Consider the following 55,930-nt stretch of genomic DNA (forward strand, 5'->3'; position numbering starts at 1 on the left):
CCTTCACATAGATGCGCCGGGGTGACGAGACGCCGCGGCCACCACCGCTGGGCTCATGCTGTGGTATGCCGCCGCGCCGACGTTCAGACACCAGCCGGTTTCGCGGCAGATCCTCAGCGATCCGCGACGAGAGCTCGTTGTAGATCGTGCCCGCGACCTCCATGCCGTCGTAGAAACGTCCCCACGCCCAGCATGCCGCCACCGAATCCTCCTCCAGCACAAGCTGTTCCATCGAAGGGAACGGCTCATCGAGCACCCGGTGGCGAACGACCCAGTAGCGGTCGTACTCATCGATGGCCAGCAGGTCGATCCGCCCCGTGTAGTGGATTCCGCCGCCGTCGGGGCTGACCAGCCCATGCTCGGGATCGGCCGGGTCCGGCACGATCGCATCGAAGTCGGTCTCCACCCGGATCGGCGAGAAGCGGTCGACGGTCGGCGCCCAGGAAAAGTAGCGCTCCAGCAGCAGGTGGGCGCGAGCGAGGGCGGCCTGCCCGTCCGGCGGGTCGCCGCTGAACGCTTCGCGTTGGCGACCGAGCGCGTTGTCCAGCGCTTTGGTTACCAGCGGTAAGACGATGGCCGCATCCCAATCCCACATGCCGGGGAAGTAGTAGACGGCGAGGGCGTCACGTAGCGCCCGATCGAGGTCATAGGTAGTTCGCCGAACCGGACGCAGGCAGCGGCGCGCGGTCGCGGTGAAATCCCATTGCCGACGGCACCGCTTGAATGCGGCTCGATCGGCGGCACTGACCAGGTATTCCACCGCCCGGCCTCAATGCGTCCGGGGCCAGGGCTCGTCGAGCGGCCATCGGCAGCGGTCCGCGCCGCTGCCGATCATCGACTCCATTTCGGCCAGTAGGTCATCGAGCATTTCGCGGGCGGTCTCGCGATCACCGACGGTATGTTGCCAGCAGTAGTAGATCCACGTGTCGGCCGCGCCCGGCGGACATTCGCCTCCGCCGTGCCATCCGTACGAATGTCCCCGGCGCTCGACATAGACCAGGTCGCCCGGCTGCGGATCGGCAGTCAGGATGGCGTCGAGCAGCTGTTCGCGGTCCACGGCCACCTCGGAAGGTTTGTCCGGCGGTTCTGGATTTTACTCCGCCGGACACTCCTATCCGCTGTCGGAAGCCGTGAACCCGAGCAAGCCCCCTACTTCGCCGGTGTGGTGACCGTCGGCGACGACGTGGTCGGCGCGGCCGGGGAGGTGGTCGCCGCAGGCGTGGTCACGGTCGGTTGCGCCGTGGGTGATGTGGTGACCGTCGGCCGAATCGGCTCGGGGCACTTATGGTTCCACTCGCCGAGGGTGTTGATCTCGGCAGGGGTCCGCGGGTCACCCGTGTAGTCGAAGCGCTCCGTGCAGATCACACCGCAGTTGTCGTTGCAGTTGTCGGTGCCGCCCGGCCGCGGTCCAGCGGGATCACCGCAGAAGATCACGCCACAGTTGTCGGTACCGCCCGGCGGCGGAATCACACCGCAATTCTCGTTGCAGTTGTCGGTACCACCAGGCGGCTGTGCCGCAGGCTGTCCCGAGTCGCCGACGCGAGGCCGAGACCCATCCTGACGTTGCGGACCACCTGGATTACCCTGTGCCGGAATCGAACTCGTCGGCACCACCGTCTTCGTCGCGGTAACCGAAGTCCCGGGCACCGAACTCGGCAGCGGCGTACGGGATTCGGACTCCTTGGTCCCGCACGCCACCACCAGCACCAAGGTCACCGCGGCCAGCAGCACGCCCAAGACCACACGCAGCCGTCTACTCATCATTACCCTCATCTCCTCCAGCTGCCGAAGCAGCACCCCGAACCGAGGCTAAAAGTACACGGCAACCGAAACTTTCAGACAAATGCCCCATGTCGAAGGCCAACGCAACGGGGCCGACCGAGTAGCGTGCGGCGTGCAACCACGGAAGGAAGGTCGCCATGCTCGACGCCGACGTGCGAGTCGCTCTGCAACGCCATTGGGCGGCATCCGACGCCAACGACTTCGCGACCGAACACGAAATCTATCGAGCCGATGCGATTCTCGAATATCCGCAATCGGGCGAGCGCATCCGTGGGCGGCACAACATTCAGGCCTCGCGCCGAGCCCAGCCGAACGCGAAACGCTTCACCGTGCGACGCATACTCGGCGGCGGTGATCTTTGGATCAGCGAACTCGTCCTCACCTACGACGAGCAGCCCTTTTACGTCGTGAGCATCATGGAATTCGAAGGCGCGGAAGTAGTTCGCGAGACCCAGTACTTCGGCGACCCCTTCGCCCCTGGCCCTTCTCGTGCACAGTGGGTCGAACGAATCGATTAGGCCCGCGGCGCCGATGCGATGGAGTCGGCCAGCGCGTCGTACAGCCAGTGATGGGTTGGCCCCACCGTGATACGGGCCCCGAGCAACTGCCCGGTCAGCGCCCAGTAACGATGAATCCGATGGTCGGCATCGGTGGCACCGACCAGCAATTGCCGTCGGAAACGCAGCGAATCACGTTCCCCGCGCGCCCTGGCGTGGGCCTTGACGTATCGGTCGAGTTCGCTGCCATCGTGCGGCCGCTCGCCCGCCGAGACAAGTGCCACCACATCCGGCATCAGGTCGCCCACGTCGAAGTACAGACCTTGACGGTCACGGATCACTTCCGGCCGGTACCGCCAGAGTTGCTGTCGCACAGCAGCACTCAGCTCAGGGTCGGCGACAAGCGCGGACAGCTCGGCCAGCGCGACCACCTCGTCGACGGACGGATCAGCGGGCGGCTCCGGGACATTCCAGCACACCCACCTGTCGACCTCATGCCGCGGTACGGGCGCGAGGACGCGCTGCCAGAACCGTGCGAGGCAATCGTGTACCGCACCGCTGTCCTGCGCGGCGGCCAGCAATGCGAGTCGCTCGGCCCGCTGCGTCGGGGCAGCCGTCTCGACTGCCCGCACTGACGCGCGCCGCCAGGCCAGCGACCTGAATTCGAGGTCGAGTCGGGCACTTTCGGCGGCAATGGCCTCGGCCATGGACCGCTCGCCGCGCAGCACCTCGGTAATCGAATCCAGCCCGAGACCCAGCGCGCGCAACCGCCGGACCAGCAGTAAGCGTTCGGTGGCACGGTCGGCGTCGAACAGCCGATGCCCACCCGCGCTACGGCGGGATTCGAGAATGCCTTCGTCGCAGTAGAACCGGACCGTGCGCACCGCAAGCCCGGTGCGGTGCGCCAACTCCCCGATGCTCACCAGTATGTCGTCTGTCACAACCTATTGAACCTCCACCCGGGTGGAGATTTTAGCGTACTGGCACTGCGCCACGCCCTCACCGGGAACGGCTGGTCGCAGCACCGCAGATATGTGATCGCATCGAGGAGAGGGTGATTCGTGGCTACCACGCAGGAAGAAATCGTCGCAGGCATCGCGGAGATCGTCGAGGAAGTGACCGGTATCGAGGCCGCCGAGGTGATGCTGGAGAAATCCTTCGTCGAGGATCTGGACATCGATTCGTTGTCGCTGGTGGAGATCGCCGTGCAACTCGAGGACAAATACGAGGTCAAAATCCCCGACGAGGATATGGCGAGCCTGCGAACCGTTGGCGATGCGGTTGCCTACGTCCAGAAAATGGAGGCCGAACAGCCACAGCTCGCTGCGGAATTGGAGGCGAAATTCAAGGAAGGTCAGGAGAATTGATCGCCGACGCACAGCTGAATCCCGCCGCCGTCGAGCTCGGCAACTTCTTCCCGCAGCCGCCGGACATCGTATGGCGCGCGTTGACTGAACCCGATCTGCTGGAGCAGTGGCTCCTTCGACCGACCGGATTCGATGCCGCGGTCGGAACCCATTTCCGATTCACCTTCCCAGCCTCATCGATCGATGAGATCGCCTGTGAAGTGCTTGCGGCCCGGCCATACGAACAGTTGACCTACAGCTGGATCTATTCGCAGGCCGAGCACCGCGCCCGATGGATTGTCGATTGGACGCTGCGACCGCAGGGACACGGCACCCGACTTCTGTTGACACAAACAGGATTTGACATCGAAGACCGTCGACAGAAGATGATCCGCAACGCCACCGAGCGAAGCTGGAAACGTTCTGTCCTACCGCGACTCAGTGAGGTGATCCACCACTAAAACCTGTAGGTGGGCGGGTCGCCAGTACACCGCAATCGACCCGCCCACCTACGACTGCGGCACAGCCGACCTCATCGCCCCGGCCAGGGCGGCACCGGCGGGCGAGAACATGGTGGGGCTCGCCGCGTAGCCCAAGGCTATTCCGCACCAGGCCGGAGGCCGCCCCACCCTGCGAACGCAATTCGCGCCAATCTGCAGCCGCGCCACCGCTCGATCAACGCGCCGACTCGGCCGAAGGCAGCCGCTTATTGGCCTCGATTCGCGACCGCAGTCAGTGTGCGGCAGGGTTGGGCGCACCATGACCGACCACGACGATTCCTCGCTGACCAGCAGGTGGCGACACGGCGCGCGTCTCGCGGCGTGCATCGTGTTCCTGCTCGGAATGTTCTATCTCGTTGCCGTCGCACGAGTTATCGACACCAACGGCATCCGCGACATGATCGCCGAGACCGGTCCGGCCGCACCGTTCGTCTACGCGGTCGTGTCGGCGCTCCTTGGCGCCATCCTTGTTCCAGGCCCGATCCTGGCCGCAGGGAGCGGCCTGCTTTTCGGACCGCTGGCCGGGACATTCGTAACGTTGGGTGCGACGGTCGGCACCGCAACAGTCTCCAGCTTCCTCGGACGCCGCGCAGGCCGCGAGAGTGCACGCGGACTTATCGGCGCCGACCGCGCGGAACGCCTCGACGCACAAATCGAGCGGCGCGGCCTCTGGGCCGTCGTAGGCCAGCGCTTCGTCCCCGGCGCCCCAGACGCACTGTCGTCCTACCTGTTCGGCGCACTCGGCGTCCCGCTATGGCAAATGGCCACCGGCGCCTTCATCGGCTCAGCCCCCCGAGCATTCGTCTACACCGCCCTCGGCGCCTCAATCGGCGACCTCTCAGCCCCGCTCGCCTACACCGCAATCACAGTCTGGTGCATAACCGCCATAATCGGCGCCTTCGCCGCCCACCGCACCTGGCGCACCTGGCGCCGCCATGGCGAAGAAGTCGATCCAGCGACGAAACCATAGACGTTCAATCGGCCACGGTGCTCAACGAAATTGAACACCGCAAGAAATTGAACAGGCGAATCAGCTACACGTTGAAGCGGAATTCGACTACGTCACCGTCGGCCATTACGTAGTCCTTGCCTTCCATGCGGACCTTGCCTGCGGCTTTGGCGGCGGCCATGGAGCCGTGTTCGACGAGGTCGTCGAAGGCTACGATTTCGGCTTTGATGAAGCCGCGTTCGAAGTCGGTGTGGATGACGCCTGCGGCTTTGGGGGCGGTGTCGCCCTGGTGGATGGTCCAGGCGCGGGATTCTTTGGGGCCTGCGGTGAGGTAGGTCTGCAGGCCGAGGGTGTGGAAGCCGGTGCGGGCCAAGGCGTTCAGGCCGGGTTCGGTTTGGCCGATGGATTCGAGGAGTTCGAGGGCGGACTCGTCGTCGAGTTCGAGGAGTTCGGCTTCGACCTTGGCGTCGAGGAAGACGGCGTCGGCGGGGGCGACGGCGGCCTTCAATTCGGCGATCTTCGCGTCATCGGTGAGGACGGACTCGTCGGCGTTGAAGACGTAGAGGAAGGGTTTGGTGGTGAGCAGCGAAAGCTCTTTCAGCAGTTCGCCGTCCAGCTTGGTGCGCGCGGAGTAGAGCGTCTGGCCGCTGTCGAGGACCGCGTTGGCGGCGACGGCCGCGTCGAGCAGGGGCTTGCGGTCCTTCTTGATCCTGGCTTCTTTTTCCAGCCGCGGGATCGCCTTCTCCAAGGTCTGCATGTCGGCGATGATCAGCTCGGTCTCGATCACCTCGATGTCGGCGAGCGGGTCGACACGACCGTCGACGTGCACTACGTCATCGTCTGCGAAGACGCGGACCACCTGGCAGATGGCGTCGGCCTCGCGAATGTTGGCAAGGAACTTGTTGCCGAGACCGGCACCCTCGGAGGCACCCTTGACGATGCCTGCGATGTCAACGAACGACACCACGGCGGGCAGGATCTTGGCCGAACCGAAGATCTCGGCGAGCTTGTTCAACCGCGGATCGGGCAGCGGAACCACGCCGACATTCGGCTCGATGGTCGCGAACGGGTAGTTCGCGGCCAGCACGTCGTTCTTGGTCAGCGCGTTGAAAAGCGTCGACTTTCCGACGTTGGGCAGGCCGACGATTCCGAGGGTGAGACTCACGAGTAGAGGAGTCTACGCGGCAGGCGCGGGCCCCCGACCCGCGCCTGCCGTACCGGTGATCAGGGAATAAGCACGACCTTGCCGAGATTGCCCCGGTCCTCGATCACCGCATGCGCCTCGGCGGCGTCTTCGAGCGCGAATTCCGCGTGCACCGCGGGCCGAAGCAGGTCGGACGCGACGTACTGCCACAGCTCCTGACGCCACTGGTCGAACAGCTCCGGCTGCCCCTGGGCGATGCGGGCTACCTGGAATCCGATCACCGATTTGGCGCCGACAAGCAGGTCGTAAGCCTGGATGGTGCCGCCACCGGAGCTGTAGTAGACCAGCCGTCCGCCGGCGCCGACCGCCGCGAGAGCAGGTCCGAGCAGGTCACCACCGACCGCGTCCAACGCGTAGTCGACGGGTTCACCCCATGACTCCTGCCCGTACTCGATCACCTCGTCGGCTCCGAGCCCACGGACGAACGCCGCCTTCGACTGATCCGATACCGCACCGACCACCCGCGATGCGCCACGGGCCCGCGCAAGCTGAACCGCAAGATGCCCCACGCCACTGGCCGCCGCGGTGATGAGCGCCGACTCACCTTCACGAGGGTTCGCCGCCTCGAGCGCACCCAGCGCGACCAACCCACTGCGCACCAGCGCGACCGCGTCCACGGCCGACGCTCCGTCGGGAATCGGCGACGCCATCGCCACCGAGAGCAGCGCGTAGTCGGCGTACCCGTGCCCGAACACCAGCCCGGTCACCCGGTACCCCGGTGCGTATCCGGTGACGCCGTCACCGACGGCGACCACCTCGCCCGCGACCTCGCCACCCAGTGCGATCGGCTCGCGCTGCTCGCGCACCTTCCGCACCACCGGCAGGGTCACCCCGATCGCCTCGACCCGGACCAGGAGTTCCCCGGGCCCCGGTGTCGGCACCTCGGCCGATACGACCTCGAGCACCTCAGGACCACCGCTGCGCTCGTATTGGACCCGCCGCATCACACCTCCAGAAATCGTTAGAAGAGGACACGGTAACCAGACGGCGCGGTGCGCTCATACCCGTTTTCGTCCCGAGTGCGCCATCTCACCGCGCTTGCGGTCGCCGCCGGGCGGCGTAGCGTGACCTGCATGGAGCCGATCACCGAGGCGGTGACAGCGCAGCCGGCGCCCATGCTCACGCCGTTCATCGATCATTACCGCGGCTACCGCTTGACGGGGTATCCGCCGGGGTTGCATCGCGGCCTGCCGTCGGCACACATGACGTTCATCATCAGCATCGGTCCGACCATCGACGTTGTGGCGCAGACGGATCCGAGTCAGTCCCCGCAGGACTACCGCTGTTCGGTGAGCGGCCTGCAGGCGAGCACGGCGATGATCTCGCACAGCGGTCACCAGGAGGGCATCTCGGTCGCGCTGACGCCGCTCGGCAGCCGCGCGCTGTTCGGCGTGCCCGCCGCCGCGCTCTGGGACACGTCGGTGGAGTTCGCCGATGTGGTCGGCCCGATCGGGCACGAGTTATGGGAACGACTGCAGGGACCGCGCGGCTGGCCGGAACGCTTCGCCATCGTCGATCGAACCCTCACCCGGATGGCCTATCCCGATCGCGTGGTCACGCCTGAGCTGACCTGGGCGTGGCGTGCCGTCGTGCGCTCTGGCGGGACGCTGTCCGTCGGCGCCCTGGTCGAGGAAATCGGTTGGAGCAGACAGCATCTCGCGCGCCGGTTCAGCAACGAGTTCGGCCTGAGCCCGAAGCTGGCGGCTCGGATCACCCGCTTCGAACGGGCGCGCCGGATGCTCGAGCGCACCCCGTCGTTCATCACCATCGCGCAGGTGGCGGCCAGCTGCGGCTACTACGACCAGGCCCATCTGAATCGCGACTTCGCCGAGCTGGCCGGAACCAGCCCGACGATCTGGCTGGGCGAGGAGATTCCATCCGTCCAAGACACCGACCGGTCTGCCGGGCGACGCTGAGGACATGACGAATCCAACACCCGCCGATATCACCACCCGCACCGCCGTCTGGCCCACGCTGACCTTCCGCGACGCCAGAGCCATGTCTGCTTTCCTTGTCGAAGCCTTCGGCTTCCAGGAGACCGCGATGTACACCCGCGAGGACGACCCGTCCATCGTCGAGCATGCCGAGCTGCGCTGGCCGCTCGGCGGCGGCGTGATGTTCGGCTCCGCGTGCAAGGACGAAAGCGTGTTCGGCAAGCGCGTCGCGGGCAACGACTCGACCTACGTTGTCTGCGACGACCCGGATGCCCTGTTCGCACGCGCTACCGCCGCCGGCGCCGAGGTGCTGCGCGGTCTGCGCGACGAAGACTATGGCTCACGCGGTTTCACCGTCCGTGACCCCGAGGGCAACCTCTGGAGCTTCGGCACCTACTGGGGCGAATAGCTCGACGGGAGCACTGCGTAAGTTCACCTGGGGTCTACGGCCCAACGGCGCCGAACGCCGTTGGGCCGTTTCACCGGCCCCCGAGACCGGACATGGCCATGCCGCGGATGAACGCCCGCTGGGCGATGCCGTACACCACGAGCAACGGCAACAGAATGACCATCGAGGTGGCCATGAGGATCGGCCACTGGGTGTAATACTGACCCTGCAGGCGCACTAATCCCAGTGTGACGGTGGCGATCTCGTTGCGTTGGATCATCACCAGCGGCCACAGGAAGTCGTTCCAGACGGTGATCCAGGTGAGCACGCCGAGCACCATCAGGGCGGGGCGGGTGTGCGGCAACAGAACTCGCCAGTAGACCTGCCAGGTGGAGCAGCCGTCGAGGATGGCGGCCTCCTCCAATTCCGTTGGCAGCGTGTAGAAGAACTGGCGCATCAGGTAGGTGCCGAAGGCGCTGCCGAACAGGCCGGGCACGATCATCGCCCACGGCGTGTCCACCCAGCCGAACGCACGCATCAGCAGGAACTGCGGAATCACCGTGACGGTCAGCGGCACCATGAGCGTGCCGAGGTAGGCGACGAACAGCACCTCGCGTCCACGAAACCGCAAGCGCGCGAACGCGTACCCGGCCAGCGAGCAGAAGAACACCTGCCCGGCGGTGACACACACTGCGTACACCGCGGTATTCAGCAGCATCCGCCCGAGCGGCAGCAACTCGAACACCTTGCCGTAGTTGGACCACTGCGGGCTCGCCGGAAGCAGGTTCCCCTCCGCGACCTCCCCGTCCCGCTTCAACGACCCGGACAACGCCCACAGAATCGGCGTCAGCGCACACCACGCGATGCCGATCAACACCGCGTAGATCCCGATCCCGTGCAGCATCCGGCGCACGATCACCCGCTCCGCCCGGCCGGCTCTCACAGGTCAACGGCCTCCCGCCGCGCAAACCGCAACTGCAGCAGCGTGAGCACCAGCAGAATCGCGAAGATCACCCACGCCAACGCCGACGCATACCCCACCTCGTAGAACCCGAAGGCGTTCTGGAACAACATGATCCCCAGCAGATAGGTCCCCGTCTCCGGTCCCCCGTTGCTTCCGGTGAGCGCGTACACCTGATCGAACGCCTGCATCGAGTTGATGACGGTGATCACGAAAACGAAAGCCAACGGACCACGGATCAACGGCAGCGTGATCGCCGAAAACCGCCGCAGCGCACCGGCTCCGTCGATCTTCGCCGCCTCGTAGAGCGGCTCCGGCACCCCCTGCATCGCGGCAAGCAGAATGACAGTCGCGAACGGCACGCTCTTCCACACCGTGACGACGCTCAGCGAGACCAACGCCAAGTCCGGGTCGGTCAACCACGGCACCGGCCCCAATCCGATCCAGCCGAGCCCGATATCGAGCATCCCGTCCTCGGTGAAGATGAACCGCCACACCACGGCCATCGCCACCGTGGAAGCCACCAGCGGCAGAAACGCCAACGTCCGAAAGAGCCCGATACCGGCCGACTTCCGGTTCAGCGCCGCCGCGATCCCCAACCCGATCAGCACCGTCGGCACCAGCGTGAGCACGGTGAACACCGCACTGTTGCGTAACGCGATGAGAAACAACGGATCCGCGCCGAACAACCGCCGATAGTTGGCCAGCCCGACGAATCGCATCGGCCGAAACAGGTCCCATGCGTGAAAACTCAGGTACAGCGAAAACCCCAGCGGAAACAACAGAAACACCGCCACCGCCGCCACATTCGGCGCTACGAACAGCCATCCCGCCCGCTCCCGCTTCCGCGCCAACCCCGTAGTTCCCCGCAACCAGGTGTCAGTCACGGCGACTCCAGCAGCGCATCGAGGTCGGTGGTGAATTGGCCGTCCAAGGAGGCGGCAGTCGCGGCACCGCGCAGGACGCGGTTGGCGCCGCGTTCCAGCAGCGCGGAGACCTTGCCCCAGGCAGGGGTTATCGGTAGCGGGCGAGAGTTGTCCGGCCCCTCGGTGAACACCGCGAGGTTGCGCGTTTCCCGATGCGCGGCAGCGAAACCGGGCGAGCCCATCGCGGATTTCAGCACCGGAACGAACAGCCCGGAGGCCGCGATGATGGCCTGCCCGACCGGCCCGGTCGCGAATTTGACGAATTCCCAAGCCTGTTCGACCCGCGGACTGTCCGCCGCGATGGACAGCCCGGTACTGCCGACATCGGTGATCGCACCGGGACCGCCGTGCGGCCCGACCGGTAACACGGTGACATCGATCGAAAGCCCGTCCTGCCCCGCGAATTCGGAGTACAGCCAGTGCCCGCCGAGCACCATCCCCGCCCGGCCCGCCCGGAACAGGTCCGCCGCCGAAATCGACAGCTGGTCAGCGACTTTCGGCGCCACCCGATGCCGCACCGCGAGATCGGCGTAGAACTGGAACCCCTCGGCGAAGCGAGGATCACCGAGATTGGCCCTGGTCGGCGCCACCGGCGGGCTGAACCACTCCGCGCCGTTGTTCATGCCGAAGCAAGCGGCCGAGTAGTACGGCACCCAGGCGTCGGCGAAGCCCCACTGCTTGTTCTTTGTGAGTGTGCGCGAGACGTCCAGGAATTCGTCGAACGACCAGGCGTCACGCCACCGGGTGGGCGGCGTCAACCCAGCCGCCGCGAACAGCTCCCGGTTGTAATAGAGGAACACCCCGGACCACTGCTCGGGCAACGCGTACTGCCCACCGGCATAGGCGAAGGTGTCGTACAGCGCCGGATAACTGTCCCGACGCAACATCTCCGCGTACTCGGGCTCCCGATCCAGTAGCGTGCGCAGATCGAGCAGCACCCCACGCTCCGCGAGCCCGGAGTAGAGCAGCTCCCAGGCCATGATGACGTCCGGACATCTACCGCCCGCGCAGTAGGTGAGCAGCTGCTGCTGCGGATCCGGACCGGACAGGATGGTGCGAATCCTGATGTCCGGGTGCCGCTTCTGGAACTCGTCGATGATCGTCAACCGCATCCGCGCCTCCTCCGGCCTGGCCTGGAAGAAGAAGGTGAGGGCGTCGTCGGCGGATCCACATCCGGTAGCGGCCAGTAGCGGCGCGGCCAGCGCCGAGCCGAGCAGGGTGCGACGACGAATCGGTGACACGAGCTCCTCCACGACGGCCTGCGGATGGATACGCGAACCCCGGGATGAGAAACGGCGATGTGTAGGACCGATCGGCGCATGCCCGAGCCAGCATGGCAGCATACGGATGGCAACATCGCCGGGCGAGAGGAACACGCCCACTCGAACCGGCGAACACCGGCGACCGTGAACAACGGCCGACCGGCGGCTGACGCACCGCGGGCCACCCGTACCCGTGCGCGCAGACGGATCGAGCCCCGCTCGTAGGAAGACACAGTACGAGTCCTCGCGGCGATCTCGATCCGTATCGCAATGTTCAGACTTTACTAAGTCCGGCTCACGCGCGCCGCGGTTCAGCTACGTTGACATCGTTTCAGCAAGCTCGATTTCACGGGAGAGTAGTTCGCATGGCGACCATCGAATACCTCCGGACAGATCCCGACCTACCTCCCGTGGGTGTCGTGGACCGTTCGCCTATTACCCCAGTCAAGAAGGGCATTTTCGCCGCGATCGCCGTGGTGGGCGCGATCGCCTGGGCCGTCCTGGCCATCTCCCGCGGCGAGTCGGTCAACGCGGTGTGGATCGTGGTCGCGGCCGTGGCCACCTACGTGCTGGCCTACCAGTTCTATTCCAGGCTCATCGAATACAAGATCGTCAAACCGCGTGACGACCAGGCCACGCCCGCCGAGATCCTGGAAAACGGCAAGGACTACATGCCGATGGACCGGCGGGTGCTGTTCGGGCACCACTTCGCCGCCATCGCCGGCGCGGGCCCGCTGGTCGGCCCCGTCCTCGCCGCCCAAATGGGCTATCTGCCCGGCACCATCTGGATCGTGATCGGCGTCGTTTTCGCCGGTGCGGTGCAGGACTACCTGGTGCTGTGGGCCTCGACCCGCCGCCGCGGCCGCAGTCTCGGACAGATGGCCCGCGACGAGCTCGGCGCGGTCGGCGGCGTCGCCGCGATCATCGCCGTGCTGGTGATCATGATGATCCTGCTCGCGGTGCTCGGCATCGTCGTGGTGAACGCGCTGGCCGCGACGCCCGGCAAGGACGGCACGCTGCAGGGCGGCAGCCCGTGGGGCGTGTTCTCCATCTCGATGACCATCCCGATCGCCCTGTTCATGGGCGTTTACCTGCGCTTCTTCCGGCCGGGCAAGGTCGGTGAGGTCTCGATTATCGGGTTCGCGCTGCTGCTGCTGGCCATCATCTCCGGCAACTGGGTCGCCGGATCCGGTTGGGGCCAGGACCTGTTCACGCTGTCGGGCACCACCATCGCGTGGTTCCTCATCGGCTACGGCTTCATCGCCTCGGTGCTGCCGGTATGGCTGCTGCTCGCGCCGCGCGACTACCTGTCGACCTTCATGAAGATCGGCACCATCGTCCTGCTGGCGGTCGGTGTCCTGATCACCATGCCGGTGCTCAAGGCGCCCGCCGTCTCCGACTTCGCCGGATCCGGCAAGGGCCCGGCGTTCGCGGGCAGCCTGTTCCCGTTCCTGTTCATCACCATCGCCTGCGGCGCGCTGTCCGGATTCCACTCGCTGGTTTCCTCGGGCACCACGCCGAAGCTGCTGGAGAAGCAGTCGCAGGCCAGGATGATCGGCTACGCGGGCATGCTGATGGAGTCGTTCGTCGCCGTCATGGCGATCATCACCGCGAGCATCATCGACCAGCACCTGTATTTCGCGATGAACGCGAGCGCAGGCCTGACCGGCGGCACCGCGGAGAAGGCGGCCGCCTACACCAACAGCCTTGGCCTGAGCGGTAATCCGATCACCCCTGCTGAGCTGACCCAGGCGGCCAAGGACGTCGGCGAGACCAGCATTGTTTCCCGGACCGGTGGCGCGCCGACGCTCGCCGTCGGCATGTCCGAGGTGCTGCACCGGTTCCTCGGCGGCAGCGGCCTCAAGTCGTTCTGGTACCACTTCGCGATCATGTTCGAGGCGCTGTTCATCCTCACCACGATCGACGCCGGCACCCGTGTCGCGCGCTTCATGCTGTCGGACTCGCTGGGCAACCTCGGCGGCCCGGCCAAGAAGTTCAAGGATCCGTCCTGGCGGCCCGGTGCGTGGCTCTGCTCTGCGATCGTGGTCGCCGCGTGGGGCTCGGTGCTGCTGATGGGTGTCACCGATCCGCTCGGCGGCATCTACACGCTGTATCCGCTGTTCGGCATCTCCAACCAGCTGCTCGCCGCGATCGCGCTCACCGTGGTGCTGACCATCGTGATCAAGAAGGGCCTGGTCAAGTGGGCCTGGATTCCGGCGATCCCGCTGATCTGGGATCTGATCGTGACGATGACGGCGTCCTGGCAGAAGATCTTCTCCGCCGACCCGAACATCGGCTACTGGAAGCAGCACAGCAACTATGTCGCCGCGGTCGATGCGGGGAAGATCTTGGCGCCCGCCAAGACCGCGGCCGATATGGACAAGGTCGTGCGCAACACCTTCATCCAGGGCAGCCTGTCGATCATCTTCGCGGTGCTGGTGTTGATCGTGGCGATCGTCGGCTTGATCGTCTGTGTGCGGGCTTGGCGCGCGGGCGGCGGACCGGACAGCGAATCGCCGGACGAGCCGTCGAAGATCTTCGCGCCGACGTCCTTCCTCGCGACCGCCGAGGAGAAGGAGGTGCAACGGGAATGGGACGCCTTGATCGCCGCCGGGAAGGTCCGAGCGCCGGGCGCCGCGCAGGTGAAAGCGACGCAATGACCGTGCACGTCGCCCCGCACGGCAGTCGATCGGCTGCCGTGCGGGGCCTGCGTGCCGCTCGAAGGGGTTGTGCGGCAGCGGTGTGGTGGTTCAACTCGATCCTCGGCGGGCAGGACTATCGGCGCTACGTCGACCATCTGGCGCGCAACCATCCCGGCTGCGCGGTGCCGACGGAACGCGAGTACTGGCGGACCAGACACGCGGACGCGGATAACAACCCGACAAATCGCTGCTGCTGAGGCACGGCGGAGCGACGCGATGAGGGCGCCGCTCCGCCCGCCGGGGTAGGGGCTGATCTGCGCGTTCGCGACTCCATCCGATGCGAACGAGGGGTGGTGGCAGATTTCCGCTAGCGGCGGATGGCCGCAGCTGACATTGTGGTTGGCGTGACGATCACGGCGTTGGATTTCGAGCGGTGCTACCGGGCGGTTTCGACCAGGGATTCCCGCTTCGACGGGCAGTTCTTCACCGCGGTGCGAACCACCGGAATCTATTGTCGCCCTTCGTGTCCGGCGATCACGCCGAAACGGGTCAACGTGTCGTTCCTGCCGACCGCGGCGGCCGCGCAGCAGGCAGGCTACCGCGCCTGCCGCCGGTGCCTGCCCGACGCGGCCCCCGGATCGCCGCTCTGGAACACCCGCGCCGACCTGGCCGCGCGCGCGATGCGGCTGATCGGCGACGGCGTGATCGAACGCGGCGGCGTCCCCGCGCTGGCCGCCACGCTCGGCTATTCGCAGCGGCAGCTGACCCGCGTGCTCACCACCGAACTCGGCGCAGGGCCGCTGGCGCTGGCCCGCGCGCACCGGGCGCATACCGCCCGACTATTGATCCAGACGACGGCAATGCCGATGTCGGACATCGCTTTCGCGGCCGGATTCGCCAGCATCCGCCAGTTCAACGACACGGTGCGCGAGGTGTTCGCGGTCAGCCCGACCACCATGCGGACCGAGGCGAACCGGGCGAAGTCCACCTCGAACGCGCGCCAGGTGCCCGCCGTCAACGGCACGCTGAGCCTGCGGTTGCCCTACCGCGAGCCGCTGGATCGGGCCTGGCTGGAGTGGTTCCTCTCCTCGCATGTGGCACCCGGTATGGAGCTGTGGGAGAACCGCGCCTACACCCGAAATCTGCGCACGCCGCACGGCCACGCGACGACCCGGCTCAGCTTCCAGCGCGACCACGTACGGGCCGAGCTGGCCCTGCACGACATGCGCGACCTGGCGCCAACAGTGGCGCGACTGCGGCACCTGCTCGACCTCGACGCCGACCCGATCGGCATCGACGAGGCGCTGGGTATCGCTCCGGGACAGCGGGTTTCGACACCGGAGCTGACCGACCCGGACACCACTCGGCTGCCGGACGCGGGCGCCGGATCACCACCGGACGCCGAACTCGACCCCTGCGATGGGCGACGGCCGGTCTTCTCCCCCGGCATTCGGGTGCCCGGCTGCCTGGACGGGCCGGAACTGTTGCTGCGCACCATGATCGGGCAGCAGATCTCGGTATCGGCGGCGGCGACGCACACGGCACGGCTGGTCGATGCGCTCGGCGATCGGGTCGACGGGCCGATCCCCCTGTTGTTCCCCACCCCGGCGGTGATCGCCGAGCGCGGTGCCGAGGTGCTCACCGGTCCGACGCGGCGGATTCGCTCGATCATCGGCGCGGCCGAGGCATTGGCGAGTGGCGAGCTCGCGTTGCATCAAGGTCGCACCGCCGCTGACCTGCGTCGCGACCTGCTGGCCCTGGACGGAGTCGGCCCGTGGACAGCCGACTACGTGACCATGCGCCTGCTCGCCGACCCGGACGTGCTGCTGAACACCGATCTGGTGGTCCGGCAGGGTGCCGCGGTGCTCGGCATCGACCTGTCCGACACCGCGCGTTGGGCGCCGTGGCGCTCTTATCTGTCCATGCATCTGTGGAAGGCGGCGCTGACCGATCGCGCCGCGCGAGCCAAGACCAAGCCAGCCTCATCGAAAGCGAGCGCCGAAGCATGAACGCCACCACCGTTGTTCGCCCGATCAAGCGCCAGATCGGGGTCACCACTGCGGATTTCGCGACCGTCGAGACGCCGATCGGACCGTTCACCGCGGTGGTCGACGCCGATGGGGCCGTGCTGGCCGCCGGTTGGACCGCCGACGTGGACGACCTGCACCCCGTGATCCACTCGACGTTGCGTCCGGCCGAACTGCGGCAACGGGATTCGCTCGGTGCGCTCACCCAGATCATCACCGCCTATCACGACGGTGATCTGACCGCGATCGATGACGTCCCGGTCCGTCAGCAGTCCGGCGAATTCCTCATGCACGCCTGGGAAGTCCTGCGCAAGGTGCCGGCAGGCGCACCGATCACCTACACCGAGTACGCCGCCCGCTCCGGTCGACCCGACGCCACCCGTGCCGCGGCCAACGCGTGCGCGCGCAACGCGGCGGCGCTGTTCGTGCCGTGCCACCGCATTTACCGCATCGGCGGGGCGCTCGGCGGGTTCCGCTGGGGTCTGCCGATCAAGCGCTGGCTGCTCGATCACGAGGCGTGATCGCCGCGCTCAGGCGACGGTGGCCTCGAGGTGGGAGCCGGTGCGGCCACGACGGACGTGCAGGCGGCTGGGGATGCGCTGGCGCATCTCATCGACGTGGCTGACGACGCCGACCACGCGGCCACCCGCGCGGAGTTCGTCGAGAACACCCATCACCGCATCGAGGGTGTCGGCGTCGAGGCCGCCGAAGCCCTCGTCGATGAAGAGGGTGTCGAGCACCAGGCCGCCGGATTCGGCGGCGACGGTGTCGGCCAGGCCGAGTGCCAAAGACAGGGAGGCCATGAAGGTTTCGCCGCCGGAGAGGGTTTTGGCGGGCCGGATGGCGCCGGTGTAATCGTCGCGGATGTCCAGGCCGAGACCGCCGCGGCGGCCGCGTGGGCCTGCCTTGTCGGAGTGTACGAATTCGTAACGGCCGCCGGACATTCGGCGCAGGCGTAGCGAACCCGCTTGGGCGACCTCTTCCAGGCGGGCCGCGAGCACATAAGAGCGCAGCGACATCCGGCGGTTGTTCTCGCCGCGGCCCGCCACCACCTCGGCGAGTCCGGCCAGTTCGTCATGGGTGCGTTGCAGCGGGGCGATGCGGTCCACCGCTGCCCAGAGTTGGCCGCCGAGGTCTTCCAGCAGACCGACCCGCCTGGTCGCCTCCGCGTGCACGGCGACGGCGCTGTTCAGCTGCGTTTGCGCGGCGGCGACGGCGGACTCGAGCTCGGTCAGGTCGCCGGGTTCGGTTGATGCGGCCGCTTGGATTTCCGGTTCTGCGAGAACGGCTTCCGCGTGTGCGCGGGTGCGGTCGGCGTTGGTCAGCTCGGCCTCGATGTCGGACTGGCGTTGCGAAGTGCGGCTCGCTGCGGTGACGACGCGCGCGTATGCGGTCAGTCGCGTCACGACATCCCGGGGTGCCTCGACCATTGCCGCTCGAGGTGCCGGTTCGGTGGCCGAGTCGTCAGCGGTCGCCGCATCGTCAGCGCGTGCGGTCGCCGCATCGCCGGTCGGCGTCGCGACCCGATTGCTCGATTCATTATTTGCCGCACCGGCCGTATGGCGCACTGCCGCCGCGCCGGCCGTTGCCTCAGCTCGCCGCTGCTTGTCTTCGTTCTCGGGTACGAAACCTGCGGCGCGGGCGAGGTTTTCGACGCGGTCGGCGATGACGGCGACCTGTTCGCGGGCTGCCGCAGCATCGGCGCGGGCCTCGCGGAGGGTGGTGGCGTCGGCGACGAGGGCGGTGAGGCGGGCGTAGCGGCGGTCGATGGTTTCGTCGGCGCCCGCCGCGGCCCGGAGGCGGTCGTTGAGCTCGGCGAGGCGGGTGGTCGCGGTGGCGACGTTCGCGGCGACGGTGCTTCGGCGCGAATCGGATTCGCGGAGTTCGTCGTGCAGGCGGGCCTCGTCGGTGCGCAGGCGGGTGAGTTCGGCGGTCAGGCCGTCGGCGAGGGCCGCCAATTCGGCGGTGTCCTCGTAGCGGTCGGTGGCGGTGCGGAGAGCGGCGGCCAGTTCGACCCGGTCGGCGTCGCCGCCGCGGGCGATGAGCGCCTCGATCTCACGTTCCAGGGTGGTGATTCGGGCCAGCACGCGGTCACGCGCGTCCTCGGCGGCGCGCTCGGCCGTCACCGCGGCCTCTTCGGCGTCCTTGGAGACGGCGGTGGCGGTGGGACGGGCGGGTGCCGGGTGATCGGCCGAGCCGCAGACCGTGCACGGCTGGCCGTCGGTCAGCCCATCGGCGAGTTCGGCGGCCATGCCTGCCAGCCTGCGCTCGCGCAGATCGAGGACGCGCTCCTTGGCGTCGTTGTGCGCGGCACGGGCCGTCTCGAACTCGACGCGGGCGTGGTCCAAACCTGTTTTGCGGGAGGCGAGTTCGACCGCGGCCGCGGCCGCGGTCTGTAACCGCTCGCATTCAGCGGTCAGGGTCGGCAGCGTGGCGGCAGCGTTCGTCGCCTCACGCAGGCGAGCCTCGAGAGTGGCGAGGGAGCCCGGGAGTTGTTCACGCAGCCGAGTCAGCTTGGTCACCTGGGTGTTGAGCGCCGCATCTTCGTCGCGCAGCCCCGCCAGCTCTCGGGTGAGCCGAGTGGCCGCGGTCGCATCGGCCCGCACCTCGTCCAGTCCGCCGATCTGCGCGCTCCAGCGCCTGATCGCGGCATCGATGTCGGCGTCGTCTCTGATAACCCGTTGGCCGCCGGAGCGGGCCACGGTTTCAGCCGCCCCCAGCCGATTGCGCTCAGTATCAGAACGATCCGCACGTAGCGGCCGGACACCCTGCTGCTGAGCGTCCGCGTGTGAGGCGGAAGTTCCCTCGGTAGCGCGGGTCGCCCCATTTTCGGCCGTCCTCGCGCGATTCGACTCGGTACCAGGGCGATTCGCACGTAGCGGCCGGACACCCGACGGCTCGGCATCATCGGTTGCCGCGCCGCTTGTCGCTGGATCAACGCTGTCTGCGTCCGCGTGCTCTACCCAGACCAACTCGACACCGCCGAGGTCGGCACCGGCGGGCTCGAGCAGGCGTGCGGCCAATTGGTGGCTGGCGGTGAGTGTTTCGGTGTCTTTGCGGCGCATCTGCATGACGGCGTCGCGGGCCTCATCGATGGCGGCAGCGACCGGCTCGGCGCGGCGGGCCAGTGCGAGTTCGGCCTGCAGGGCGGTGCGCTGGTCGGCCGAGGCGGCGTAGTCGTCGAGTTGCTTGCGGGCGGCGGACATGCGGCGGCGTAGCTCGTGCAGGCGGCGTTGCTCCTCGGCGAGCGTGCGCACGCGGCCCGACTCCTGTTGGCAGCGTTCGGCTTCCGACGCCGCAGCAGTCAGGTCGGTCCGCGCGGTGGCGAGCAGCTCCTGCGACCAGCCGACGGCCTCCAGCGGGCCGAGAGTTTCGGCCGCACCGGCCCCGGCCGCGACGCCGACCTGCGCGATCAGCCGGTCGATGCCTTGCTTGCGGGAATCGAGGTCGGCGGTGGAGGCGCGGCGCTTGTCCGCGAGCCATTGTTCGGCGCTGCCGAATCGTTCGGTGTCGAAAAGCTTTTCGAGCAGCTTCTCGCGATCTTCGTTGTCCGCCCGCAGGAATCGCGCGAAGTCGCCCTGCGGCAGCAGCACCACCTGGAAGAACTGATCGGCGCTCATGCCGAGCAGCCGGATGATCTCGTCGCCGATATCGGGTATCCGGGAGAGGTTTTCGCCGCGCCCGTCCAGCCAGGCCAGCGTCGCCTTGGCGGGGTCGGTGCGCATGCCGGTGCCGCGCAGCTTCGGGCGTTCGAATTCGGGAATGCGGGTCAGTCGCACCCGCCGTCCGCCGAGGGTGGCCTCCAGGATCACTTGCGGCGGAGTCTGTTCCGGCGCGTGATCGGAGTGCAGGCGCTTGCTTTCGCCGCGTGCGCCGGGGACCCGGCCGTAGAGCGCGAACGCGATCGCGTCGAGCACGGTGGTCTTGCCCGCGCCGGTCTGTCCGTGCAGCAGGAAGAGCCCGTCGGCGCCGAGCGCGTCGAAGTCGACGACCGTGGTTTCGGCGAACGGGCCGAAGGCGGTCATCTCCAGCTTGTGCAGCCTCATGCAGCCGCACCGTCCATCGTCGCGTGGCCACGACCGCCGTTCGGCGGCACGGGGCGCTCCGCTCGGCGCGCTCTCACGCCGAGAGTTCCGCTGCCGAGTCGGCCGTCAGCAGATGATCGGGTTCCGCGACGGCGGCGGCGAGTGCCCGCTCCAGCCAAGCCATTTCGCCCGCGCTCGGCACACCGCGAACGTCGGTGAGGAAGCTCTGCGCTACTTCGGTATCGCGACGGCCGTGCACCCGCTCACGGTAGCGCAGCTCCGGGTTGCCCTCCGGCCGCACCCACTCGACGTGCACCGCGTGCGGGAACCGTTCGCGCAGCTTGCGCATCGCGTCGACCGGGCGGGTCGAGTCGGTGAGCACCGCGGAAACGTAGTGCTCTTCGGCGGGCGCGTGGCTCGCGTCGGTGAGCAGTTCGTCGAGGGTTCCGGTGAGCTTGGTCAGCCCGCGCACCACGGGCAGGTCGCGCCGCTCGACCGAATGCAGTCCGGCGGCGTCGAGCTCGATGACCCACACCGCCTTGCGGTGCGAGCTCTCGGCGAACGAATACGGCAACGGCGAGCCACAATAGCGCACGGACTCCGACAGTGTCTGCGGGGAATGCAGGTGGCCGAGGGCGACATAGTCGATGCCGTCGAAGGCCGACATCGGCACCGTCTCCACGCCGCCGACCGAGATCGAGCGTTCCGAACCGGTCGCCTCGCCGCCGACGACGAAGGCGTGCGCGAGTACCACCGTGCGGGTGCCGTCCCGCCGGGCGATGTCGGCGCGGATCCGGCGCATGGCGGCGTCGAGGATGTCGGCATGCGAACGCGCCTGCGGCACACCGAGTTCCGCGCGGGTGATATCCGGCTCCAGGTACGGGATGCCGTAGAACGCCACGGGACCGTGCTCGTCGTCGAGCAGTACCGGTCGGTCGGCCTCGGCGACGGTGGTGCGCAGGTACAGCCCGCCCGCCGCCGCGAAGCTCGCGCCCGCGCCGAGTCGCGCGGGCGAGTCGTGGTTGCCGGAGGTGGCGACGATGCGGGCGCCAGCCGCACGGATGGCCTCGAAGCCGCGGTTGCACACGGCGATCGCGTCGGCGCTCGGAATGGATCGGTCGTACACGTCGCCGGGCAGCACCACCACCTCGACCGACTCCTCGGCCACCAGCTCGGCGATCGCGGCCAGCGAACGAGCCTGGTCGGCAAGCAGATCGACGCCGTGGAAGGTGCGCCCGATGTGCCAGTCCGAGGTGTGCAGCATCCGCATCCGCGAAACCGTAGGCCACCGCACCGACACAATTCAATTGCCGAGCCCGCCGTGTCGGATAGCCGTCGTTTTGTGCGGCGTGTCAGCGGTGATTCGTCCGGCACTCCGATGGCTATTCCGCGGCGTCCGCACATGCCGAGCGGCCGATCCGCGCTCGTCCTGTCGTCCGGCGCATAGTCCAACCGCGAGTGTGGTTTTCGGCGTCGCAGCGGGCAGCCCAACAGCCCCGGCGGTACCGGATCGATGGCCGCCGAGCGACGCGGGTCACGAATTCGGTTGCCGCGTCATGACTGACCGCGTCGCCCAGCGGCGTATGTACGGCTTGACCATTATGTTTGCCGACACGGCGCTGCGTAATTGCCGACTCGCGCGTTCTTGTCGGTGGGTTACGGCACTATCGGCGCTATGACCGCACCGATGCTCGTCGCACTGATGCTGGTGTTCGCCGCCGGGGTAGGGCTCGGCTGGCTCGGCCATGCCGCCCGGGCCGGGCAGCGGGCCGCGTCGGCGGAGGCGAGACTCGCGGCGGCCACCGACAACGAGCACCTGTTGCGGCAGTCGCTCACCGCGGCGAACGAGGATGCGGCGCGCAGGCATTCGCATGCGATCGGCGCCATGGTCGACCCGCTGCGCGATGCGGTCGGCGCGCTGAACCAGCACATCCAGCAGGTCGAACACCATCGGATCAACGCGTATTCGAGCCTGCGCGAGCAGGTCGCGGGCATGCAGCGCACCTCGCTGCAGCTCACCAGCCAGACCAGTCAGCTGGTCGCCGCGCTGCGGGCGCCGCAGGTGCGCGGGCGGTGGGGCGAGATCCAGCTGGAGCGGGTGGTCGAGCTGGCCGGGATGACCAGGCATGTCGACTTCGACACCCAGGTGACCCGCGCCGCCCGTGGCGACGGTGACGGTGACCGCACCGGCAACGTGCGCCCCGACCTTGTGGTGAATCTGTCCGGCGGCAGGCACATCGTGGTCGACGCCAAGGTGCCGTTCAGCGCCTATCTCGACGCGAGCATGGTCGACGATCCCGACATGCGAGCCGAGCACCTGACCAGGCACGCGAAACACCTGCGCGGGCACATCGACCAGCTGGCCGACAAGGCGTACTGGGCCGCGTTCGATCCGGCACCGGAATTCGTGGTGCTGTTCGTGCCCGGCGATCCGTTCCTGGATGCCGCGCTGACCACCGACTCGGGCTTGCTGGAGTACGCGTTCGGCCGGAACGTGATCCTCGCGACGCCGACCACGCTGATCGCGTTGTTGCGCACGGTCGCGTTCGGCTGGCGGCAGGAGGCGCTGTCCCGGGATATGGCGACGGTGCAGCAGTTGGGCAAGGAGTTGTACGCCCGGCTCGGCATGACGGGCAGGCATCTGGACCGGCTCGGCGCGCAACTCGGCAAGGCCGTCGACGCGTTCAACTACACGGTGGCCTCGGTGGAATCGCGGGTCATGGTCACCGCGCGCAAACTGCACGACCTGGAGATAGCGGAACAGGAGGTGCCGGCAATCCAGCGGGTTGATTCGTGGCCACGCGCGGTGGGCTTCGCCGACGCCGACGATTAGCCGGGACAACCGCCGTGCCATAACGCCGTCCGAGGCGTCGAAGGTTAGTGTTCATAATGTGGCTGCTTCCCAACGTGTGCGAACCCGGGTGCCCGCGCCGCAACGCTCGATACTGCCGACGGTCCCGGGTCTCCCGGTGGGCGCGGCTGTCCTGATCGCGGTTGCCTGCACGTTTCTGGGTTTCTTGATCGATGCGAACGGCGACAGTACCGACCTGACCGGTACCTTCGCCGCGCTATACGTCGTCGGTTGTGTCGCAGCCGTACTCACCGTCCGCTATCGCGGCCTGTTCACCACCATGGTGCTGCCGCCGCTGCTGCTGTTCATCGCCGTTCCGCTGGCCTACAAGCAGCTGACCGGCGTCGCGATGAGCTCGATCACCGAGATCCTGTTGAAACTGGCGGTCCCGCTGGTCGAGCGGTTCCCCACCATGTTCCTGGCCACCGCGCTGGTTCTGCTGATCGGCGGCGCGCGCATCGCGCTGCAGCGCCGCAGCGACGCCGCGGGCGGCGCGACCGAGTCCAAGCGCAGCGAAAGCTGGGGCCGGCCCGGCACCAAGCGCCCGCGCACCGGCCGGGCCGGTACCACCGGTCTCGCCGACTCGGCCCGCCGCCGCACCCGCCGCCCCAAGGACGACGCAGACGATCTGGACCCTGTCGAAGACGCCCCACGACCGTCCCGCCGGGCCGCCACTCCGGTGGCCGACGCCCCGCCGCGAGTCGCCGGCTCCGCCCGCCCCCGCGAGGGCCGCCCGGCCCCGCGCACCGGCGCCCGCCCCGCCGCGGCCGCCCCGCGCGCGGACGCCGAACCACCCCGCGGCAATCCCCCGCGCCGTCGCGGCGAAATGCCGCCCCCGCACCCTCAGCCCAATGTCCGCTACCGCGAACGCGATTCGAGCCGCACCGACCGCCGCAGGCCGGAAAACCTGTAGCTCTCGGGGCGTCAGTTACTGACGGCCCCGTAAAACGGCGTCGTTCGCCAGTTCTCGATGGCCGGTTTCAACGCCTCCCCGAGCATGGGCAGCTGCGGCACGAGCACGAGGCACGACAGCGTTTTGACCATGCCTACCGCGTTGATGAAGCGCATCACGCGCTGGTCCAACTGTCGCAGTCCGCGGCGCGCTGCCGCGGCGTTGTAGGCGGCCTCGCACTCGGGGCCGAGAAACGCCAGATCCCATTCGACCGGTCCGACGGTGGCCAGCTCGAAGTCGGCATACAACGCACCACTCGTGGTGCGGACAATATTGACCGCAGGCGAGTCCCCGTGGATCGGCTGTACACCGACGCCGGGGAACTCCGCCTCGAACGCCGCACGCGACCGGAGGACCGGTTCCAGGACCGCCCATTCACGCTGTGCACGGTCGAGATCAGCAGGGTCGATCAGATCGGGGCGTGCCGCGAGGGCGGCAAGACTCTCGGTGACCGTCGCCGGATCGGCCGAGGACAGGAACGGCAGCTCACCCGGGTAGTCACGAAGCGCGGCGTGCAGGTCGGCGACCAGGGCGCAGTTGTGCACGTAGTCGGGTTCGACGGTTGTGTCCTGCTCGACGAACTGCCAGAACGTCATCGAGAAACCGTTGCGCCGCACCGGTTCTCGCGGCACCAGCGGGCTCGGCGGAATCACCGGGGTGCCCTGTTCGGCGAGCCACGCCACCACATCGAGCTCTACCCGCTGGCGCGCGGCCTGGGTGTCCGGGTCAGCGGGCGAGGGCAGGACAGTCGGTACGCGGACCACCACCGGTGCTGGAGCAAGGTGCACGACAACGGAGAACACATCGTGCAGGATCACCGGGTCGAGCACCGTCAGTCCGAGGTCACGTCCCGCGGTGACGGCCGCATCGACCGCTCGCGACGTGCGGGTGGCGAGCTGGTCGGACGTCATGGCTGTTGGCATTCGGCGATGGTGCCAGGCCAGGCCGACGCAACGCGACGGATTTACGCGCGGACTCGTTTAACGCGCGCGGGTGGTGCGGAGTTCTCGGGGGAGGGCGAAGACGAGGGTTTCGTTGGCCGTGGTGACCGGCTGGACGTCGGCGTAGCCGTGCTCTTCCAGCATGTCCAGGACGCCGCGGACCAGGATCTCCGGGACCGAGGCGCCGGAGGTGATGCCGATGGTGCGGACGTCGGTGAGCCAGGCGGGGTCCACCTCGCGGGCATAGTCGACCAGGTAGGAGGCCTTGGCGCCGGCGTTGAGGGCGACCTCGACCAGGCGCACCGAGTTCGACGAGTTGCGCGAGCCGACGACGATCACCAGATCGCATTCGGGTGCCATCGCCTTGACCGCGACCTGACGGTTCTGGGTGGCGTAGCAGATGTCGTCGCTGGGCGGATCCTGCAGCGCGGGGAAACGCTCGCGCAGCCGCTGCACGGTCTCCATCGTCTCGTCGACGCTGAGCGTGGTTTGTGAGAGCCAAATCACTTTCGACTCGTCGCGCACGGTGACCTTGTCCACCGAGGCCGGGCCGTCCACCAGCTGCACGTGATCGGGTGCCTCGCCCGCCGTGCCCTCGACCTCCTCGTGGCCTTCGTGGCCGATCAGCAGGATGTCGTAGTCGTCGCGGGCGAACCGCTTCGCCTCCTGGTGCACCTTGGTGACCAGCGGGCAGGTGGCGTCGATGGTGTGCAGATTGCGTGCGGCGGCGGAGGTGTGCACCGCGGGCGAAACACCGTGCGCGGAGAACACGACCACCGAGCCCTCGGGCACCTCGTCGGTCTCGTTGACGAAGATGACGCCCTGCTCACGCAGTGTTTCCACGACGTGGCGGTTGTGCACGATCTCCTTGCGCACGTAGATCGGCGCACCGTGCTTTTCCAGCGTCTTCTCCACGGTTTCGACCGCTCGGTCCACGCCGGCGCAGTACCCACGCGGCTCCGCGAGCAGCACCCGCTTGCCGCCGACGGTATCGGCGGTTCCGGCACCCGACGAGCGGGCGATTCCGACGTTCAAGGGTATGGCCGTGGACATGCCGACAGCTTACGTGCGTGCACCGACTCCGCGCCGTCCGGGCATTGCGCCCGCGAACTGTCCGCGCGGCGGCGAGGCGCGCTCCGCGCCTGCGGTTCTATGCGCCAGAATCACTCCCGTGAGCCCCGACCTTTGCATAGCACACCATTTCGGGCAGGCTAGGACCATGTTTCGACCACCGTTCCTGGCCCGGGTAGCCGCCGGGGCCGCCGTATACGCCATTGAGGAAACTCGCCGGCTACCCACGGCCGCAATGAATTTGCCGATCACCGCCATCAGTCAGATGCTGCAGACGACGATGCACGTCCAGCAGTTCGTGACCAGCCTCGCACTCAAGGGCGACGCGGTTTTCGATCGATTGGGCAACGCTCCGGAAGAACAGCCGGAGTGGGCCACCTTCGACGAGGACCTCGACAGCGAGCAAACCCCGCACAGCGCGACGGCGCGCACCAGCCGTTTCGATCTGTACGCCACCGAAGAACCCGAATCGCCCTTCCCTGCCCGGGAAACCCCGGCCGAGCGCAACGGCCACGCGGTCGACTTCGTCGCCGACCCGGAAACCGCTGCGCCGGAACCAGAGCCGGAGATCGTCCGTGCGGAAGAACCCGCGCCGGCGATCGATGAGCCGGAAGTAGCCACCCGCTACGACTACGCCAACATGACCCTGGCTCAGCTGCGCGCCCGCCTGCGCATGCTGACCATCGAAGACCTCGCCGCGCTGCTGGACTACGAGCAGCAGACCCGCGCCAGGGCGCCGTTCGTGACCATGCTGACGAATCGGATCGCCACCGTGCGGGCCCAGTGACCGAACCCCGGACACCACCGTCGACGGTTGGCCGGGACACCCCCGGTCAACCCGAGCGCACCGACCAACCGCAGGGGCAGGCCGCGCCCGCGAATTCCGCCGAGCAGCCGTATCCGGTCCGCTCCGTCGCGATCAAGGTCGCGCAGTGGATCGATCGGCTCGGCAGCATCTGGGTCGAGGGGCAGATCACCCAGATCAATCTGCGGCCGGGCACCCGCACCGCGTTCCTGGTGCTGCGTGACACGTCCGCGGACATGTCGCTCTCGGTGACCTGTGACCCGGATCTGATCCGCAAGTCCCCGATCCCGTTGCAGGAGGGCAGCCGGGTCGTGGTCTACGGCAAACTGTCGTTCTTCACCGGCCGGGGCACCTTGTCCTTGCGCGTCATCGAGATTCGCCCGGTCGGCATCGGCGAGCTGCTCGCCCGCATCGAGCGGCTCAAGGCGCTGCTGGCCGCCGAGGGACTCTTCGATCCTCGGCTCAAGCGGCCGATCCCGTTCCTGCCCAAGACCATCGGCCTGATCACCGGCCGGGCCAGCGCCGCCGAGCGCGACGTGCTGACCGTGGCCAGAAATCGTTGGCCCGCAGTGCGTTTCGAGATCCGCAATACTGCGGTGCAGGGACCGACCGCGGTGTCGCAGATGCTGGAAGCGCTGGCGCAGCTCGACCGCGACCCGGCCGTCGAGGTGATCGTGCTCGCCCGCGGCGGCGGCAGCGTCGAGGATCTGCTGCCGTTCTCCGATGAGGCGCTCTGCCGCGCCATCGTCGCCGCCACCACCCCGATCGTGAGCGCGATCGGCCACGAGCCGGACAATCCGCTCAGCGATCTGGTCGCCGATCTGCGCGCCGCCACACCCACCGACGCCGCCAAGCGCGTTGTCCCCGACGCCGCCGCGGAATTGGCCGGTGTGCGCGATATGCGCGCCCGCTCCGCCGCCGCGTTGCGCGGCTGGGTGGATCGGGAAACCCGCGCGCTGACCCAGCTGCGCTCGCGTCCCGTGCTCGCCGACCCGCTGCGCGAAATCGACCGGCGCCGTGAGGAAATCGAGCGCCTGCGCGCCTCGGCCCGACGCACCGCCGAGCAGTTCATCCGCACCGAGGCCACCGCGACCAGGCACCTGCGCGAGAAGCTGACCGCGGTGGGTCCGGCCGCCACCCTGGCCCGTGGCTACGCTGTCGTGCAGCGCGTCGCGGGCACCGAACGACATGTGGTGCGCACGATCGAAGACGCACCCGCGGGCAGCCAGCTGCGCATCAGGGTCGCCGACGGCGCGGTAACCGCAGCCGCACTCGGCACCAAGGCACTTGGCGCACGACCCGAAGACACCGAAACAAGGAGGAGCTGACCTTGGCCGAGCCCGGCAGTTATCTACCCACCCCGTCGGCTCCGCCGCCTGCCGACCCCCGGGAGACCGAACTGGCCGAGATCGCCACCTTCGGCTACGAGCGCGCCCGCGACGAACTGGTCAATGTCGTGAAGATGCTCGAGCAGGGCGGTCTCGACCTGGACGAGTCACTTGCCCTGTGGGAGCGTGGGGAGGCGCTGGCCAATCGCTGCGAGGAACACCTGGCCGGTGCCAGAAAGCGCGTCGAGGACGCACTCTCGCGCACCGATCTCGAGGACGACAAATGACGATCCGCCGGGCCACGCCGGACATCCACACCACCGACATCGAGGGCAGCCGCGACTTCTACAAGTTGCTCGGCTTCGAAGAGGCGATGAACCTCGGCTGGGTCGTCACCATGGCCTCCCCGGACAACCCCACCGCCCAGGTGCTACTCGTCGGCCCCGGCGCGGAAAAACTACAGCCGAACATGAGCGTCGAGGTCGATGACGTGGACGCGGTGCACGCGGCGATGACCGCCGCGGGCGCCGACATCGTCTATCCGCTGACCGACGAGCAGTGGGGCGTGCGCCGCTTCTTCGTCCGCGATCCCAGCGGCACCATCGTCAACGTGGTCAGCCACCGCTAGCACATCAAGGCTTGCTGATCGGCTGCGCCGCGGTGATCGCCTGGGCCAGCGTGACGAACGAATCGCGCTGTCCGGCACCGGTGATGAGCACGCGCGACTGGCCGAGGTCGGCCACCCAAGCCGATTCCGAGCCGGGCTCGGCGTAGACGATCCATTTCTGGTCGCCGATCTGCTCGGTGCCGCTGGCGTAGCGGGAGCCGAGGACGAAGCGCGACATCGATTCCTCGGTCGCGTTGCTCTGGCTGAAGCGCATGTAGGAGCCGTGGCCAGTGATATAGCCAACAGTGCTGATCGGTCCGCCGCCGGTGCCGCTGACGTTCTCGCGGCTGCCGGAGTTCGGGGTCCAGTCACTGGGGACGGCCGGGTTCCGAATGGGGAACGGCAGGCTGCGCGCGTCCGAAGTCAACGCCGCCTTCACGTCGAAGTGCGGAATCTGTCCCTGCGTCGGACCCTTTGCGGCAAAGCTGCATTGGCTCGCGAGGCCTGCGAAAACCACGGCGATCAACACGAGCGGGATCAACGACCAGAACAGATCCCGGTAGTCGTTCATGATGCGTGGCTTTTGTGGGGACACGCACTCAGTATCCACTCGCGGGTCGGGTGCTCGAGCTCGCACCCCGCCCCAGCGAGCAGGGTGTACGCCCGTCTCAGTTCGAGTGAGACAATCGTCCGGTACGTACCAACGCACAGGAGGCACCCCGCAATGACGGCATCTTCCCCGACACCGAGCCGCCGCGAGGCGCCGGACCGCAACCTCGCGCTAGAGCTGGTCCGCGTCACCGAGGCCGGTGCGATGGCCGCTGGCCGGTGGGTCGGCCGCGGCGACAAGGAGGGGGGCGACGGCGCCGCCGTCGACGCGATGCGGCAGCTGGTGAACTCGGTGTCCATGCGCGGCGTCGTTGTCATCGGCGAGGGCGAGAAGGACGAAGCGCCCATGCTGTACAACGGCGAACTGGTCGGTGACGGCACCGGCCCCGAGGTCGACTTCGCGGTGGACCCGGTCGACGGCACCACGCTGATGTCGAAGGGCTCCCCCGGCGCTATCGCGGTGCTCGCGGTCGCCCAGCGTGGCGCCATGTTCGACCCGTCCGCGGTGTTCTACATGAGCAAGATCGCGGTGGGCCCGGACGCCGCCGACGTGATCGATATCTCCGTGCCGATCGGCGAGAACATCCGCCGGGTCGCCAAGGCCAAGAGCCTGTCGAAGTCGGATCTGACCGTCTGCATCCTGGACCGGCCCCGGCACGCCGGGCTGATCCAGGAGGTCCGCGACGCCGGCGCGCGCATCCGGCTGATCTCCGACGGTGACGTCGCGGGCGCCATCGCCGCGGCCCGTCCCGATTCCGGCACCGACATCCTGGTCGGCGTCGGCGGCACGCCCGAGGGCATCATCGCCGCCGCGGCCATGCGCTGTATGGGCGGCGAACTGCAGGGCATGCTCGCCCCCACCGACGACGACGAACGGCAGAAGGCGATCGACGCGGGCCATGATCTGGACCGCGTGCTCACCACCGAGGACCTGGTGGCCGGCGACAACGTCTTCTTCTGCGCGACCGGCGTCACCGACGGCGATCTGCTGCGCGGCGTCCGCTACTACGGCGGCGGCGCGTCCACCCAGTCGATCGTGATGCGCTCCAAGTCCGGCACGGTCCGGATGATCGACGCCTACCACCGCCTCACCAAGCTCCGCGAGTACTCCTCGGTCGATTTCATCGGCGACGAGCACGCCGTTCCCCCGCTCCCCTGATCCGACCGAAGGCGCCCTTCACTCGGCCGGCCCGACCGACGGTCCCCCTCGGTCGGGCTGTCGGTTCGACCGAAGGGCGCCTTCGTTGGGGCAGACGGGATGAGGGACACATTCGGTCCGATTGTGGCGCGCAGGCTTTCTTGCCTGCGCGTCTTTCTTATTCCGGGCGTGGCGTGTGCGAATCACTACAGGCGTGGCAGCCCCACGGCACCTTGGTGCGGCATAGGGTCGAAACCATGACGGAGGAGACGCAGTACCGCATCGAGCACGACACTATGGGCGAAGTCCGGGTTCCGGTGGACGCGCTGTGGCGGGCACAGACCCAGCGGGCCGTGGAGAACTTCCCGATCAGCGGACGCGGCCTGGAGCGCGCGCAGATCCGCGCGCTCGGCCTGCTGAAAGCCGCCTGCGCCAAGGTGAATCGGGACCTCGGCCTGCTCGACCCGGCCAAGGCCGACGCCATCATCGGCGCGGCGAACGAGATCGCCGAGGGCAAGCACGACGAGCAGTTCCCGATCGACGTGTTCCAGACCGGCTCGGGCACCAGCTCGAACATGAACGCCAACGAGGTGATCGCCTCGATCGCCAAGGCGAACGGCGTCGCGGTACACCCGAACGACGACGTGAACATGTCGCAGTCGTCCAACGACACCTTCCCCACCGCCGTGCATCTGGCCGCCACCGAGGCGGTCATCACCGACCTGGTGCCCGCGCTGGACCACCTGCGGCTTGCCCTGCAGGACAAGTCGACCGAGTGGCGGACCGTGGTCAAGTCGGGCCGCACCCATCTGATGGACGCGGTGCCGGTGACGCTCGGGCAGGAGTTCGGCGGCTACACCCGCCAGATCGCCGCGAGCATCGACCGCCTGATGGCGACGCTGCCGCGCCTCGGTGAGCTGCCCATCGGCGGCACGGCCGTCGGCACCGGTCTCAACGCGCCTGATGGTTTCGGCGGGAAGGTCGTCGCGGAGCTGGTTCGTTCGACCGGTCTCGACGCGCTGCGCGAGGCGGCGGATCACTTCGAGGCGCAGGCGGCGCGGGACGGGCTGGTCGAGGCGTCGGGTGCGGTACGGACCGTAGCGGTGAGCCTCACCAAGATCGCCAACGACATTCGCTGGATGGGCTCGGGACCGCTGACCGGTCTCGGCGAGCTCCAGCTGCCCGATCTGCAGCCCGGCAGTTCGATCATGCCCGGCAAGGTCAATCCGGTACTGCCCGAGGCGGTTACGCAGGTCGCGGCACAGGTGATCGGTAATGACGCCGCGGTCGCGTTCGGCGGCGCGAACGGCGCCTTCGAGCTGAATGTCTATATCCCGGTGATGGCACGCAATCTGCTCGAGTCGATTCGCTTGCTGGCCAATGTCTCTCGATTGTTCGCCGATAGGTGTGTGCGCGGCCTGGTCGCCAATGTCGATCACCTGCGCACGTTGGCGGAATCGTCGCCGTCCATTGTGACGCCGTTGAATTCGGCAATCGGCTACGAAGAAGCGGCTGCTGTCGCCAAGGAAGCGTTGAAGCAGAAGAAGACAATTCGACAGACGGTTATCGATCGCGGCCTGCTCGATGAAAAGCTCACCGAGGCAGAACTCGACCGGCGGCTGGACGTGCTGTCGATGGCGAAGGTCAAAGACGTTGATTAGCAACTAGTTTCGACGCTACGTCGGGCGTCACGTTGCACACCCTCATGGTCCAACGTGACGCCCGAACGAGCGTGTGCGCGGGTATGTCAGCCGAAGTCGGCATACCCGCGCCGGGCATCACAAAAAGATGCCGAGTGCGGCAAGGAACGCAGACGCGCCGACACCGACTAGTGCGACGAGGCCAGCAACAATTGCAGCGATCATGATTCTTTCCTTTCTTGCTTCCGCAGATTGCGGATGTACTCAGCTAATCGCGAGCAATGCCGCGTGTGTTTCATCACACTTTCGCGGCGCAAGAAAGAAAATCCGGTCGGCGCGGAAAACCACGCGCCGACCGGGAGTAATTCAGCGCAGATACGCGAGTTCTTCGCGAGCCTTTTCGCCCGCTTCACCCAGATCGGTCCGCGTGAAGACGTTCCACCGCTGCAGCAGCGGCTTGAACACCAGCTCGTCCTGCTTGGCCGGATCGTAGATCCCGGCCTCGGCGAGCACGTCGTCGCTGTTGCGCCCGTCGGCCAGCGTCACCGAGGGCACCACGAAGCCCGCCACCTGGTCGGCGATGGCACGCATCGCCTGATCGGGCGCCAGGTTCAGGCCCGCCTCGACCAGCTCGGCGAACACGACCGCCTGCAGCTCGTCGTCGACCGCGATGCGCTCGGCGATCGCGGTGACCATCGGGCTCTCGCCCAACGCGGCGGTGTTGCGGTGCCGGATCGCGGCGGCGAGCTCCTCGAACGCGCAGGCGGCCAGCACGTCGAGCAGGTGCATGCCGGGGCGCCGGAAGCCGGTGGTCATGTTGTCCATCCGCATCCGCTCCAGCGCGACCGGGTCCACCGCCCTGGTCGTCATGAGGAAATTGCGGATCAGGATCTCGTGGCGGTTCTCCTCGGCGGTCCACCGGCCGACCCAGCGCCACCACGCGCCGGTGCGCAGGTATTTGCCGAGCTCGCGGTGATACGAGGGCAGGTTGTCCGCGATCAGCACGCTGACGGTCAACGCGGTCTTGGCGACGTCGCTGAGCTCGGACTGCTCCGGCGCCCAGTCGGTGCCGTGCAGGAACGCGAAGTTGCGGCCGTCGTCCCACGGCACGAAGTCGTGCGGCTGCCATCCGTCGGCGGCGTCGATGTGACGACGCAGAATGGATTCCACGTCCAGCGCGAGGGATTCGAGCAACTCGCGATCGGTCAAGAGAGTTTGCACCTAGACAACCTAGCGGTTGAGCCCGTGATACGGGGATTTTTGGAATGAGACTGGACGGGCGTCCGGGACCGGTCGGGGCGTCCCGGACGCCGCACCGACTACTGCTTCGGGGTGACCGTCGTCTTGCCGTCGACCCAGGTGATGGTGCCGCCGGAGAAGTCGCTCTCCTTGCCGCCCGCGATGTCCTTCTCGTCGCTGGTCGGGTAGCCGAGCTTGCCCATGGCGCCGCCGTTGTCTTCCCACGCCTTGCGGATCTCGCCCCAGACGATGTGCGCTTCGCCGTCCTTGGCCTTGTACACCGTGCCGCCGACGAAGTCCTGGTAATGGCCGTCCTCGGGGCCGGACTCCTGCGCCTCCAGCGGAGCGCCCAGCGCGCCGGCCGGACCGCCGGACTGCACGTACTTGTCGAAAATCGCACCGGAGACCGTGAGGTCACCGCGCTGTGTGGCGATCTTGGTCTCCTCCGCGGCACTCGAGGCGTGCTCCTCGCCGTGCTGCATCGCGGCCGCGGTGGTGGTGATCGAGGCCGCCGCGTTGTTGTCGTTCTTGTCGTCGTCCTTGCTGCAGCCGGCGACGATCAGGCCTGCTGCGGCGAGCAGGGCGGTGTATCCAGCCGTTCGTCGAGCGAAGTGGTGCATTTCCATCCTCTCGAAAGTGGCTACGAGACGTCGCCGACTCGGTGACGCCGCTGGCAGCCTAGGCCGATGTTCAGCAATGACCCGGCGAATCCACCAGGGACACGCCGGGTCATACCGAACAGCTATCGCAGGGATATTACCCGGCGATTGTGAGCGGAAACACACCACCCAACTCAGGCGTTGGGGCCGTACTCCTCCAGCATCTCGGTCACGAGCGCCGCGATCGGCGAGCGCTCACTGCGGGTCAGCGTGATGTGAGCAAACAACGGGTGACCCTTGAGCTTCTCGATCACCGCGGCGACACCGTCGTGCCGGCCGACGCGCAGGTTGTCCCGCTGGGCCACGTCGTGGGTGAGCACCACGCGTGAACCGGTGCCGAGCCGGCTCAGCACCGTGAGCAGCACGTTGCGTTCCAGCGACTGGGCCTCGTCGACAATCACGAACGAGTCGTGCAGCGACCGACCGCGAATGTGGGTGAGCGGCAACACCTCCAGCATGTCGCGGGCGAGCACCTCCTCCATCACCTCGCGGCTGGCCAGCCCGTCGAGCGTGTCGAAGACCGCCTGGGCCCACGGACCCATTTTCTCGCTCTCACTACCGGGCAGGTAGCCGAGCTCCTGGCCGCCGACCGCGTAGAGCGGACGGAAGACCACCACCTTTCGCTGAGTTCGCCGCTCCAGCACCGCCTCCAGGCCCGCGGTCAACGCGAGCGCGGATTTGCCGGTGCCCGCCCGGCCGCCGAGCGAGACGATGCCGATGCTCTCGTCCAGCAACAGATCCAACGCGATGCGCTGCTCGGCGGATCGGCCGTGCAGGCCGAACGCCTCGCGTTCGCGCACCAGCTGCACCCGCTTGTCCGGGGTGACCCGGCCGAGTGCGCTGGAGCTGCTGCCCAACAGCCGGATTCCGGTGTGGCAGGGCAGTTCCCGGGCGTCATCGATATCGAGGACGGAATCGGAGTAGAGCTGGTCGATCTGCGCAGTGCTGACGTCGAGTTCCACCATTCCGGACCAGCCGGATGTAACGACGTCCTGTGCGTGGTATTCGTCGGCTTGCAAGCCCACCGCACTCGCTTTGACCCGCAGCGGAATGTCCTTGGACACCAGCACCACCTGGCGGCCCTCGGCCGCCAGATTCAGTGCGCAGGCCAGGATTCGGGAATCATTGGTGTCGGTGCGGAAGCCGACCGGAAGGACCGCGGGATCGGTGTGGTTCAGTTCCACCTGCAGCGTTCCACCCTCGGTGCCGATCGGCACCTGCTGATCCAGCCTGCCGTGCTGCAGGCGAAGATCGTCCAGGTTGCGCAGGGCTTCCCGCGCGAACCAGCCCAGTTCATGGTGATGCCGTTTGCCTTCGAGTTCGCTGATGACGACCAGCGGTAGCACCACGTCGTGTTCGCCGAACCGGGTGAAAGCCCAAGGATCGGACAAAAGGACCGACGTGTCGATGACGAAGGTATCGGCCGGGGAATGCGAGGGGTGTGCCCCCTTCGCGGCGGTTCCGCCTTTCGCGGAACGGGATTGCGCCGAGGGAGCGGGAACGGAGCGTGAAGCAGTCACGGTGGGCTCCTCTTTGTCCGCGCGGCACCCGCACGAACGATCTCGCTGGACCGGTCCGTCCTGATGGGACCTGACGTTGCCGTCAGATGCCACGAGGGCCGGGTGCCGGCCCCCTCGTACTGATCAACTCAGTCACGGTCAGGACCTCCCGTACGAGCCACACCGCCGCGGCCCGCACCATCGACGCTACCGCCGAACTACGGTTCCCCGCTCCCGCACAGGTAGGCGTGTCCGTGAATTTGTCGTTAACCCGGAAACACCCAGCCATCCCTACCCCGCGCCGGCCCTCGCCAAACCGGCCGGCGCGGGGTAATCCCCCAGCCCAACGGCACCTTCGCACCTGCCGGTCACGCCCGGCGGCGATTCGTCGCGGCCGCAGCGACGTGACCAGCATCATTGCCGCATCACCCGCGACAAGTAGGTGCAGCTCGCTAGGCGAGCGCCTCGTGTAGCGCTGCGGTCCAGGGCAGCCACCGTGGATCCGGGGCTTCCGGGTTGGCGCCGTTCATATTGGTGCAGGTGTAAGCGACGGCGATGCCGGACTCGGGGTGCGCGTAGCTGATTCGTCCGCCGGTACCGGGGTTTCCGAACGATCCGTCGCCGAGCATGGGGCGTGCGGGCCGGTTGTTCTCGTAGCCGTAGGCGATGCGCTGCGTCACCGGGATCACGTCGAAGGGTGCCGGTGAGCGCAGCCCGTCGGTTTGGGTCTGCCTGGCCCGTTCCATGGTTTCCGGTGCGAGCAGCCGGATGCCGTCGACCTCACCGATGGTGGCCGCGTACAGCCGGGCCAGTGAGCGCGCGTTGCCGATCGCGTTGCCGGACGGGATCTCGGCCGCATGCCCCGCGCGGGTGTTCAGCATCTCGATGCCGTCTTCCCTGGTCGCCAAGGTTGCGAGAGTCGCGCGAACCAGACGTCCGCTGACATCGATCCCCATCTTCACCAGAACCGCCTCGATATCGGCCGGTCCGAGCCAGCGCTCGCGGGTGAACTGCGGAGCGACGCGGTACTCCTCGCGTTCCGGCAGACCGATCCACAGGCTCAGCCCCAGCGGCCCAGCAACTTCCGCGGCCAGGAAGTCGCCGACACTCTTTCCGGTGACGCGCCGGACCAGCTCACCGGCGAGGTAGCCGAGGGTGAGGGAGTGGTAGTAGAACGCGGTTCCGGGTTGCCACAGCGGGGACATCGACTCCAGCGCGGCGACACACGTCGACCAGTCGTTCATCTCGTCCGGGCCGATCCCGGATTCCGCGTCGAAACTGGACAGGCCGGCGCGGTGGGACAGCACGTCGGCGACGGTGATGTCGGCCTTGCCATTGGCAGCGAACTCCGGCCAGTAGTCGCGCACCGGGGCGTCGAGGTCGAGCTGTCCGCGTTCGACCAGCATGTGCACACAGGTCGCGGTCACGCCCTTGGATACCGACATCAGTACCACCAAGGATTCCGCGTCCCAAGACATCTGGGAGATCGGGTCCTGTCCGGCCCAGAGGTCGACCACCGGCCGCCCGTGCCGATAGACGCACAGCTGCGCCCCGCCTTCGTCCTCGGCCTGGGCTTGCCCGAAGGCGTCGCGCACCGCCTCGAACCCGGGCTCGACAGATCCTTGCACTGACGTCACAACGCCTCCTGGCTGGTCAAGATGGAACTTCTCCTCGTTTGATGCTGGTGGTCGGCGAGCTCGATCTGCAGCCGGTACGCCGCCTCGTGCGAGCGTGCGGCGGCCCAGCAGACCCTGCGGGTGGGACGGAATTCGTAGGTTTGGTCCAGCACCACGTCCGGACTCGCGGTGCGCGCGTCCATCCACGCGCCGCCGTAGCGTCGCAACAGCTGGTAGCGGATGATCCGGTCTTTCCAGATGTACCAGGCGTAGGTGGCCGCCGACGACGCTGCCGCCACCATGGCGGCGAGCCCGATGGAATTCGAGATGGTCACCGCATTGTGGTGCAAAAAAGAGTCGGAGTTATTGTATTTCAGCGCAAGGTTCAGCACCTTGTGGCAGCAGTAGATGAATCCGAGAGTGAAGGTTGCCGCCATTCCGGCGAGTGCGCGCGCGAATGGACCGCGGCGAACCCATAGAGCCTCGCGAATCATTAAACTGCTGCTGACCAAAGTGCTGATGGCGAGTGGTGCGATAAATGCCGTCCAATAGGCAATTACCGGGCCGGTTACCGCAAACTGATTCGACATGAACGACGTGGGCGTATCGGCCATCGGAGTGCGCAGGAACGTCACTGTCATCGCGATGACGATCAGCGCTGCGGCAACGATTTGGGCTCGCACGGGCACTCTTCGGCCGGTTATGTACGAACTGAATGCGACTATCGGTATGGCGGCTAGGGCCCCGAATGTCATACCGGCCAGGGACATGATGTTCGCGACACCGGTCAACTGCCGCAAGACCGGGTTTATCAGGTCGTCGGTGATGTGCGGAACCCGGAACAGCTTCCCGAGACCGAGACAGAGCAGGAGCTGCGTGAAGGGATTGAGAATTCCGGTGAACTCGCGGTTTCGATTCCGAGAGTCGGACCGGATTCGATGAGCGGCCAGTAGGAGCAGCAGAATCGGTATGAGTGCACCGATGGCAATTTTCACGTCGACCATCCGAATATCGCGGCAGCCCGCTCCAGCATGAGTCGCCTGCTCGGCGTGAGGGACTTATCAGGGAAGAGTGGTCGCCGCAGCGGCTCCGCGGCCTGCATCAACAGCGTGGCGAACCATTCGGCCTGCCGCTCGAGGGGAGTATCGAAATGTGAGCGCAGGCAGGCTTGTTGAGTCATGAGGCGCTGGATGACGACATCCGGGATCGACGGCGTGGTCCGGCGATAGTATTCCAAGCGTTGTTCAGGTGATATCTCGTGCCCGAGCACGATATGCCCGATCTCGTGTGCGATGATGCCTTCGCGCTCCACGGGGGAGATTTCCGAGCGGACCCTGATGTGATCCTTGCCGGGGAGCGGAATCCAGATGCCCGAAAAGTCCTGGCTCTCGTACTCGCCGAGGCCGTCCACGATTTCGATCGGGCGATCCCGTTGGAGACTCAGTTCTTCGATGAAACGTTCTATCGACCAAGGTCTTCGCAGTGTCAGGCCGGCGATGGCTCGCTCGGCGGCGACTTTGTCCGAGTCCACCGTCTCGTTATTCGATTGATCCAAGGTAGTTCGTTAACTCCTGAACAGAGGCGTCACCCAGATGATCACTACTGGGACGTAACGCTATAAAGGGAATGTTCTTGTCGCGTTGCGTAATGAGCAGGGTCAGATGTAGATAGGTCGAATAGTAGTCGTCAGGGTTGTCGGAGAGGAAACTTCCCGGCATATCGAAGTACCCGGCCAGCTTTTCGAGCAGATCCTGCTGCGGACGCCGCGCACCCGATCGACGAAGCGCATCGATATCCGCCGCCGAGACCGGACGACGCAGCTCCTCGGAAATCCTGTTCGCGACAACTGCGGAACTGACTTCGTTCCTGTCGGCATCGATGATGGTGGCGAACAGTTGATTCACCCGTTGCTCCAATGGAATCGATCGACTGTCCTCACTCACTGGTGACCGCCCCTTTCGCTCAGTCGAACGTGCTGAAGCTTAGACCGCCACCGGCTCGTGAACGTTGCCACGTGAGCGGGGTCCAGGTCAGCAGCCCGACCGGCGAGCCAACGCCGATACAGTTGGTCCTCGAGGTCGGCCCCGGTCGCGGTGGGAGGCGCCGATAGATACTGCCCGTAGGCCAGTTCGATGAACGCCGGAAGAGCACGTCCCGGCCCGCCGACCCGCTCGAGCACCTCCGTCGCATGGGCCGCCGCGACCTTGCCGACGGCGATGCCCAGTTGCTCTCTGATCGCGTGCGCGGCCGCGGCCGCCGCCTCGGACAGGTCGGGTCGAGCACAGAATTGGTCGTACGCCTCGGCTGCCGCGACGAGACTCTGCACCACGCTCACATCGACCGTCACCGCACGAAAGGTCAGCGGGTTACTCGCCGGCCCGTCCGGGTCAGCTACTTGCGGTGTGTCCGCCAGCGCCTCGAGCTCGCCACCGTTCAGCGCACGAGCCGCGCTGCCGGGCACCATGCGAAGGCTGTTGTCGAGGCCGCGCAACGTTTTCGGGCGGGGCGGCGCGGTGTCGGGTCCCGGATCCTCGATTCTGGCCAGGGTCGTGTCGGCGGGGCCGCCGGCGTCGTGGACATCGTCGCGCGTCATGTTCAGCCACATACGCCGAGCCTTGATCAGTCGGCCGAAGCGCTTCTGCTGAGCATGAGTCACCGCCACGACCAGCACCCCTTACCGGAATTCACTGCCGTCGACCTCCTGCGCCCCCGTCGAAACTGACCTGGAAGCAGCATAGACCGGTCATGAGCTTTGCTATAAGGTCGGTGTCCAGGCAGCATAGCTTCGATACTGGTGGCTTATGATGCTTTTATGTTGCTCAAGCCAACGACACGGCAGCACGGGGGTACCGAAAGCACTGCGACACAATGCGAACCATTCCCGACGGGGTGTCCACACCCCCGACGGTGACCAGCACCGACACGGCATGTGACCAGCGCGGCATCCATGGAGGGGAATGCCGCGACGATCGAGTCGTGCCGGGACTGGGTTCGGCCGGCATGCGGACCGAGGGGTGTCCGCAAGCCGGTGGGGCTGCGCTCGCCGACCCGAACGGCCGGGTCGGCGCGGGCGGTCGGCGGCGCCCGTTAGAGTCGCGGTATGGCCGGTAACGAGGACCTGGAGAAGCTGTCGTCTAAGGAACTGCACGATCGGGCGGTGAAGCTGGCCGTGCGGCACGGGGACGTGAAGTTCCTGTGGCGGCTGCTCACGTCGATCCCGGCGGCCGAGGCCGCCGCGGGCAACCTCGGCGAAAGCGAGGCGGACATCAAATATGTGCTGCCGATGCTCGACGACTACATCCACGCGGGCGACGGTGAGATCGCCGAGGTGTTGCGGCCGTTCTACCTGGACTACCTGAACGAGCACAACTGATCGCCGACGAAAAGTCCTCGAACCGCAGACAACTCAGGACTGAGCCCGCCGCGCGGGGTGCTTCAGCCGCGCGGTAGTGCGGCGCGGAAGAGGCCGACGGCCGTGCCGCGCAAGAAGTTCTCCCAGCTGAAGTGGTCGTGCCACAGGATGATTCGGCCGTCGCGCAGTTCGAAGGTGCCGGTCACCCAGAACGCGATCCGGACCGGGCCGAAGCGCAGGATGTCGGTGCGGTCGGTGAGCACGATGTTGCCGTCGGCGGCGATGTGGTGCATTTCCACCGCGAAACCGAGCGCGTCCCGATTCAGGCCGAGCAGTACCTTGCGCGCCAAGCCGCCGCCGAGGTCGGGCAGCGAGGTGTTCTTCCAGACCACGTCGGGGTGCAGTAAGTCCAATGCTTCGGCGACGGGGCCGTGTTCGAGCGCGGCGAAGAACTTCCGCACCGTGGTGATCGCGTCCTGCTGAAGTTCTAGGTCCTGGGTCATATTCCGACGATAGGCCGTAGCCGGACAGTACGGCAGGCCCGGCGAACGAGACGGCTCAACCGCCTGCTCGTCGAGCTATCAGGACGGCCAAACCGTCGAGGACCCGTTCGATACCGAAGTGCAGGGCGTCGTTCGAGCCGGCCGAGGCCCCCGCGGCCGCCTCCTCGGCGAAAGCGGCGGCGACCGCAGGGTAGCGATCGCCCGCCTCGGTCATCATCTCCAGGAACTGCCCGGCGAACTGCCCCTCCGGATCATCACCCAGGGTGTGGATCTGTTGGGCCAGGCTGCGGACGTGACCGTTCACCAACACGATGGTGTCCAGTCTTTCCGGGCCGGTAAGGCCGGTGCCGCTGAGCGCAACCAACGCGCTCTCCATCCAGCCCAGCTCGTTCGGGCCGAACGGGCGGGTGCCGACGGTGAGTTCGATCGCCCATGGGTGTTCGCGATAGCGCTGATAGATCGACTCCGCCCAGAGCCGGATCCCGACTCGCCACGATTCCGAATCCCCTTGTGACGCCGCAGTATCCGGCGGAGTGCCCATCGCGGCGTCGAGCATCAGCGCGGTCAACTGCTCCTTACCGGGCACATACCGGTACAGCGACATCTTCGTGAAGCCGAGGCGCTCGGCCAACCGCTGCATCGACAGGTTCGCCAGCCCCTCGGCGTCGGCGATCACGATCGCCTCGGCCACGATCCCCGCCAGCGAGAGGGCGGGCTTCGGGCCCCGCTTGGGCCGCTGCTGGGTGCCCCACAGCAGCTGAACGGTGGTCGGTGTCGGCATACCCAAATCCTTCCGGAGAACGGCTTGACTTGAAACTGTGTCTACCATACTCTAATTCGCGTCCACTAGAAACAGAATCCAACGGACACAGATTCAGACCACAGGAGTCATCATGCGCAACAAGTCCGTTCTCATCTCCGGCGCCAGCATCGCGGGCCCCGCCCTCGCCTACTGGCTGGATCGCTACGGCTTCGACGTCACCGTCATCGAGCGCGCCCCCGGCCTGCGCCCGGGCGGTCAGGCGATCGACTTCAAGGGCAAGACGCACTTCACCGTCCTGGAGCGGATGGGCATCCTGGCAGACATCAAGGAACGCCGGACCGGCACCACCGACACCGTCTTCGTCGACGAGCACGGCAAGCGACTGGCCGTCATGTCCGGCGACTTCACCGGCGGCGACGTGGAGATCCTGCGCGGCGACCTGGCCGAGATCATGTACAAGCGCACCGCGGAACACTGCGAATACCTGTTCGGCGATTCGATCAGCGCACTCACCGAACTCGCCGACGGCGTGCACGTCGAATTCGAACACGGCCCGGCGCGCACCTTCGACCTGGTCTTCGGCGCCGACGGCATCCACTCCAGGGTGCGCAAGCTGACCTTCGGGCCGGAGAAGGACTTCGTCAAATACCTGGGTTACTACTACTGCGTCGCCGGCGCGAGCCCTTGGAGCAAGGACGCCACCGGACCGCGGGAGCGCGTCACCGCCTACGGTCACAACGCGCCCGGCAAGCTCGCGATCAGCGGCGGGTCGAAGGCACAGCAGTTGTACATGTTCAGTTCGCCCGAGCTCCACTACTCCCGCGACGACACCGCGGCCCAGCGGCGCATCGTCGAACATGTCTACGCCGACGTGCACTGGGATGTCCCCCGAATGCTCAGCGAGATGGCCGATTTCAACGACTTCTACCTCGACTCGATCAGCCAGGTGCGGATGCACGGCAACTTCACCAAGGGGCGGGTCGCGCTGGTCGGCGACTCGGCGTACGGAAACACCTTGGCAGGCTTCGGCACTGGGCTCGCGGTGGTCGGCGCGTACGTCATCGCGGGGGAACTCGCCGTCGCGGACGGTGACTACACCGTGGCGTTCGCTCGCTACGACGAGATCATGAAGGGCTACGCCAAGATCATGGGAAACAGCAACGCTGGAAGGTTCCTCGCGCCGAAGACCGCGTACGGCATCAAGATGCGCAACTGGTTCTTCGGATCGTGGATGTTCAGCATGATGGCGAAGTACGCGGACAAGGCCGCCAACGACATCGACCTGCTGGATTATCCCGCTATGGTCGACGCGGCCGAGATCAACTGAAACCGTTGGCCGCGCTGTGGTTTCGACCCCGCGCACTGGTTCGAGGCCGTCCAGTATGCGGGGTCGATCCGCCGATGTGCTCGCGCCGGAGAATCCACTGTGTTTCGATGGAACCGAATTGGGGTGGGGCGCGTCTATAGGGTCAGAGGCACTCATGAAAGGGGACGGTGATGGCGGTGGACAGCCCGTTTCCCGGGTACATCGAGGATGCGAAGTCCGGGGCGTTGACCGTGCGGATGGATCCGCAGGGGTTCGTCGATATCGACAAGGCGTGTCAGGACCTGATCGATTCGCTGGTGGCGGTGCAGACCGACGCGCGCGAACTCGGTGAGCGATCGTATTGGGGTCTAGGCGAAGCCAATCCTCGATTGTCATCGGCCATCGAGTTGGTCACCATGTTCCGCGAGAAGGCATTCGGCGGCCCCAACAACGCCTTCGACACCATCGCCGACTACATCGCTGTCGCCCAAGAGATCCAGACCATGTTCACCGCCATCCGTGACGCCTACGTCCATACCGACGCCGGGTTCGCCGCCAAACTGCGGGAGCTCAGCGTATGAACCTCGGCTCCAGCGGAACAGCTACTCCGCGAATCGGTTTCGTTGTGGCGGCGGCGGGTCTGTTCCTGCTGACCGGCTGCACCGGAGACAAGGGTGCGGGCACACCGACTCCGGCCACGACAGCGACGCCGTCCACCACCAACACGAGCACATCGACCGGGACCAACTCGCCCACCGCCTTCGACCCGTGCACGGCGCTGACGCCGCAGTTCTTGAGCGAGCACCGGTGGGACGCGAAACCGCCGGAACCCAAGCAGGACAGCGCGGCTGGAGTCACCTGGAAAGGCTGCCGCTACGTCGCCAAGGCGAGCTATGGCTTCGTTATCGAGACGACCAACGGCACGCTCCCTCAGGTACGGGAGAAATTCCCGGCCGCGGTGGAAGTCTCGGCGGGCCAACGCAAAGCGGTGCGCTACGAGGCGCGACCCGACGTCCCCGGTGGGTGTTCGATCAACGTCGAGATGCAGTCCGGCTCGCTGTACATCCTGACCAACGTTCCACAGACACCGGCCAACAAGAACCTCGCAGCCTGCGATATCACCACCGAAATCGCCCAAGCAGTCGCACCATTGCTGCCCGCGGGCAGCTGAACAACCCTACGGGGGAGCGATCATGAAACAGACCGACGGCCGCGCGATCACCAATCCCGAGAACGCGCAAAGTTTTACCCACGCCGAGATCAAGCAGGCGGCCGACGGGATGAACCCGGACGGGCTGGACAGCGCGTTCGACGCCTGGTCGAAGATCGCGACGGCGGTGACCGATGCCGGGCACCAGTTCGAGACCGCCATCAAGCAGGCGGTCGAACAGCATTGGGAGGGCGCGGCGGCCGACAGCGCGGTGCGCGGCATCCGCGACTACGCGACCCAGGTCGGCGAGTTCGGTACGACGCTGAACGCGCAGAGCACGCCGTTGTCGCAGGCGGCGAGTGCGGCGGCGAAGTTCAAGATATCGGTGCCCGACGTGGTGGACACCTCGACCAATCCACGCGGCCCCGAGCTACGCAACTCCAACGAGGAGCAGGCTCGCGACGAGATGACCACGCAGTACATCCAGCCGTACGGCACCACCGCCCCCGCCATTCCGACGCTGCCGCCGCCGATCAGCCCGGTCGTCGTGCCGACACCGGGCGGCGACAGCAGTATCGACCCCGGCACGAACCCGGTCCCGGGCAAGACTCCCGACAGCAACAGTTCGCACACTGACAACAACGGTTCCGCCACCGAGGATTCCGGCAAGCAGGCACCGACCGACAAGACCGAAAAGTCGGCGAACGATGGTAAGCCCGGCTCCGAGACAAAGCCGGAAGGCACTGCTGCGCAGTCTGTCTCGCCGGATCAGAACAACGCATCGACCACCCCCGCCGCGACGACAACGGCGGCGACCACCCCGAAGTCGCCGACCACCACCCCGACCATCTCCGCCAATCCGGTCATGACCGGAATCCCCACTACGACACTGCCGTCGGCACCGGCGACCGTCGCCTCCGCTTCGTACAACGGCACACCCAGCAGGTCGGGCACGCCGAACACCGGCGACCGCCCGAGCACCTCGACATCCCCGCACACGTCGGCGAGCCCGAGCAGCGAAGCACGCGCCGGCACCTCCCGGCCGCCCCTGCCCGCCACCACAACAGGCGCAGCAGGACCGCAACCCGCCGCCGTCCCTGGTCGAACGGGCGCACCAGGCACCTCGGGCTATCCCGGCATGTTTCCGCACGCCGCCCGAGGCAACGGCGAGGAGGACGGCGAACACAAGTCCCCCGGCTTCCTGCGCACCGCGGAGCACGCCAAGGAACTCCTGGGCGAGGTGGAAAAGACTGTGCCGCCGGTGATCGGCGAGAACTAACGCTTCCCCTGCCCGAAGGCAGGAGATTCACAGCTCAGACCGCAACCGAACCACCCACCCGAAGGAGGTGACCCGCTTGTCTCACGTCCTCAACACTGCTGTGGCCGCGCTCTGCCACAACCAGAATCACCCTGGCCGCGTTCCGATCCCGACCCGCGGTATAACCACACTCGGGGCACCGGAAAACTTTCTCGCACAGGTCGAGTCGCTTGGCTCTCGCAAAACAATCACTGCACGTCATCGTCGTATAGGCGGGCTGAACCAACACCACCCTCCGGCCAGCCCGCACACCACACTCGATCAACGCCCGCTTCGCCGCATCCGCGGCTATACGCGCCATCGTGGACTTCGCCAGAAACTTCGGCTTGAAATCCTCCACCGCGATCAAACCATGCTCAGCGACAACACGTTTGGCCCACACCCGCGAATCATGCTGCGTTTGCCGAGCCGCCTTCTTATGCAACTTCACTACCTGCCGGGCCGCCCACTGATAGCCACGCGACTGCGGACCGCGCTTGCCACAGCGGCGGCGGGCCATGCGCCGTTGGGCTTTCGCAAGTTCCGCGGCGCACCGTTTCCGATGCCCCAGGAACGGCAGGTCGAACTCGGTGTCAGTGGTTGTGGCAGTCGTGCTCACACCCCAGTCAATACCGATACCAGGCTCAGCTATCGGCACGGTTTCGACCTCACGGCGGACGACGAACGAGGCGTACCAATGCCCCAAACTGTCGCGAGTGATACGCACAGACCTAGGCTCCGAGGGCAGTTCGCGCGACCAGACAACCGAGATGGAAACCCCTTTCGGCAGCAGCAGCCTGCCATCGCGGATGCTGAATCCGCGCAGGGTGTATGCCAACGAAGGCAACGCCTTCTTCCGGGATTTGAACACCGGTCGCCCGCGTCCTCTGATCTTGAACGACTGATCGTGGGCTCGCGCATAAGTGCGCAGAGTCTGCTGCTGCGCAACTTGGGACCCATCACGCAACCATTCGTTCCGGGCACGCGCTCGAGTGAGCAACTTTCCGAGCTTGGAGAAGGTGGGGCGCGCACCCGACTTCTGTTGGTGCACAGCCTCATTCCACAGAAAACGGCACCGACCCCACTCCGCAAGCAGCGCCCGCTCCGCCTCCACACCAGGGCGCAGACGATAGGTGTACCGCACCACTTCCTCCATATCCGGCAATCTAGCCGACACCACCGACAAACCCTCGCGACCCAATTCCGAAAAGGAGGATGGCGCTTTCTCTCCCCCGTGAACGAGGGGGTATCCGCGTCAAACACCCGATGACGGCACAGTGGTCGCTGTCGGCGGAGCAGTTCGCGGCAGCCTGGTTCGGCACCGGCCTCGATCGACTGCCCTTCCCGTTCCGGTTCACCAGCCGTTTCCCCGGTCTGCACGAATATCAGACCTACCAGCGGGAATTCCGTGACGAGCTGGCCCGGCCCGAGCGCGTCCCGCTGGCGCGCGCCATCACCGTGCTCGCCCAACCCGATTGGCGCATCGAGCTTTTCGGCCAGGACAACACCCGCGACGGCGTCGAGATGCGGGCGATCGGCTGCGCAAGTCGCGGCGGCGCGGGCGTGATCGCACAACAGACACCGGCCCCCACCGGCGGCCGAGTCCAACTGCGCCGCTGCCGGGTCGACCAACTCGCGACCGAACTAGTACGACTGCTGCCGGACGCCGCGGCGGGCACCACGGGCGAAAAGTCCTTCCTGCTGGACGATCTCAACGACGACCGCCCCGACCTGTTCGGCAGCGCCCCAGCCAGCGAGGTCAAGGATCGCTACCGCCGCTTCTGGCGCCAATCCTGCGACACCCGCGGCACCGCCGCCGTCCTGCTCGGCCCCCGCAACGCCGAGCCGCTGCGCACCGGCCGCCTGCGCTGGATCGACACCGCCGACGGCCGCTACTACGAGGTCCCCGCCAACCGCGCCCTGATGATCCGCCCGGGCACCAGCGCCGACATCACCCGCTACCTCGACGAAGCGATCGCCCGCGCCAGAGCCAGGCTGGATTCGGTGTGAACTGCCGATCAGGTGTTCGCGCGGATCGCTTCGATCAGTAGCTGCGCCTCGTGCTGATGGCCAACGGCGTTGGCGTGTAACGGTTGTGCGGGGGAGGCCGGGAAGATGCCTTCGGCCCAGCGATCGTCCTCCGGCGCGCAGGCATCGTGGCCGACGCTGGCCGGGTAGACATCGATGAAGGTCGCGCCGTGGGCTGCGGCCTGGGTGACCAGTACCGCGTTGACGGCTTCGACGCCGGCGAAGATCTGGTCGGCCTGCGTCGGCAGCAGCGGCACCGCCGGGAAGCAACCGCCCGCGCGCACCCGCTCGATCTTGCCCATCACGAAGATCCGGGCCTGTGGTGCGCGGGCGCGGATATCGTCGAGCAGCCCAGCCAATTTCGGCGCCAGCGCGGTGGCGGTCCAGCCGTCCTCGGCGTAGTCGTTGATGCCGAAATCCACCGAGACGATCGTCGCATCCGCGGTCACCGCGTCCAGCTGCGGCGGGTTCGAGCCGCCGAACGGCAGCGGCTGTGCCGCATACATATTCGCGATCTTCGCGCCGGAACACGCTGGGTCACGCAAGGTCAGTCCGAGCGCTTCGGCGGTCAGGTGCGCGTAATTGTGGTCGGAGCGAAAGCAGCCCAGCGGGTAGATCTGCTCCGGGATGAAAGGTCCCGCCGCGCTCGACTCCCCCACCGACACATAGACACCCGACGGTTCCGCAGCCGCCGACGCACCCGCCACACCCGCGACGAGCACCACCAGCGTGCAGACCACCCGGACCACCCGCCTGCCGACCACCAGGTTGCCTCCGTGTCGAGTCACCTACCTGAGAACTGCACAACTTCAGACTGCGCTCCCCCGCCCTCAGACGAAGGTGATCCGCGCAAACACTAGCGGGATCGCACTCGCCTGATCCGCGACGACACGGCTCGGCGACCACATCAGTGCATGCATCGTCCAGAATGGTCGCCCCGATATCGACCGAAGGCGCCCTTCAGCCCGTCCAGGCAACCAAAGGACCCCCTCGGTCGAGGTAGACGCTGAAGGTCAACTGACCGAAGGGGGCCTTCGGTGCCTCAGTCGGGTTGGAGGGCGCCTTCGGTCGCCAAGAGGACGCGGGTAGTGACGCGGGTAGTTGGGAGAGGGGTGCGCGATTGGCACCCGTCTATGACAACAGCTCAGGATTGTGGGGACGACCGCATCCACAAACGACTCGGGCTCGCATACCCGGTGATTTCACCGGGTATGCGAGCCCGTCGAATGTCTTCGCGGAGACTCAGCCCAGCAGGCGCCAGTCCTCCAGGCCCTCGTAGAGCGGGACGCTCTGGGCCAGCTTGGTGACGCGCCCGCGCAACGTGTCGACATCGGAGGTGCCCGCAAGCGCGGTGGCGATGATGTCGGCGACCTCGGTGAACTCGGTGTCGCCGAAGCCACGGGTGGCCAGGGCGGCGGTGCCGATGCGCAGGCCGGAGGTGACCATCGGCGGACGCGGGTCGAACGGAACGGCGTTGCGGTTCACCGTGATTCCGATTTCGTGCAGCAAATCCTCGCCCTGCTGGCCGTCGAGCTCGGAGTTGCGCAGGTCGACGAGCACCAGGTGCACGTCGGTGCCGCCGGTGAGCACGCTGACGCCCTTGCCCTTGACGTCGGCGGCGGTCAGGCGCTCGGCCAGGATCTTCGCACCGGACAGCGTGCGCTCCTGCCGGTCCTTGAACTCACCGCCCGCGGCGATCTTGAAGGCGACGGCCTTGGCGGCGATGGCGTGCATGAGCGGTCCGCCCTGCTGGCCGGGGAACACCGCGCTGTTGAGCTTCTTGGCGAACTCCTGCTTGGCCAGGATCAGGCCGGAGCGCGGGCCGCCGAGGGTCTTGTGCACGGTGGAGGACACCACGTCGGCGTGCGGCACCGGCGAGGGGTGCAGGCCGGCCGCGACCAGACCGGCGAAGTGCGCCATGTCCACCCACAGGTAGGCGCCCACCTCGTCGGCGATCGCGCGGAACGCGGCGAAGTCCTGCTGACGCGGGTAGGCCGACCAGCCCGCCACGATCACCTTCGGACGAGCCTCGAGCGCGATGGTGCGCACCTCGTCCATGTCGATGCGGTGGTCTTCCTTGCTGACACCGTAGAAGTGCGTCTCGTACAGCTTGCCGGAGAAGTTCAGCCGCATGCCGTGGGTCAGGTGACCGCCGTGCGCGAGGTCGAGGCCGAGCAGCTTGTCGCCCGGGTTCATCAGCGCCATCAGCACCGCGGCGTTCGCCTGTGCGCCGGAATGCGGCTGCACGTTGGCGAATTCGGCGCCGAAGAGTTCCTTGGCGCGGTCGCGGGCGAGGGTCTCGACGACATCCACGTGCTCGCAGCCGCCGTAGTAGCGCCGGCCCGGGTAGCCCTCGGCGTACTTGTTGGTGAGCACACTGCCCTGCGCCTGCAGCACCGCGCGCGGCACGAAGTTCTCCGAGGCGATCATCTCGAGGGTGTCGCGCTCGCGGGCGAGCTCACCCGCCATCGCGGCGGCGAGCTCCGGATCGAGCTCACCGAGAGACTGAGTATTGACCGAGGCCGTCGTCTGCGTCACCGCCACAGTCTATGGGCCTGCATTGTGCTCTTCAGCATGGGGTTCCAGGCCACTCCGGGGCCATCCGCCTCTCGACGCGTGTGCGGTTCGTCAGCTGTCGGCGGCGGCCGGGAGGTAGTGGTCCAGCAGGACCGAGAGGTGTTTTTGCGCGTCGGCCAGTGGCTGACTGGATTTCATGGCGCGCGACTGCACGATCGCACCCTCCAGCGCGCTGATCACGAAGCTGGCGAAGGAGTCCGCCGCCTCGACCGGCAGGCCCGCGTCGGCGAACCCGATACCGAGCCTTGCGTGCCAGTCGGCGAATACCGCACCGGCCGAGGCCTGTACATCGGGCTCGGCTTCGGCGAGCGCGGCGCCGACGATCGGACAGCCGGTGCGGAACGAGCTCGTGTCCAGTGCGGTGATCCACCAGCCGAACAGTGCGTCGAACCACCGTTGCGGCGGACGCGAGGCGGTGACCTTCTCGATCACGGTCGCGAGCCGGGCGCCGGCCACGGTGGTGGCCGTCGCGACGAGCTCGCTCTTGCCGGACGGGAAGTGCTGATACAGCGAATTGCGGGACGCCTTGCCGCGGTCGAGCAATGCGGTCAGACCCGCGCCTGCCACGCCTTGCTCACGGACCAGCTCGATCGCGCTCTCGATCAGCCGAGCGCGTGGGCCTGTGGTCATCGGGAACCCCCTGTCCGGTCGAAGTTTTCGGCGCCCGTCGAACGGTCGAGCACTGGATAAGTGTGACTTATGCCACCGAGCGGCGATCGACCGGAGATTCCGCCCGTTGTCGGCGGCGTCGGCGCGGCACGCAGGTCTCGCACGTGGACCTTCTCCTCCCGCACTGTTGCATGAACCGATCGGTCCGTGCTCCAATCATGACAGATGTGGACCGATCGGTTCACCGAAAGGACGGATTCATGTCGGAGACCACGATCGATCTCGCGCAGCTGACGGGCCTGGAGATGCTTCGCCTGGGAATGACCATGAAGGACCGCCCGCCGTTCATCGGCGATCTGCTCGGCATGGAGGTGGACATGATCGAGCAGGGCAAGGTGGTGTTCACGCTGCGGACCCGTCCCGATTTCGCCAACCCGCTCGGCAGCACGCACGGCGGCATCTGCGCCACCCTGCTCGACTCGGTGATGGGCTGCGCGGTGCACTCCACCCTCGACGCGGGCGTCGGCTACTCCACCTTGGAACTGAAGGTCAACTACATCCGCTCGGTGCCCATCAACGGCCAGAAACTCACCGCCACCGGCACCACCATCCACGTCGGCCGCACCACCGCGACCGCCGAGGGCCGCGTCGTCGACGAACAGGGCAGGCTGGTCGCGCACGCCACCACCACCTGCGTCATCCTGCGCGGAAACCGCTGAGACACAAGGAGCTCGCCATGAGTGCACGCAGCACCAGCGCGGCGGTCCGCAAATTCCGCCGCGAACGCCTCATCGGCCGCTACCTGGCCAACCCCGCCGTCGGCCTGCTCGACCGCATCGGCATCCGCTCGGCCCTGCTCGCCGAATTGGAGACCACCGGCGCGAAAACCGGTCAGCCGCGCCGTGTTCCGGTCACCGTTTCGGTGGATGACCAAGGCGCCTGGCTCATTTCACAGCACGGCCGCCGCTCCGGCTGGGCCCGCAATATCGTCGCCGACCCGAAAGTCCGCCTGCGTCAAGGCAAACGCTGGTTCACCGGCACCGCCGCCTTCGTCCCCGAGGACGACGTGGTCGCCCGCGCCCGCAGCTTCGCCAAGGGCCGCGTCCCCGAATCCGCCGCGGAATGGACCATGAAAGCGCTGGAGAGCGACTCGATCTCGGTGCGCATCACCTTCACCAACAGCTGACTCCCGCCTTACCCCCACCACTCGGGGCACCGTGATTCGGGGCCCGGCGAGCCGTAACGAGACACCCGATTCCGCCGGTTCAACAGATGGCCGGCACGAACCGGAGGGGATCGCGCCGTACGACACACCGCGGCGCCATCGCCCTCGGGCATTCGCACCCGCCGCCACTGCCCGGCGGCGGGTGCGAATCCGTGTTACGAGGTCAGTTGCGGCGGAGGGCACCCGGCGTCAGCGGTTCGTCCAGCAACCGGCGGAAGCGGTCGGCGCGGTCGTCCGCATCTGCGGCGCCATCCAGCCAGCCGCCGAGCAGTCGGTAACCCTCCACGTAGGTGGAGATGTAGGCGCGCCATAGCGGGGAGGACAGGAAACGCAGGGACTGGCGGGCGCGTTCGGGGGTGGCGAGGCTCCAGGTCTGGAGGAACTCGGCGACCTCGTCCTCGGTGCGATGCTGATCGTGCAGCAGCAGCGCCGCGTCCTGACGGACGCTGAGCAGCTTGGCCGAGGCGGTCGAAAGTTGTTCTGCCCGTTCGCCGTCGAAGCGCAGGCCGAGGTCGGCGTAGATCTCCTGGGCCCATTTGCCCCAGCCGGGGCCGACGATGGCGTGCAGGGCCAGATCGGCGAGGCCCTCGGCCATCAGGCACTGCGGAGTGTTCACGACGAACAGGGTCTGTTCGGCCTGGCCTGCCGCGACCAGTCCGGCCTCCTTGCGGCAGTGCTCGGTGTGATGACCGGGGTAGGACTCGTGCGCGATCAGCGACGGCAGGTGCGTCATGTGTTGTTTGAGGTCGGAGTTGATCGCGACGCGGGAGTGGTAGTTGCCGAGGTAGTAGTTGAAACCGGACCAGGGCTTGTCGCCGACCACCTCGTAGGTGACGTGCTCGTGGTCGGGCAGCGGATAGCGGTCGCGGACCAGCTCGCGCAGGGCGCTGGAGAAGGCTTCGACGCAGGCGGCCAACCGTTCCGGCGCGATCTCGTCGGCCTTGCGATGCGCGGCCACTCGTTCGGCCAGCGGGCCCGCACCGGCGAGCACCTCGTCCATCTGCCGGTGCGCGTCGCGGTAGTCCTCGACGTCACCCGGGGTGATGTCCACGTCGAAGTAGGCGCGCACCTCGTCGACGAACCCGATGTCGTCACCGGCGAACTTGCGACCGGAGCATTCCAGCGCACGCAGGTGCACGTCGAGGAATTCGGTGCGCGCCACGGTCAGTCCCGCGTCGGCCAACCCGGCACGCAGTTCGGCCGCCCGGCGGGCGAGCTGCCGCGGCTCCGGCGCGGGAGCGTTCGCGACGTCGCGGCGCAAGGCCGGATCACCGGTATACGCGTCGACGAACCCGTCTTCGAGCCGGTCGAATGCCAGGCCGAGCCGCAGGTACTCGGTCACCAGTGGATGCGCTGCCATCCGATCGACTTTAGCGGCTCACCAGGAGCCCGGACGCGGCACAAACACGCGACGCCACCCTGCGTTCGCCCGGTGCAAAGCGCTCGGCGTCGACCGGGTCAGCCCGATATCGGTACCCCGCTTTTTCCACGCCGTTGACGCAGAGCAGAATTCGGCTATGCGGCGAGAGTTAGACCGAATCACACGGAGCCGGCACGGTATGTGTACGCGTTTGCCGAACTGGAGCGTCGGGTAAGTGGCACGAATGAGCGAGCCCAGTCCATATGTGGAATTCGACCGGAAACAGTGGCGCACACTGCGTAAGTCGACTCCGCTGGTGCTCACCGAGGAAGAGCTGAGGGGCCTGCGCGGTCTCGGCGAACAGATCGACCTCGAAGAAGTCGCGGAGGTGTATCTGCCGCTCGCTCGCCTCATCCATCTGCAGGTGGCCGCGCGCCAGCGACTGTTCGCCGCGACCGCAACCTTCCTCGGCGAGACGCACCCCGATCAGCAGGTGCCGTTCGTGATCGGTGTGGCGGGCAGCGTCGCGGTCGGCAAATCCACCACCGCCCGCGTGCTGCAGGCACTGCTCGCCCGATGGGATCACCATCCGCGGGTGGACCTGGTCACCACCGACGGATTCCTCTATCCCACCGCCGAACTCACCCGCCGCGGCATCATGCACCGCAAGGGCTTCCCGGAGAGCTACGACCGCCGCAAGCTGCTGCGATTCGTCACCGAGGTGAAGTCGGGCGCGGCCGAGGTGTGTGCGCCGGTGTACTCACACATCTCCTACGACATCGTGCCCGGCAAGTTCCACTGCGTGCACCAGCCCGACATTCTCATCGTCGAGGGCCTGAACGTGCTGCAGACCGGGCCGCGGCTGATGGTGTCGGACCTGTTCGACTTCTCCATCTACGTCGACGCCCGCATCGAGGACATCGAGAACTGGTACGTGCAAAGGTTTCTCGCGCTGCGCGAGACCGCCTTCGCGAACCCGAACGCGCATTTCCACCACTACTCCGGATTCACCGACGAGCAGGCGACCCATGCCGCGCAGGAGATCTGGAACAACACCAACCGCCCGAATCTGGTGGAGAACATTCTGCCGACCCGGCCTCGCGCCACCCTCGTGTTACGCAAGGACGCCGACCACAGCATCAATAGACTGCGACTGCGTAAATTGTGATCCCGCTTACAATTTCCAGGCCTCGTCGAGGCGTTTGGCCACATTGATATCGCGGGCCGCGGCAATGTGCGGTTTCTGGATCTCCTTGGCGATATAGCGGGCGACGAAACGCCGGATCTCCTGATCGACGCTGGCGAGGATGCGCAAGAGTTGCCCGCGAATGGTGCCGGTGGCCACATTGATCCGAACGTCGCTGGATCGTGGCGTCGCGATATCGATCACCACGCGCAGCGGCGCGGCGGCCCGGACGGTCAGCTGCAGATGGATATGGCCGTCCACCTCGAACCGGTGCTTGTCCAGCGCGAGATCGATGAGCATGTCGACGCTCAGCGGGATCTTCAGCGCGAACGAGATCACCTCGTCGATATCGCGGCGCACCTCGGCCTGCCCGAGTTGCACCTGTGCGCTCGCCTTCGCCAGCCGGCCCGGACCGACGCCGATCGGGCCGAAATCGAAGGCGGCGCCGGTCAATTGGTCGAAGGCGCCGAGGATGCGCTGCTCGGTGGCGGCGTATTCGAGGAACCGCCGCCCGAAGTCCTCGTAGCTGATGTAGGGCACCGGTTCCGTCGCCGTGGGTGGCGCGTCCCGGTGGCCGCCGGAGCGGCTGTCGAGGTCACTCATGACCCACCGCGCAGTAGAACAGGGTCAGAGACCGAAACGCCGGTGCCGGGCCGCGAAGTCGCGCAGCGCCCGCAGGAAGTCCACGCGCCGGAATTCCGGCCAGTATGCCTCGGTGAACCATATCTCCGAGTATGCGCTCTGCCACAGCAGGAATCCGGAGAGTCGCTGTTCACCGGAGGTGCGGATGACCAGATCCGGGTCCGGCTGGCCGGAGGTGTAGAGGTGCTGGCCGATGGCGTTCACGGTGATCGACTGCACGAGATCCTCGCCGGTCTCCCCCGCCGCGATCTCCTGGCGGACCAGTGAGCGCACCGCGTCGGTGATCTCCTGCCTGCCGCCGTAGCCGACCGCGACGTTCACGTGCACGCCGTCGCGTCCCTCGGTGCGTTCGGCGGCCGTGCGCAGCCGCTTGGCGATCAGCTCGGGGAAGCCGTCGAGCGAGCCGACGATCCGCACGCCCCAATTCTGTTCCGGGGCCGACAGTTCCTCGAGCACGTCGGTGATCACCTCGAAGAGGGTCTCCAGCTCGTCGGGATCGCGCTGCAGGTTCTCGGTGGAGAGCAGATAGACGGT

General features: G+C 67.0%; 58 protein-coding genes (2 of these 58 cut by a window edge). 27 read left to right on the top strand and 31 right to left on the bottom strand.

From position 1 onward, the window contains the following. The 3 genes from ABZ942_RS12475 to ABZ942_RS12485 all read right to left on the bottom strand — a co-directional run. Window positions 1–760, bottom strand: partial view of a hypothetical protein gene (locus tag ABZ942_RS12475; RefSeq protein WP_357381145.1) — the 5' portion only. Its footprint begins 371 nt before the window's first position; only the first 760 of its 1,131 coding nucleotides appear in the window; it begins with the start codon at window positions 758–760; its stop codon lies beyond the left edge, outside the window. A gap of 9 nt (window positions 761–769) precedes the next feature. Next, entirely contained in the window at window positions 770–1,063 is a 294-nt protein-coding gene (locus tag ABZ942_RS12480; RefSeq protein WP_357381147.1) for a hypothetical protein, read from the bottom strand. 86 nt (window positions 1,064–1,149) lie between these two features. Further along, window positions 1,150–1,761, bottom strand: a complete 612-nt coding sequence (locus ABZ942_RS12485; RefSeq protein ID WP_357381149.1) for a hypothetical protein — start codon at window positions 1,759–1,761, stop codon at window positions 1,150–1,152. Between the two features lie 158 nt (window positions 1,762–1,919). Between ABZ942_RS12485 and ABZ942_RS12490 the strand changes: the two genes are divergently transcribed. Next, window positions 1,920–2,300 (top strand): nuclear transport factor 2 family protein, encoded by a 381-nt coding sequence (locus tag ABZ942_RS12490; RefSeq protein WP_357381151.1) that lies wholly within the window; start codon window positions 1,920–1,922, stop codon window positions 2,298–2,300. Here the strand turns inward: ABZ942_RS12490 and ABZ942_RS12495 are convergent. After that, window positions 2,297–3,220 (bottom strand): MerR family transcriptional regulator, encoded by a 924-nt coding sequence (locus ABZ942_RS12495; protein WP_357381153.1) that lies wholly within the window; start codon window positions 3,218–3,220, stop codon window positions 2,297–2,299. The genes ABZ942_RS12490 and ABZ942_RS12495 overlap by 4 nt on opposite strands. A gap of 120 nt (window positions 3,221–3,340) precedes the next feature. Between ABZ942_RS12495 and acpM the strand changes: the two genes are divergently transcribed. The 3 genes from acpM (at window position 3,341) to ABZ942_RS12510 (ending at window position 5,095) form a co-directional block, all read left to right on the top strand. Beyond that, a complete protein-coding gene (gene acpM / locus ABZ942_RS12500; RefSeq protein WP_357381155.1) occupies window positions 3,341–3,646 on the top strand; it encodes a meromycolate extension acyl carrier protein AcpM in 306 nt (101 codons plus the stop codon). Then, window positions 3,643–4,086 carry an SRPBCC domain-containing protein gene (locus ABZ942_RS12505; protein WP_357381157.1) on the top strand — a complete coding sequence of 148 codons (444 nt, stop codon included), beginning with the start codon at window positions 3,643–3,645 and terminating at the stop codon, window positions 4,084–4,086. Before acpM ends, ABZ942_RS12505 begins: the two co-directional genes overlap by 4 nt. Before the next feature lie 298 nt (window positions 4,087–4,384). Next, window positions 4,385–5,095, top strand: coding sequence for a TVP38/TMEM64 family protein (locus ABZ942_RS12510; protein WP_357381159.1), 711 nt, complete (start codon window positions 4,385–4,387; stop codon window positions 5,093–5,095). A gap of 64 nt (window positions 5,096–5,159) precedes the next feature. Here ABZ942_RS12510 and ychF read toward each other — a convergent pair whose 3' ends face one another. Continuing rightward, window positions 5,160–6,239, bottom strand: coding sequence for a redox-regulated ATPase YchF (gene ychF, locus ABZ942_RS12515; protein ID WP_150402273.1), 1,080 nt, complete (start codon window positions 6,237–6,239; stop codon window positions 5,160–5,162). Window positions 6,240–6,298: 59 nt separating this feature from the next. Then, window positions 6,299–7,222 carry a zinc-binding dehydrogenase gene (locus ABZ942_RS12520; RefSeq protein ID WP_357381161.1) on the bottom strand — a complete coding sequence of 308 codons (924 nt, stop codon included), beginning with the start codon at window positions 7,220–7,222 and terminating at the stop codon, window positions 6,299–6,301. Window positions 7,223–7,351: 129 nt separating this feature from the next. On the opposite strand from ABZ942_RS12520, the gene ABZ942_RS12525 reads away from it, so the two are divergent. Beyond that, a complete protein-coding gene (locus ABZ942_RS12525) occupies window positions 7,352–8,194 on the top strand; it encodes a helix-turn-helix domain-containing protein (RefSeq protein ID WP_357381163.1) in 843 nt (280 codons plus the stop codon). Between the two features lie 4 nt (window positions 8,195–8,198). Continuing rightward, entirely contained in the window at window positions 8,199–8,621 is a 423-nt protein-coding gene (locus tag ABZ942_RS12530; protein WP_357381165.1) for a VOC family protein, read from the top strand. 70 nt (window positions 8,622–8,691) lie between these two features. Here ABZ942_RS12530 and ABZ942_RS12535 read toward each other — a convergent pair whose 3' ends face one another. The 3 genes from ABZ942_RS12535 to ABZ942_RS12545 are packed head-to-tail and all read right to left on the bottom strand — an operon-like array spanning window position 8,692 to window position 11,728. Next, the gene (locus ABZ942_RS12535; RefSeq protein ID WP_357381887.1) at window positions 8,692–9,504 is read right to left on the bottom strand and encodes a carbohydrate ABC transporter permease; all 813 of its coding nucleotides are present in this window, start codon (window positions 9,502–9,504) and stop codon (window positions 8,692–8,694) included. Window positions 9,505–9,539: 35 nt separating this feature from the next. Continuing rightward, window positions 9,540–10,448, bottom strand: a complete 909-nt coding sequence (locus tag ABZ942_RS12540; protein WP_357381167.1) for a sugar ABC transporter permease — start codon at window positions 10,446–10,448, stop codon at window positions 9,540–9,542. Further along, window positions 10,445–11,728 (bottom strand): sugar ABC transporter substrate-binding protein, encoded by a 1,284-nt coding sequence (locus ABZ942_RS12545; protein ID WP_357381169.1) that lies wholly within the window; start codon window positions 11,726–11,728, stop codon window positions 10,445–10,447. Before ABZ942_RS12545 ends, ABZ942_RS12540 begins: the two co-directional genes overlap by 4 nt. A gap of 386 nt (window positions 11,729–12,114) precedes the next feature. On the opposite strand from ABZ942_RS12545, the gene ABZ942_RS12550 reads away from it, so the two are divergent. From ABZ942_RS12550 to ABZ942_RS12565, 4 genes are all read left to right on the top strand, one after another. Beyond that, window positions 12,115–14,409 (top strand): carbon starvation CstA family protein, encoded by a 2,295-nt coding sequence (locus ABZ942_RS12550; RefSeq protein ID WP_357381171.1) that lies wholly within the window; start codon window positions 12,115–12,117, stop codon window positions 14,407–14,409. Then, window positions 14,406–14,648, top strand: a complete 243-nt coding sequence (locus ABZ942_RS12555; protein ID WP_357381173.1) for a YbdD/YjiX family protein — start codon at window positions 14,406–14,408, stop codon at window positions 14,646–14,648. Before ABZ942_RS12550 ends, ABZ942_RS12555 begins: the two co-directional genes overlap by 4 nt. 120 nt (window positions 14,649–14,768) lie before the next feature. Further along, on the top strand, window positions 14,769–16,400 hold the full coding sequence (locus ABZ942_RS12560) for an Ada metal-binding domain-containing protein (protein WP_357381175.1): 1,632 nt from the start codon (window positions 14,769–14,771) through the stop codon (window positions 16,398–16,400). Further along, complete coding sequence (locus ABZ942_RS12565) at window positions 16,397–16,939, top strand: methylated-DNA--[protein]-cysteine S-methyltransferase (RefSeq protein WP_357381177.1); 543 nt, start codon at window positions 16,397–16,399, stop codon at window positions 16,937–16,939. Before ABZ942_RS12560 ends, ABZ942_RS12565 begins: the two co-directional genes overlap by 4 nt. Before the next feature lie 9 nt (window positions 16,940–16,948). On the opposite strand, the gene ABZ942_RS12570 is transcribed toward ABZ942_RS12565, so the two are convergent. Both ABZ942_RS12570 and ABZ942_RS12575 read right to left on the bottom strand, forming a co-directional pair. Further along, window positions 16,949–20,464, bottom strand: a complete 3,516-nt coding sequence (locus ABZ942_RS12570) for an AAA family ATPase (protein WP_357381179.1) — start codon at window positions 20,462–20,464, stop codon at window positions 16,949–16,951. 73 nt (window positions 20,465–20,537) lie between these two features. After that, complete coding sequence (locus ABZ942_RS12575) at window positions 20,538–21,713, bottom strand: exonuclease SbcCD subunit D (RefSeq protein ID WP_357381181.1); 1,176 nt, start codon at window positions 21,711–21,713, stop codon at window positions 20,538–20,540. 405 nt (window positions 21,714–22,118) lie between these two features. Here ABZ942_RS12575 and ABZ942_RS12580 point away from each other — a divergent pair, with 405 nt between their 5' ends. Both ABZ942_RS12580 and ABZ942_RS12585 read left to right on the top strand, forming a co-directional pair. Then, complete coding sequence (locus tag ABZ942_RS12580; protein WP_357381182.1) at window positions 22,119–23,276, top strand: DNA recombination protein RmuC; 1,158 nt, start codon at window positions 22,119–22,121, stop codon at window positions 23,274–23,276. Between the two features lie 58 nt (window positions 23,277–23,334). After that, window positions 23,335–24,207, top strand: coding sequence for a DUF6542 domain-containing protein (locus tag ABZ942_RS12585; protein ID WP_357381184.1), 873 nt, complete (start codon window positions 23,335–23,337; stop codon window positions 24,205–24,207). An 11-nt stretch (window positions 24,208–24,218) separates the two neighbouring features. On the opposite strand, the gene ABZ942_RS12590 is transcribed toward ABZ942_RS12585, so the two are convergent. Both ABZ942_RS12590 and ABZ942_RS12595 read right to left on the bottom strand, forming a co-directional pair. Beyond that, window positions 24,219–25,169: a phosphotransferase gene (locus tag ABZ942_RS12590; protein ID WP_357381186.1), complete on the bottom strand. Its 951-nt coding sequence runs from the start codon at window positions 25,167–25,169 to the stop codon at window positions 24,219–24,221. Window positions 25,170–25,226: 57 nt separating this feature from the next. Beyond that, window positions 25,227–26,240, bottom strand: coding sequence for a 4-hydroxy-3-methylbut-2-enyl diphosphate reductase (locus tag ABZ942_RS12595; protein ID WP_357381188.1), 1,014 nt, complete (start codon window positions 26,238–26,240; stop codon window positions 25,227–25,229). A gap of 166 nt (window positions 26,241–26,406) precedes the next feature. Between ABZ942_RS12595 and ABZ942_RS12600 the strand changes: the two genes are divergently transcribed. The 4 genes from ABZ942_RS12600 (at window position 26,407) to ABZ942_RS12615 (ending at window position 29,019) form a co-directional block, all read left to right on the top strand. Then, entirely contained in the window at window positions 26,407–27,045 is a 639-nt protein-coding gene (locus tag ABZ942_RS12600) for a lipid droplet-associated protein (protein WP_357381190.1), read from the top strand. Next, on the top strand, window positions 27,042–28,391 hold the full coding sequence (gene xseA, locus ABZ942_RS12605; RefSeq protein WP_357381192.1) for an exodeoxyribonuclease VII large subunit: 1,350 nt from the start codon (window positions 27,042–27,044) through the stop codon (window positions 28,389–28,391). Before ABZ942_RS12600 ends, xseA begins: the two co-directional genes overlap by 4 nt. Before the next feature lie 71 nt (window positions 28,392–28,462). Then, window positions 28,463–28,678, top strand: coding sequence for an exodeoxyribonuclease VII small subunit (locus ABZ942_RS12610; protein ID WP_357381889.1), 216 nt, complete (start codon window positions 28,463–28,465; stop codon window positions 28,676–28,678). Further along, complete coding sequence (locus tag ABZ942_RS12615) at window positions 28,675–29,019, top strand: VOC family protein (protein WP_357381193.1); 345 nt, start codon at window positions 28,675–28,677, stop codon at window positions 29,017–29,019. The genes ABZ942_RS12610 and ABZ942_RS12615 overlap by 4 nt, the downstream gene beginning before the upstream one ends. A gap of 4 nt (window positions 29,020–29,023) precedes the next feature. On the opposite strand, the gene ABZ942_RS12620 is transcribed toward ABZ942_RS12615, so the two are convergent. Next, window positions 29,024–29,593 (bottom strand): DUF4245 domain-containing protein, encoded by a 570-nt coding sequence (locus tag ABZ942_RS12620; protein WP_357381194.1) that lies wholly within the window; start codon window positions 29,591–29,593, stop codon window positions 29,024–29,026. 129 nt (window positions 29,594–29,722) lie between these two features. On the opposite strand from ABZ942_RS12620, the gene glpX reads away from it, so the two are divergent. Then, window positions 29,723–30,766, top strand: coding sequence for a class II fructose-bisphosphatase (glpX, locus tag ABZ942_RS12625; RefSeq protein WP_357381196.1), 1,044 nt, complete (start codon window positions 29,723–29,725; stop codon window positions 30,764–30,766). Window positions 30,767–31,002: 236 nt separating this feature from the next. Next, complete coding sequence (locus ABZ942_RS12630; protein WP_357381198.1) at window positions 31,003–32,406, top strand: class II fumarate hydratase; 1,404 nt, start codon at window positions 31,003–31,005, stop codon at window positions 32,404–32,406. Between the two features lie 345 nt (window positions 32,407–32,751). Here ABZ942_RS12630 and ABZ942_RS12635 read toward each other — a convergent pair whose 3' ends face one another. The 8 genes from ABZ942_RS12635 to ABZ942_RS12670 form a co-directional block, all read right to left on the bottom strand. Then, window positions 32,752–33,606 (bottom strand): acyl-ACP desaturase, encoded by an 855-nt coding sequence (locus ABZ942_RS12635; RefSeq protein WP_357381200.1) that lies wholly within the window; start codon window positions 33,604–33,606, stop codon window positions 32,752–32,754. 98 nt (window positions 33,607–33,704) lie between these two features. Continuing rightward, on the bottom strand, window positions 33,705–34,250 hold the full coding sequence (locus ABZ942_RS12640) for an esterase (RefSeq protein WP_357381202.1): 546 nt from the start codon (window positions 34,248–34,250) through the stop codon (window positions 33,705–33,707). Window positions 34,251–34,417: 167 nt separating this feature from the next. Then, window positions 34,418–35,803, bottom strand: a complete 1,386-nt coding sequence (locus ABZ942_RS12645; RefSeq protein ID WP_150402248.1) for a PhoH family protein — start codon at window positions 35,801–35,803, stop codon at window positions 34,418–34,420. Between the two features lie 431 nt (window positions 35,804–36,234). Beyond that, entirely contained in the window at window positions 36,235–37,419 is a 1,185-nt protein-coding gene (locus ABZ942_RS12650; RefSeq protein ID WP_357381204.1) for a serine hydrolase domain-containing protein, read from the bottom strand. Then, window positions 37,416–38,402 (bottom strand): hypothetical protein, encoded by a 987-nt coding sequence (locus ABZ942_RS12655; protein WP_357381206.1) that lies wholly within the window; start codon window positions 38,400–38,402, stop codon window positions 37,416–37,418. The genes ABZ942_RS12650 and ABZ942_RS12655 overlap by 4 nt, the downstream gene beginning before the upstream one ends. Then, a complete protein-coding gene (locus ABZ942_RS12660) occupies window positions 38,390–38,953 on the bottom strand; it encodes a hypothetical protein (protein WP_357381208.1) in 564 nt (187 codons plus the stop codon). Before ABZ942_RS12660 ends, ABZ942_RS12655 begins: the two co-directional genes overlap by 13 nt. Then, window positions 38,937–39,341: a hypothetical protein gene (locus tag ABZ942_RS12665; protein ID WP_357381210.1), complete on the bottom strand. Its 405-nt coding sequence runs from the start codon at window positions 39,339–39,341 to the stop codon at window positions 38,937–38,939. The genes ABZ942_RS12660 and ABZ942_RS12665 overlap by 17 nt, the downstream gene beginning before the upstream one ends. Continuing rightward, window positions 39,338–40,060, bottom strand: a complete 723-nt coding sequence (locus ABZ942_RS12670; RefSeq protein ID WP_357381212.1) for a hypothetical protein — start codon at window positions 40,058–40,060, stop codon at window positions 39,338–39,340. The genes ABZ942_RS12665 and ABZ942_RS12670 overlap by 4 nt, the downstream gene beginning before the upstream one ends. Window positions 40,061–40,498: 438 nt before the next feature. On the opposite strand from ABZ942_RS12670, the gene ABZ942_RS12675 reads away from it, so the two are divergent. Continuing rightward, window positions 40,499–40,771: a hypothetical protein gene (locus ABZ942_RS12675; RefSeq protein ID WP_357381214.1), complete on the top strand. Its 273-nt coding sequence runs from the start codon at window positions 40,499–40,501 to the stop codon at window positions 40,769–40,771. 62 nt (window positions 40,772–40,833) lie between these two features. Here the strand turns inward: ABZ942_RS12675 and ABZ942_RS12680 are convergent, their stop codons facing one another. Both ABZ942_RS12680 and ABZ942_RS12685 read right to left on the bottom strand, forming a co-directional pair. Next, window positions 40,834–41,253 (bottom strand): limonene-1,2-epoxide hydrolase family protein, encoded by a 420-nt coding sequence (locus ABZ942_RS12680; protein ID WP_357381216.1) that lies wholly within the window; start codon window positions 41,251–41,253, stop codon window positions 40,834–40,836. Between the two features lie 55 nt (window positions 41,254–41,308). Further along, window positions 41,309–42,034, bottom strand: coding sequence for a TetR/AcrR family transcriptional regulator (locus ABZ942_RS12685; RefSeq protein ID WP_357381218.1), 726 nt, complete (start codon window positions 42,032–42,034; stop codon window positions 41,309–41,311). A 112-nt stretch (window positions 42,035–42,146) separates the two neighbouring features. On the opposite strand from ABZ942_RS12685, the gene ABZ942_RS12690 reads away from it, so the two are divergent. From ABZ942_RS12690 to ABZ942_RS12705, 4 genes are all read left to right on the top strand, one after another. Beyond that, window positions 42,147–43,343, top strand: a complete 1,197-nt coding sequence (locus tag ABZ942_RS12690; protein ID WP_357381220.1) for an FAD-dependent monooxygenase — start codon at window positions 42,147–42,149, stop codon at window positions 43,341–43,343. Window positions 43,344–43,513: 170 nt separating this feature from the next. Then, a complete protein-coding gene (locus tag ABZ942_RS12695; RefSeq protein ID WP_357381222.1) occupies window positions 43,514–43,903 on the top strand; it encodes a hypothetical protein in 390 nt (129 codons plus the stop codon). Beyond that, the gene (locus ABZ942_RS12700) at window positions 43,900–44,493 is read left to right on the top strand and encodes a DUF3558 domain-containing protein (protein ID WP_357381224.1); all 594 of its coding nucleotides are present in this window, start codon (window positions 43,900–43,902) and stop codon (window positions 44,491–44,493) included. The genes ABZ942_RS12695 and ABZ942_RS12700 overlap by 4 nt, the downstream gene beginning before the upstream one ends. A gap of 22 nt (window positions 44,494–44,515) precedes the next feature. Beyond that, window positions 44,516–45,751 carry a hypothetical protein gene (locus tag ABZ942_RS12705; RefSeq protein WP_357381226.1) on the top strand — a complete coding sequence of 412 codons (1,236 nt, stop codon included), beginning with the start codon at window positions 44,516–44,518 and terminating at the stop codon, window positions 45,749–45,751. A gap of 34 nt (window positions 45,752–45,785) precedes the next feature. On the opposite strand, the gene ABZ942_RS12710 is transcribed toward ABZ942_RS12705, so the two are convergent. Further along, a complete protein-coding gene (locus tag ABZ942_RS12710) occupies window positions 45,786–46,925 on the bottom strand; it encodes a transposase (RefSeq protein ID WP_357381228.1) in 1,140 nt (379 codons plus the stop codon). Window positions 46,926–47,035: 110 nt separating this feature from the next. Between ABZ942_RS12710 and ABZ942_RS12715 the strand changes: the two genes are divergently transcribed. After that, entirely contained in the window at window positions 47,036–47,779 is a 744-nt protein-coding gene (locus ABZ942_RS12715; protein WP_357381230.1) for an ESX secretion-associated protein EspG, read from the top strand. A gap of 8 nt (window positions 47,780–47,787) precedes the next feature. On the opposite strand, the gene ABZ942_RS12720 is transcribed toward ABZ942_RS12715, so the two are convergent. From ABZ942_RS12720 to ABZ942_RS12730, 3 genes are all read right to left on the bottom strand, one after another. After that, window positions 47,788–48,585 carry an SGNH/GDSL hydrolase family protein gene (locus tag ABZ942_RS12720; protein WP_357381232.1) on the bottom strand — a complete coding sequence of 266 codons (798 nt, stop codon included), beginning with the start codon at window positions 48,583–48,585 and terminating at the stop codon, window positions 47,788–47,790. Window positions 48,586–49,039: 454 nt separating this feature from the next. Beyond that, the gene (gene glyA / locus ABZ942_RS12725; RefSeq protein WP_357381234.1) at window positions 49,040–50,335 is read right to left on the bottom strand and encodes a serine hydroxymethyltransferase; all 1,296 of its coding nucleotides are present in this window, start codon (window positions 50,333–50,335) and stop codon (window positions 49,040–49,042) included. Window positions 50,336–50,425: 90 nt separating this feature from the next. Beyond that, complete coding sequence (locus ABZ942_RS12730) at window positions 50,426–51,004, bottom strand: TetR/AcrR family transcriptional regulator (RefSeq protein WP_357381236.1); 579 nt, start codon at window positions 51,002–51,004, stop codon at window positions 50,426–50,428. A gap of 239 nt (window positions 51,005–51,243) precedes the next feature. On the opposite strand from ABZ942_RS12730, the gene ABZ942_RS12735 reads away from it, so the two are divergent. Together ABZ942_RS12735 and ABZ942_RS12740 are read left to right on the top strand one after the other, a co-directional pair. Further along, window positions 51,244–51,702, top strand: a complete 459-nt coding sequence (locus ABZ942_RS12735) for a PaaI family thioesterase (protein WP_357381238.1) — start codon at window positions 51,244–51,246, stop codon at window positions 51,700–51,702. Window positions 51,703–51,719: 17 nt separating this feature from the next. Next, a complete protein-coding gene (locus ABZ942_RS12740; RefSeq protein ID WP_357381240.1) occupies window positions 51,720–52,169 on the top strand; it encodes a nitroreductase family deazaflavin-dependent oxidoreductase in 450 nt (149 codons plus the stop codon). A 202-nt stretch (window positions 52,170–52,371) separates the two neighbouring features. Here ABZ942_RS12740 and ABZ942_RS12745 read toward each other — a convergent pair whose 3' ends face one another. Beyond that, a complete protein-coding gene (locus tag ABZ942_RS12745; RefSeq protein ID WP_357381242.1) occupies window positions 52,372–53,568 on the bottom strand; it encodes a DUF885 domain-containing protein in 1,197 nt (398 codons plus the stop codon). Window positions 53,569–53,803: 235 nt separating this feature from the next. On the opposite strand from ABZ942_RS12745, the gene coaA reads away from it, so the two are divergent. After that, window positions 53,804–54,736 (top strand): type I pantothenate kinase, encoded by a 933-nt coding sequence (gene coaA / locus ABZ942_RS12750; RefSeq protein ID WP_357381244.1) that lies wholly within the window; start codon window positions 53,804–53,806, stop codon window positions 54,734–54,736. Window positions 54,737–54,742: 6 nt separating this feature from the next. Here coaA and ABZ942_RS12755 read toward each other — a convergent pair whose 3' ends face one another. Next, window positions 54,743–55,357 (bottom strand): hypothetical protein, encoded by a 615-nt coding sequence (locus tag ABZ942_RS12755; protein ID WP_357381246.1) that lies wholly within the window; start codon window positions 55,355–55,357, stop codon window positions 54,743–54,745. Between the two features lie 24 nt (window positions 55,358–55,381). Continuing rightward, window positions 55,382–55,930, bottom strand: partial view of an isoprenyl transferase gene (locus ABZ942_RS12760; protein ID WP_357381248.1) — the 3' portion only. 231 nt of this gene lie beyond the right edge of the window; the window shows 549 of its 780 coding nt (coding positions 232–780); the start codon falls outside the window, past its right edge; its stop codon occupies window positions 55,382–55,384.

Source organism: Nocardia sp. NPDC046473, assembly GCF_040645995.1.
GTDB lineage: Bacteria > Actinomycetota > Actinomycetes > Mycobacteriales > Mycobacteriaceae > Nocardia.

Coding starts and splice junctions, on each gene's coding strand:
- ABZ942_RS12745 (WP_357381242.1), bottom strand. CDS start 53,568: ATGGCAGCGCATCCACTGGTGACCGAGTACCTGCGGCTCGGCCTGGCA.
- ABZ942_RS12655 (WP_357381206.1), bottom strand. CDS start 38,402: ATGGTCGACGTGAAAATTGCCATCGGTGCACTCATACCGATTCTGCTG.
- ABZ942_RS12700 (WP_357381224.1), top strand. CDS start 43,900: ATGAACCTCGGCTCCAGCGGAACAGCTACTCCGCGAATCGGTTTCGTT.
- ABZ942_RS12615 (WP_357381193.1), top strand. CDS start 28,675: ATGACGATCCGCCGGGCCACGCCGGACATCCACACCACCGACATCGAG.
- ABZ942_RS12590 (WP_357381186.1), bottom strand. CDS start 25,169: ATGCCAACAGCCATGACGTCCGACCAGCTCGCCACCCGCACGTCGCGA.
- ABZ942_RS12555 (WP_357381173.1), top strand. CDS start 14,406: ATGACCGTGCACGTCGCCCCGCACGGCAGTCGATCGGCTGCCGTGCGG.
- ABZ942_RS12570 (WP_357381179.1), bottom strand. CDS start 20,464: ATGAGGCTGCACAAGCTGGAGATGACCGCCTTCGGCCCGTTCGCCGAA.
- ABZ942_RS12705 (WP_357381226.1), top strand. CDS start 44,516: ATGAAACAGACCGACGGCCGCGCGATCACCAATCCCGAGAACGCGCAA.
- ABZ942_RS12695 (WP_357381222.1), top strand. CDS start 43,514: ATGGCGGTGGACAGCCCGTTTCCCGGGTACATCGAGGATGCGAAGTCC.
- ABZ942_RS12710 (WP_357381228.1), bottom strand. CDS start 46,925: ATGGAGGAAGTGGTGCGGTACACCTATCGTCTGCGCCCTGGTGTGGAG.
- ABZ942_RS12755 (WP_357381246.1), bottom strand. CDS start 55,357: ATGAGTGACCTCGACAGCCGCTCCGGCGGCCACCGGGACGCGCCACCC.
- ABZ942_RS12485 (WP_357381149.1), bottom strand. CDS start 1,761: ATGAGTAGACGGCTGCGTGTGGTCTTGGGCGTGCTGCTGGCCGCGGTG.
- ABZ942_RS12535 (WP_357381887.1), bottom strand. CDS start 9,504: ATGCTGCACGGGATCGGGATCTACGCGGTGTTGATCGGCATCGCGTGG.
- ABZ942_RS12510 (WP_357381159.1), top strand. CDS start 4,385: ATGACCGACCACGACGATTCCTCGCTGACCAGCAGGTGGCGACACGGC.
- ABZ942_RS12680 (WP_357381216.1), bottom strand. CDS start 41,253: ATGACCCAGGACCTAGAACTTCAGCAGGACGCGATCACCACGGTGCGG.
- ABZ942_RS12730 (WP_357381236.1), bottom strand. CDS start 51,004: ATGACCACAGGCCCACGCGCTCGGCTGATCGAGAGCGCGATCGAGCTG.
- ABZ942_RS12530 (WP_357381165.1), top strand. CDS start 8,199: ATGACGAATCCAACACCCGCCGATATCACCACCCGCACCGCCGTCTGG.
- ABZ942_RS12715 (WP_357381230.1), top strand. CDS start 47,036: ATGACGGCACAGTGGTCGCTGTCGGCGGAGCAGTTCGCGGCAGCCTGG.
- ABZ942_RS12560 (WP_357381175.1), top strand. CDS start 14,769: ATGGCCGCAGCTGACATTGTGGTTGGCGTGACGATCACGGCGTTGGAT.
- ABZ942_RS12685 (WP_357381218.1), bottom strand. CDS start 42,034: ATGCCGACACCGACCACCGTTCAGCTGCTGTGGGGCACCCAGCAGCGG.
- ABZ942_RS12675 (WP_357381214.1), top strand. CDS start 40,499: ATGGCCGGTAACGAGGACCTGGAGAAGCTGTCGTCTAAGGAACTGCAC.
- ABZ942_RS12525 (WP_357381163.1), top strand. CDS start 7,352: ATGGAGCCGATCACCGAGGCGGTGACAGCGCAGCCGGCGCCCATGCTC.
- ABZ942_RS12735 (WP_357381238.1), top strand. CDS start 51,244: ATGTCGGAGACCACGATCGATCTCGCGCAGCTGACGGGCCTGGAGATG.
- ABZ942_RS12595 (WP_357381188.1), bottom strand. CDS start 26,240: ATGTCCACGGCCATACCCTTGAACGTCGGAATCGCCCGCTCGTCGGGT.
- ABZ942_RS12600 (WP_357381190.1), top strand. CDS start 26,407: ATGTTTCGACCACCGTTCCTGGCCCGGGTAGCCGCCGGGGCCGCCGTA.
- ABZ942_RS12690 (WP_357381220.1), top strand. CDS start 42,147: ATGCGCAACAAGTCCGTTCTCATCTCCGGCGCCAGCATCGCGGGCCCC.
- ABZ942_RS12640 (WP_357381202.1), bottom strand. CDS start 34,250: ATGGAAATGCACCACTTCGCTCGACGAACGGCTGGATACACCGCCCTG.
- glpX (WP_357381196.1), top strand. CDS start 29,723: ATGACGGCATCTTCCCCGACACCGAGCCGCCGCGAGGCGCCGGACCGC.
- ABZ942_RS12550 (WP_357381171.1), top strand. CDS start 12,115: ATGGCGACCATCGAATACCTCCGGACAGATCCCGACCTACCTCCCGTG.
- ABZ942_RS12580 (WP_357381182.1), top strand. CDS start 22,119: ATGACCGCACCGATGCTCGTCGCACTGATGCTGGTGTTCGCCGCCGGG.
- ABZ942_RS12630 (WP_357381198.1), top strand. CDS start 31,003: ATGACGGAGGAGACGCAGTACCGCATCGAGCACGACACTATGGGCGAA.
- ABZ942_RS12740 (WP_357381240.1), top strand. CDS start 51,720: ATGAGTGCACGCAGCACCAGCGCGGCGGTCCGCAAATTCCGCCGCGAA.
- ABZ942_RS12565 (WP_357381177.1), top strand. CDS start 16,397: ATGAACGCCACCACCGTTGTTCGCCCGATCAAGCGCCAGATCGGGGTC.
- ABZ942_RS12520 (WP_357381161.1), bottom strand. CDS start 7,222: ATGCGGCGGGTCCAATACGAGCGCAGCGGTGGTCCTGAGGTGCTCGAG.
- ABZ942_RS12490 (WP_357381151.1), top strand. CDS start 1,920: ATGCTCGACGCCGACGTGCGAGTCGCTCTGCAACGCCATTGGGCGGCA.
- ABZ942_RS12575 (WP_357381181.1), bottom strand. CDS start 21,713: ATGCGGATGCTGCACACCTCGGACTGGCACATCGGGCGCACCTTCCAC.